The following is a 53,672-nucleotide window of genomic DNA, read 5'->3' on the forward strand; positions in this document are numbered from 1 at the left end:
TCGAGAGCGTCGAAGCCTTTCTCTACGCCGCTGCCACCGTCATCCTGCTGCGACGGCTGGCCCGTTGATCTATCGATTCGAAATGGCCTCTCAGCCGGGATACATCCGCACGCTGTCCGCCACGGCGTCGGCCACCGCCTCCTTGGTGATGACGCCGAGCACACGCAGCGGCGCCCCCGGCGCGGCTGGACCCACGACGATCGCGATATGCGCCCCCGTGCGCGCCAGTCTGCGGATGATGTCGAAGGCGACATCCGTCTCATGCGCGATGGTGAAGCCGGGCTGGGCCAGTTGCGCGAGCGGTAGGCTCGCCGTCGTCCCGGCCATCACCTGCCGCAGTTCCTCATCCACCGTGACGGTGCCAATGATCTCGCCGCCGCGGGTGACGACGGCATGCTGCAGCCCGCCCTGCGCCGCCGCCATTTGGCGAAAGCTCGCATAGGATGTGCTCTCGTCCAGCACCAGCACGTCCCGCGCCATCATCGCATCCGCCCGCCGCACCAGGAACATGTTGGCGTGCAGGGCTTTCGGAATGGGGTGGCCCCGGCGCACGAGTTTCAGGGTGTAGATGTTCTCGCGCGAGAGCAGGCGCCGCACGCCGAGTGCGGCCGCCACCGCCAGGATCATCGGCAGGACGATGTTATAGTCCCGCGTCATCTCGAAGATCATGGTGACGGCGGTCATCGCGGCCCCGGTGCCACCGCCCACCATCGCCCCCATCCCGACCATGGCAAAGGCCGGAAGACTGACGGGCGCGTGGGGAAGAACGAGGGTGACGATGGAGGCAAATGCCGCCCCGAGCGTCGCCCCCATGAAGAGCGAGGGCGAGAAGACGCCGCCCGATGAGCCGGAGCCTAGGCTGATCGAGGTCGCGAGCAGTTTCGCGACGAAGAGCAGCAGCAGGAAGCCCGCAGCCATGATCTGGCCGTAGAGCGTCGCCTGGATGGTGGAGTAGCCGACACCCTCGATGAAGTAATGGCCGGCGCCTCGGTAGAAGAGATACATCATGACGCCGACGATCAGCATGCCGATGACATGGCGCGTATAGCGGCCGGGAATGCGGTCGAATCCGTCTTCGATCCAGTGCAGCCCGCGCACGAAGAGGGCAGCGGCGATGCCGACGACGCCACCGAGCAGCGCGTAAAGCAGCAGGGTCAGCGCGCTGCTCGGGCTATTCGGCAGGGCGGCGAGGTTCAGAGGCACGCTGAAGGCGGGCTGTGAGCCGAAGAAGAGCCGGCCGATGAAGGTGGCGGTGCCGGTCGCGACGGCGACGGGCAGGAAGGTGTTGACGCTGATCTCGGGCAGCATGAGTTCGGTCGCGAACAGCACGCCGCCGATCGGCGTGTTGAAGGTCGCCGCGATCCCCGCCCCGGCGCCCGCCGCGACCAGGGTGATGCGCTGGCCCGCCTGCATGCGGATGATCTGGCCGAGACTCGACCCCAGGGCGGAGCCGATCTGGATGATCGGCCCTTCCCGACCGACGGCCGCACCGCTGCCGATGGCGAGCGCGGAGGCGATGGATTTGACGAGCGCCACCACCGGGCGGATGCGCCCGGCATTGTAGTAGATGGCATCCATCACCTCGGGCACGCCATGGCCTTTTGCCTCCGGCGCGAAGTTGGAGACGATCCAGGTGACACCGAGGCCGCCGATGACGGGGACGAGGATGACGAAGATCCCCCACGGGCTCTCGGGCGTGAACAGACTGGCGTTATAGGCGAAGGAGAATTGGCCGAGGAAAAGCACGTTGTGGACGAGGCCGATGAGGCCACGAAACACGACGGCGCCGAAGCCGGTGATGACCCCGACGACCAGAGCCAGCGCCGCGAGCGGCAGAAGGCTCATCCGCGGCACCTCTTCCTCGGGCGGTGCCGGCGGCGCCTTGGGCGGCACGGTCGAGGTCTGGACGGAGGGATGCGGGTCGTGGATGGGGCCGTCTTCGAGCGGTTGGTCGATCATCCAGACGGATCTCCTTCTTGGGCTGGAGGCACCGCGTGTCGAACTGCCGCACCTAATCCATCGCCGGGCGTTTCCTGGGGCACGCGGCGTCGCGCATGCCCGGGGCAGGCTGGCCTGTTTGCCGCGTGAAAACAACCTGCCCTCTGCCGGCTGGCTTCCCTCGAGGCGGACTGATACCAAGGCTGACCAGCGATCGGGGGGAACCGCCATGAGCGACCGCATTCTCGTCTTCTACGGCTCCTATCGGCGGGACCGCATGGGCATCCGGCTCGCGGATTATCTCACGCGGGAACTCGCGGCCCTCGGCCAGGACGTCGAGCTGATCGACGCGAAGGCGGTGGACCTGCCGATGCTCGACCGGATGTACAAGGAATATCCGAAGGGCGAGGCGCCGCCCGCGCTGGAAGCCCTGGCGCAGAAGATCATCGCGGCGGATGCCTTCCTCTTCGTCACCGGCGAATACAATTGGGGCCTGCAGCCCGGCCTCAAGAACCTGATGGATCATTTTCTCGAGGAATGGTTCTGGCGCCCGGCCGCGATCGCGAGCTATTCCGCCGGCCGCTTCTCGGGCGCGCGGGCCAATTTCCTGCTCCACGGCACCCTCTCGGAGATGGGCATGGTGGTGATCTCCTCGACCATCGCGGTCGGCCCCATCGCCGCGACACTGGATGCCGAAGGCAGGCCCACGGGCTCGGCGGGGGACTCCCTCGCCCGTGCCTTTCCCCGCTTCGCCGAAGACCTCGCCTGGTGGACCGAAGCGGCGCGCGCCCAGCGCGCCCGCCGCGCCCCGCCCTATTGAGGCGCGGCGGCTGCCGCCAGACCAGCGCCGGCCGTCAGCGCCCTGAACCCGACCCATCCCCAATAGACCCGGTGATGGGTGATCCGTCCTTCCGCGATGTCCATCACCTCGACCAGATCGAGTTGGTCGCCCTGCGGCGTGGCGCGCGGATATTCCCAGATGAGCTGGCGGCCGTTGGAGAAGAAGGTCCCGCTGCGATGCCAGCGGGCGAGATCGCTCTGCAGCGTGCGAAAGCCGGCCTCGAAAAAGGCGCGGATGGCGGGCTTACCGTGCAGGATGCCCTCCGCCTTGTCCGGCAGCGTCACCAAGATCAAGGGCGTTTCCAGAACCGCCTCCTCGGCATAAAGCGCCATCAAACCTGGCAGATCGCGAGCGCGGACCGTGTCGTGCCAGCGATCATAGACATGGCGGATGGCGGCGTCGGTCAGGTCGGTCATCATCGGTGTCTCCTCATCGGCGTGTGGCAGGGAGCTTAGGCGGCGCGGGCCGCCCGATGCTTCGACCCGGGTCGAAACATCGGGACGACGGCAGTGCTAGGGTGGCACCTCTTGACCGGAGACCCCGATGGACCCGCAGCCCACTCTCGCCACCGCTGCCTTCCTGATCGCCGATCCCGCGCGCGCCGCCATGCTCACCCGCCTGCTGGACGGACGGGCGCAGCCGGCCGGTGAACTGGCTCATGCCGCGGGCATCACGGCGCAAACGGCAAGCTCCCATCTCGGCAAGCTGCTGGCCGGGGGCGTGCTGACCGTGGAGAGCGAGGGCCGGCATCGCTACTACCGGCTGGCGGGGCCGCACGTCGCCCTGGCCTTGGAGACTCTGGCCGCCATCGGGCCGGCCGGGACGGTGCGGCGCCGGGCACCGAGCCCGGAGGCGCAGCGGCTACACTTCGCCCGCTGCTGCTATGATCATCTGGCCGGACGATTGGGCGTCGCCCTCACCCAGGCCCTGGAGGCGCGCGGCCTCCTCGCGGCGCTACCCGAGAAACGCTATGCGGTCACGGCCGAGGGCGCCGCCTGGTTCGCGCGCCTTGGCCTCGATGTCGGCCAGATCAAACCGAGCCGCCGCGGCCTCGCCAGGCAATGCCTCGATTGGACGGAGCGCGAGCACCACCTCGCCGGCCCCTTGGGCACGCAGTTTATGTCCCTGCTGTGCGCGCAAGGGTGGCTGCGGCGCACGGCCGCCTCCCGCGCGGTTGAGGTCACGCCGAAGGGACGGATCGCGCTGAAGGAGCAGTTAGGCGTGGATGCCGGATCTCTCCACGGGTTGGTGACAGATCTCCGGCCGATCAGAAGGCGCTCTTGACCACGCCGCCATCCACACGCAGGGCGGCGCCATTGGTTGCGGCGGTAAGTGGGCTCGCCACATAGGCAACCAGCGACCCGACCTCTTCCGGTGTCGCGAAGCGCTTGATCAGCGAGGTCGGCCGGACGTGCTCGAAGAACTCGGTCTCGATCTGATCGGCGGTCTTGCCGTCCGACTGCGCCAAGGTATCGATGAAGTCGACGACCCCGCGGGATTTCGTCGGCCCTGGCAGCACGCTGTTAACGGTGATGGCGGTGCCGGCGACGGATTCGGCGATACCGCGCGCGGCCGCGATTTGTGCTGCCTTGGTTACCCCGTAATGCACCATCTCGGCCGGGATCTGCACGCCGCTTTCACTGGAAATGAAGATGATCCGGCCCCAGTTCCGTGCGCGCATCGCAGGAAGGTAGAGGCGGGCGAGCCGCGTGCCCGAAATCACGTTCACCTCGAAGAAGCGCCGCCAGTCGGCATCCGGTATCTCTTCGAAGGGCTTCGGCTCGAAGATGCCGAGATTGTTGACCAGAATCTCGATCTCGGGAAACCGGTCGATCAATGCGAGGGCCGCGTCCTCGGTCCCGAGATCACCGGCGAATCCGTCGACGCGGCCCTCGCCGGCCTGGGCGAGTTCGGAGACTGCACGGTCCACCGCCTCCTGGCTGCGGCCATTGACGATGACATGGGCACCCTCCGCGACGAGCGCGCGGGCGATGGCATGGCCGATGCCCGCCGTACTGCCGGTGACGAGCGCGCGCTTGCTCTGAAGTTGAAGATCCATCGACGCTGTTCCTTCTGTCTACGGCTAGCCGCTCAAGTACGCGTAATCGAAATCCCGCCGTCAACCAAGGAGGCGGTACCGGTGACGAAGCTGGCCTCGTCCGACGCGAGATAGAGAACCGCGCGGGCGATTTCATCCGGCTGCGCCACCCGCTTCAGGGCATGCAGGCCGGTGATAAAGGCCTGCTTCTCGGCGGTGCCGTTCATGTCACGATACATGTCGGTATCCACCGCGCCTGGTAGGACCGCATTGACGCGCACCTGCTGCGGCCCGAATTCCGCGGCCAGGGCCTGCGTCAGGCCGATGAGGCCGGATTTGCTCGCGGCATAGGCTGCCACGCCCGGAAAGGAGAAGGTGTGGCCCACGAAGGTCGAGGTGAAGATGACGGACCCACCGCCATGCTTGACCATCTCGGCGATCTGATGCTTGGCGGCGAGGAAAGAGGCGGTGAGGTTGACCGCGACCGTATCGGCAAAGCCCTGAGCCGACACCGCGGTGCTGGGCCCCGCCTCTCCGATCACGCCCGCATTGTTGAAGGCGATGTCGAGCCTGCCGAAGGTCTCGACCGCGGCACGCACCAGCGCTTCGTGGAACGCCTCGTCCCGCACGTCCCCGGCCAGTGCCCGGGCGAGACCACCGGCCGCCGTGATCTCGCCGACGAGACTGTCGAGTTCGGGCTGCCGGCGGGCACCGACGATGACCCGCGCGCCTTCCTGAGCGAAGAGACGGGCAGTGGCATGACCGATTCCGGCGCTGGCCCCGGTCACGATCGCGACCTTGTCGCGTAGACGGCTCATGATGCATCTCCCTGTTCTGACGATGGAACGTGATGTCATGAGGGAAGATGCTCTTGCGCGATCCTTACGATTAGTGACCAGAATACGTTTTTATAATTCGGGATTGCCGAAAGATGATCCGGATCGAGGGCATCGAAGCGTTCATTGCGACCGTCGAACATGGATCGCTGAGTGCGGCGGCGCGCCATCTCCGCCTTTCCACCTCCGTGGTGAGTGAAAGGCTGTCGGAACTCGAACGTTCGCTCGGCGCGCGGCTCCTCCATCGCAGCACGCGCAGGCTGGCACTCACCGAAGATGGCAACGCCTTTTTTCCGCGCGCGACCCGTGTCATGCGTGATCTGGCCGAGGCCACAGCCGATATTGCCGAGCGCCGGGGCACGTTGAGTGGCCCCTTGCGCATCGCGGCACCGGTAACCTTCGGCCGCTTGCACCTCGGACCTGCGCTCTATCCGTTCCTCAAAGCCCATCCCGACGTGCAGTTGACGCTCGATCTCGATGATCGGCAGATCGACATTGCCTCCAGCGGCCATGACGCGATCATCCGGCATGGTCCGATCGACGATAGCCGGCTGATCGTCTGGACGCTGGCGGAGAGCCGCCGCATGCTCACCGCCTCGGCGGATTATCTGGCGGCCAATGGCACACCGCGGACGCTCGACGATCTCTCAAGGCACCGCGGAATCTACTACACCAATCGCGGGGCGGGTGACTGGCGCTTTCACACGCCCGAAGGACCGGTCTCGATCCGCGCGCGGCTGTCCCTCGCGGTCAACAATGGAGACATGATGCGGGATGCGGCGATCGCGGGCCTCGGCCTCGCCATGCTGCCCGCCTTCATCGCGGGCCCGGCGGTCAAGGCCGGCGATCTGGTGGCCGTGCCGCTCGAAGCAGCCCCAGCACCCGATTTTCTCTTCATCGGCCATGCCCAGGGGCGAGAGCCATCGACGAAACTGCGCCGCCTGGTCGCGCATCTGCGCGAATGCTTCGGCGACCCGCCCTATTGGGAGGACGACACAAGTTGCGTCTCGAAGAAAGCACTCGAATAGGGATCGTTATCTCTTCGTCATCACCGGGCAGGGCCGCCCGGCAATGACGCGCTCTAGGGGGTTCCGGCCGGTCTCAGTATTGGACCTTGTCTGTCTTCTTTTGATACTCCTTCCAGACCTCGACAGCCTCGGCGCGCATGATCTGCTTGATGGGAATTTCGCGCTGATCGACCGGCTTGCGAAGTTCGGAGTAGATCTTGCTGTCGTCGAAATTGCCGTATTCGAACGCGTCCTCGATCTGTGCCGCATAGAAGACTTTGCTGATCCCGGCCCAGTAGGTCGCCGCCATGCACATGGGGCAAGGTTCGGCGCTGGTATAAAGGGTGGCGCCTTCGAGCTTGAAGCTGGCTTCCGCCTTGCAGGCATTGCGGATCGCTTCCATCTCGCCGTGCCAGGTGGGGTCCATCTCCGCGACAACGCGATTGGCCCCTTCGCCGATGATCCTTCCATCCTTCACGATTACGCAACCGAAAACGCCGCCCGCGCTCTCGACCAAGGAGGTGATCCGGGAAAGCTCTATCGCGCGAGCCATGAACTTGATGTCGTCATCATCAGACATATTGTTATCTTTCTGGTACCGGTTCGAAGACATCAGGCACAAGCGCGCGCCAGAGCGATCTGACGGCGTGATCTTATTATAGAGCCCAAAAAAACATTATTTCAAAAACATAAAGTAATACAATTGTCCCGATGCCCAGCACTTCCATCCGCAGGCGCTGCTGTGGATTGGGATTGAGCCACCAGCCGAGCGAGGCGATCGCAAGCTTCATCAGCGGCCAGGATACCAGGGAGACGCTGATGGCATTGCCGATGAAGGTCGAGATCGCCAGAGGCGCATGGGCCAGACGTGGCATCAAAAACCGGATTTCCAGCATCACCACCGGGAACAGCACCAGCAGCACGAGGCAGGTCTGCTTCCAGGCGGCGGGCGGGGGTGCGTTCGGCTCGGCGGGAAACCAACCTCCGAACGGATTGTTGAGCCGCCTGCTCTTCCATCGCTGTACGCGGGGATCGGCCGCTTGCAGGAGGGACGCCCGCTCCTCAGAGGCAAGCCACGCTTCCAGCTGTGCGGGCGTAGAAAAACGAACCAGCGTGGTCCAATAGGGCATCGCGGGCATGATCGGTGCCTGAATGAGCGTGCCCATATAGCCCGGAAAGGTCGATTGGTGGGCTTGCATCCGTTCCGCCCAGCTTTGAAAGGCCACCTCCTGCCCAGGCTCGACGTCGGTCGTGATCACTTCCGTAACGCTATTCAGAGAGTGGAAATCCGGCGCCACTTCGTCCCAAAAACCGGCGTCCCGGTCGGCCGACATCGCACGCACGGCCCCCAACAAGTCTGCGCGGGCCGCGGAACTCTGCCAATGCGCGAGGGCGCTCTCCGATTCAAACCGCTGGATCACGCGCCAGTCGGGGGCGCCCGGAAAAGCCGGGATGATTTCAAGACTGACAAACCCCGGGCAATCCGCCGCCGCCCTGGTAAAGTGCGACTGCCATTGGGCGAAATCCTGATCATTGCCTTCGCAGAGCATGATCCTCGTCATAATCGCAGTCGCGAGGGCCGGACGTTCCGCCGAGACCGTTGCAATATCAGTGACCACGCTTGGCTGCTCATACCCAGGGGATGACGATACCAGCCTTGTGCCGTAGCGCAGGTGCGCTTGTCACTTGTTTTAGTTTCGCATTGTGCCGCGCTGGGGCGTCCTTTCCTGGCGGCGATGATGGCTTGCGCAGCCTGGCGACGCCGCCACAGAGCCTTTGCCTTCAGGCCCTCTCTCCATCCCCGGCGTCCAACCGTTTCTCGAAGAAGAAGTCGGGATAGGGATCGTCATTGAAGCGGGGGATCTCGGTCCAGCCGGTATTGCGATACAGGGCCACCGCCTCCGGCAAGGCGCTGTTGGTGTCGAGCCGCAGCGTGGTGATGCCGCGGCTGCGCGCCGCCTCTTCCGCCGCCGCCATCAGCCGGTGCGCGAGGCCCAAGCCGCGGGCCGCGGGCGCCACCCACAGCCGCTTGATCTCGGCATAGTCCGGTCCGGTGCCCTTGAGGCCGACACAGCCGAGGGGCATGCCGTCCGCCATCGCGAGCAGGAAGGCACCGCGCGGCCGCATCATCGCGGCGGCCTCGGGGTCGCGCGACAGCGAGACGTCGAAGCCGCGTTCGAAGCGCTGCGCGAGTTCGGCGTAATAGGCCTCCAGACATTCCCGCGCCTCCGGACGGCGCGGGTCCACCTCCTGCATCTCGATGCGGTCCTGCAACAGCGTGGCGGCCACGAGGTCCATCGCCGCCAGCAGCCTTTCCGGCCGGCCGTGGCGGCCGAGGATCGCCTTGGCCTGACGGTTCGAAAGCCGCTCGTAGGCGGCGAATTCGGCCTGGCCCGCAGGGGTCAGCCGCGCCTGGCGGCGCCGTGCATCCTCCGGCGCGGCTTGCACCGTCACGAGCTTCTCCTGCTCCAGCGAGCGCAGCAGCCGGCTCATCAGACCGGAATCGAGGCCGAGATAGTCGCGGATCGCGGCCACTTCCTGCCGGCCATGGCCGATGGCGTTGAGGACACGGGCGACGCCGAGCGGCCGGCCGCGGCGGAGGAAGGAGGAATCGAGCGCGCCCACGGCGGAGGTGACGGCACGGTTGAAGCGGCGGACGCGGGTGATCGGATCGAGCGGCATTTATCTGACTTAGGTCAGAGAAATGCCAGCGTCAACCGAAGGTGCGGATCAGCGGCCGAAACGGCGGTCGCGCTGCTGGAAGGCGCGAACGGCGCGCAGGAAATCCACCCGGCGGAAGGCCGGCCACAGCACGTCCGAGAAATAGAACTCGCTGCGCGCGCTGTGCCACAGGAGGAAGCCGGACAACCGCACCTCGCCGCTGGTGCGGATGATGAGGTCGGGCTCCGGCGCATCGGCGAGGTAAAGGTAGCGGGCAATGCGCTCCGGCGTCACCGCGGCCGCGGCTTGTGCGAGAGACTGCCCCTCCGCCGCCGCCGCCGTCAGCATGCCGCGCACCGCGTCCGCGATCTCCTCGCGCCCCCCGTAGGCGATGGCGATGTGCAACGCCATGCCGTCGTAGCCGGCCGTCGCCTCCTCCGCCTCGCGGATGACGGCGCGGGTACGCGCCGGCAGCTGGTCCAGCCGGCCAATGGCGCGCACGCGCACGCGCTGGGCATGCAGTTCCGGGTCCTCGGCCAGGCTGCGCAGCTTGTCCTCGATCGCGGCCATGATCCCGTCCACCTCGTCCGAGGGGCGGGCCAGATTGTCGGTGGAGAAGACCCAGAGGGTGACGGCGGGAATGCCGAGACCGCGGCACCAGGCGATCACCTCGTCCAGCTTCTGGGCTCCAAGGCGGTAGGCTTCTTGCGCCTGCGCCCATCCCGCCCGAGCGGCATAACGACGATTGCCATCCAGCACGATGCCGATGTGCCGTGGCACGGCCGTACCGGCGATTTCACGTTCGAGCCGCGCTTCGTAGAGCCGGTAAAGCGGGTTGAGGAGCCAGGCGATGCCCGCCGCTGCGCCATGGCGGGTGGGTGCCTTCACACGGGCTAAGGCAGCAGGCTGGGCGACGTCTCCGGACAAGGGCCTTCCCTTCGCGTCAAAGGTCACACAGGACATGCGGTTGCGCACGCGGCGCTATATGGGCGCGCGGGCCAATTCACCAATTGCAGGCGCGGTGTCTTATGACCTGCATGGGGGCGCATCGCACGCCCCATTTGACGCTCTTCGGCGTTGCATCGCATTGATACGCCCTGCCATTGTTCCGCCTCACAGCACTTTTAGAACCGTTTTTATGCTCGCCTTTGCTCGATCTTTCCCGTCATCCGCCCCGATGGTCCGCCCATGAACGACGCGCACGCCCCCCGGCCGAAGCCGCGCGTCTTCGCGCTCGAACGCGAGACGACGCCGATGCGCGTTGCCGCGGCACTGCGGGCCGAGATCGCCAGCGGGGCGCTCGCGCCTGGCACCCATATTCCTGAGCTGGATTTCACCGCGGCCTTCGGTGTCTCCCGCCACACCTTGCGCGAAGCGATCAGCCTTCTGGTCGCCGAGGGGCTGCTGACGCGCACCTCCTTCAAGGGGGTGCAGGTCACCAAGCTGTCCTCGACCGAGGTGCGAGACATTTTCGCCGCGCGGCGCGTCATCGAACTTGCGGCGGTCGATGCGGTGCCCAGCGCGCCTGCCCACCTGCGGGAGGCGCTGATGACGACGATCACCGATCTGGTGGCCCTGCCCCCGACCGTCACGGGGCCGGAGATGAGCGACGCAGATGTCGCGGTTCACCGCGCGATCGTCGCGATCCACGGCTCAGACCGGCTCTGCGCCATCCATCGAGCACTCATGGCGGAAATCCGTCTCTTGCTGGTGCGCGTTTATGTGCCGGAAGACGTCGCCGATACGCGAACGACCCACGCGATCTTCGCGCGCCACCTGCAAATGGGGGACATTGCCGGTGCACGCGCCGAACTCGACCGGCATCTGCGCCGGTCGGAGGACGTGGTGGTGAGAGGCGCCCAGCGGCAGGAAGCCGGGGGCTGACGCCGCCGTCGCCGCCGCGGCGCCCCGGCTTTCCGTCTCACCGTTCGGCCAGACGCTCCACGGCCGAACCCGCGGGTTCCACCTGATCGTCCAACGGGCGGATCACCGGATGGCCCATGGTCTTCCACACCACGTCGTTCACCGCGGCTGGTTCCCGCACCACCTGGGTTTCCGACGGGATGAGCTTACCCTGGGCATCGAAGCGCAGCGCCACCACCCAGTCGAAGACGTCATCCGGCCAGCGGCCATTGGGCAGGATCGCCGTGGGATCGGCGCCGAGGGCGGCCAGCAGCTTGGCCATCTTCGTGTGATGCCAGGAAATCAGCGTCGTCTCATTGGCCGGCTGCGCCTTCAGCCAAGCGACGAGCTGGCCCACGGCATGATCCGCGCAGGGCTGGGCGATCTCCATCCCGGTCTCGAGGCTCAGCGGCTCCAGCGTCAGGCGCGGGCGGGCGCTGTTCTCGGTATCCTTGGCCGCAACCAGCGAATCGATCTGAAGGCGGTCACCGTCCAGCGTGAAATGGCGGAAGTAGCGCGCATAGACCTGGGCGCGCATGTCGCCCGCCGGGGACAGGCCGGTACCGAAGCCGGTCTTCTCGGCATGGCGCACGATCAGCAGCGTGGCATTGCTCAGGCCGTTGACCGCAGACACATGCTCCGCGAAAGCACCGCTGGTGGGGCTATCGAGAGTCAGAGCCGCCGCGGGCGAGACCATCGCCGCCAGAGCCAATCCGCAAGCCGTCAGAGCCATCCGCATCGGTCGTCTCCATCAGAAGCGACGTCATTTTACTGTAACTTGGTTAGAACACTCATTGATTTAAAGCAAGGAATGCCCCCGTTTCCTGCAGGGATCACCCGCGCCTGAGGAACGGCGGCGCAGCGGTCTCACAAGCGATATCTCCGAACCTTTCCAGCCTCTTGCACCCATCGGCTGCGACGGATACTGAGGGCGTGGCGCAGCCGGGTCGCTGTCCGCTGCGTCCCTTTGGCTTTCCCTTCACGCCCGCCCCCCGGAGCATCCGCGCCATGCGCCTTGCACTGATCCTGCTGCCCGCACTCGGCCTGGCGCTCGCCGGCTGCAGCTCCTCCCTCGGCGGCGGCAGCACCGCGCCGAGCAAGACCTACATCATCATGCCGAATGGCCAGCAGACGCAGTGCGGCCCGGGCACCGGCACCAGCTGCCCCTGAGGCTGCAACGCCGCTGCGGGGCAGCGCGCCCCGGCGGTTTCTCGCTCCCTCTCTTGGCCGCGGCCCTGGCGCTTTCCGCTTGCGCCGGGCCGCCGCCGGCGACCATCGCCCTTGCCAGCGAAGGCGACGGCCAGGTCGCCCTCGTCACCCATGGCTGGCACACGGATATCGCCCTGCCGGCAGACGAAGCGACGGGGCCGCTCTCGCGCTTCCGCAGCCTCTTCCCCGGGGCGCGCACCCTCGTCTTCGGCTATGGCAAGCGCACCTTCATCATCGCACCCGCCCATACGCTGGGCGAATGGATCATCGGCCCCTTCCCCGGCCCGGCGGCGATCGAGGTCAGCGCCGTCGGCACCGATGCCGCCACCGCCTATGGCGCCGCGCATGTCACCACCCTCGCGCTACCGCCGGGCGGCGCAGCCGGCCTCTCCGCCTTCCTCTGGCGGTCTTTCGCGACGACGCCGCAGGGCGCGCCCCGCTACATCGGCGAAGGGAACTGGTCCGGCAGCCTGTTCTATGAGGCGCGCCAGCGCTACGGCCTGCTCCACACCTGCAACACCTGGAGCGCAGAGGCGCTGGCCGCGGGCGGGCTGCCCATCCATCCGGCCGGCGTCGTCTTCTCCGGCCCGCTCCACGAACGGGTTCGGAAATTGTCTCGGCAATCATCAGAGCAATGACTGGACGAAGCCCCCTGTGCCGTCGTTAGCTTGCGGTGTCCAATGCCAAGGATGATGCCTTTGCCCACCGCACCGTTTCATCTCGCCTGGTTCCTGGAAGGATCGAGCGTGCATGGCTGGGGCCATCCCTGGTCCGGTGCCATCGGCCGCGACTGGCAGAAGCCCGATCTCTTCATCGACCTTGCCCGCAGCCTCGAACGCGCCTGCTTCGATTACGTGCTGATCGAAGACTCCTCCTATGTCGGCGAAAGTTTCGAAGGCAAACGAGACATCTATCTCGAACGCGGCATCTCCGTTCCCCGGCAAGACCCCTCGGTGGTCGCGACCCTGCTGACCCAGGCCACCCGCCATATCGGCATCGTCCCGACCTTCGGCACCTTCGCCTATCCGCCGTATCTTCTCGCCCGCCTGATGACGACGCTGGACCAGGTGTCGGACGGCCGCATCGGCTGGAACATGGTGACCGGCAGTTCCGATTTCGCGGCGCGCAACTTCGGCCTGCCGGCCATGCCCGAGCACGACCTCCGCTACGAGATGGCCGAGGAATACATGGCCGTCGTTAACGGGCTGTGGGCGGGCTGGGCACCGGACGCGGTGATCGCCGACCCTGCCACCGGCCGGCTGGTGGACCCGGCCCGCGTCCGCAGTCTCGATTTCGAAGGCCGCTGGTTCAAGAGCCGCGGGCCGCTGAATGCCGGGCCTGCACCGCAGGGCCGGCCGGTCATCGCCCAGGCCGGCGGCTCGGACCGGGGGCGGCAATTCGCCGCGCGGCATGCCGATACCATCGTCGCCTCGGCGAACGGTGTCGATGCCATGCGCAGCTACCGCGCGGACGTCCGCGCCCGCATGCATGCGCTGGGCCGCAATCCGGACGACTGCAAGGTGCTGTTCCTCGTCTCTCCCATCCTCGGCGCCTCGGACGCCGAAGCCGAGGCCGAAGCGCGGCGCCGGGCGGAGCAGGCGGCCGGGGATCTCTCCCGCGCCCTCGCCTTCTTCGGCAAGATCACCAACATCGATTTCGGGGCCTTCGATCTCGACACACCGGTAAGCCAGCTCGACCTGCGGACCAATGGTCATCAGCAGTCGCTCGACGAATTCCGCCGCTTCGCGGGCGACCGCAGCCTGCGCGAGGCCATGGCCGCCTTCGGCGCGAGTGGAAAATCCCTGCGCTTGGTGGGCAGCCCGGAGCGGGTCGCCGATAGCATGGCAGCTGCCATGGAAGCCGTGGGCGGCGATGGCTTCCTGATCTCGCTGCCCGCCATCACCCGCCGCGCGGTTGCGGAAATCGCGGACGGGCTGGTGCCTGCGCTGCAAGCGCGCGGCCTCGTCCGTACCGAATACCGCCACGCTCAACTACGCGACAATCTGCGTGACTTCTGAGACAAGGCGAGAACACAACCAAAGTGGCGAGACGGCCGGACGGTGACGAGATGACGATTCCAACACCCCGCCCGGTCACCGTCTTCGGCAATGCCCTGACCGCCGCACTCTGGGTTTCGGTCTGCGCCATGACGCCGGAATTCATCTGGCGCGGCGCCCGCGTCGTCGCCCATCACTTCAGCTGGGGTGATGCCGCCTCGGCCCTCCTGATCGGCCTCATCCTCACCTTCTGCATCGAACCCGCGATGGAGCGCGCGCGCCATGCGCTCTTCGGCCACAAGCATGGTGGCCCGGAGGCCTATAGCCCGCTCTTCGCCGCGGCCGCCGGCGTCGCCTTCGCCCTCGCCTCGGTCTGTCTGCATGATGCGATGACGGCCTTTCTCGCGACTCATGCCGAGCAGCACGACCTGCGCAAGGCAGGGCTCGCCCTCGGGCTGCAGATCGCACTGTCCTGGGCGATCGTGCCCTTCTGCACCACCCTGGCCTGGCTCGCCGCGGCCAAGGACCGCGCGGCCTGGCCTGCCGGAGTCGTGGCGCTCCTCATGCCCTTCGGCGCCGCCTGGATCTTCAGCTGGTCGCTCGCCGATACCATGACCACGGCGCTGCCGTGCACGGCCTTCCTCCTGCTCGGCTACCGACAGCTGCGACGCAGCCCCTCCGAACGGTTCTTTCCCCGCGTCGCCCGCGACATCTTGGTCGCGGGCGCGATCTGGCTGCTGCTCGCCCACGCGGTCGATCTGCTGCTGGCGGCAAGCCGCCTCACCGCGTTCCGCCTCTATACCTGGCAGGAACTGTGGATCGACCTGCGCTTCTACCTCGGCTGGTGCATGGGCCTGCTACTGGCGCCCTTTCCCTTCCACCTGGGTCGGCGCCACGCCGCTCAGACGGCTGGGTGACGGGTCAAACGCGCACGCGCCCGGTGCTCCGCGCGCCATGCGCCGTGCCGGCGCGCGGCAATCATACCGGGATTGGCCAGCCCTCTGATAAGTCACGCCAAATTTCATTATTGTAGCAAAATGCGCGCAGTTTGACTGCAAGACCCGCGTTGACAGGAGGAAAACTTCCCAATTAATAAGATTTTTGCGTCGGCCGCCGGAGTGCAGAACGGAGACGCGGACGCAAAAGTCGCGCAAGTAAACAAAAATGTCGCCTCAAAGAGGCGGCGGGGGAGAGCACAGAATGACGTCCTCGATGAAACTCGCGGTCGCCCTTGCGGGTGGCCTGCTGCTCGGAAGTTCCGCCCTCGTCTCCGCGGAAGCGGAGTCCAAGCCCACCATGGTCTTCGTCACCAACGGCGCTTCCGACTTCTGGAAGGCTGCGGCGGCTGGCGTGAAGAAGGCCCAGGCCGAACTGCCGGATTACAAGCTCGAACTGCAATATCCCGATCAGGCAACCGTCGCCTCGCAGAACCAGCTGATGGACAACCTGGCCGCCGCCGGCGTGAAGGCCATCATCGTCTCCGCCGTCGATCCGAAGAACTCTACGGGCGAATTCGACAAGCTCGCGGGCCAGCTCGCCCTCTTCACGACGGACAGCGACGCGCCGCAGACCAAGCGCATCGCCTATGTCGGCTCCTCCAACGTGCTCGCCGGCGAGCAGGCTGCCGAGATCGCGAAGAAGGCCATGCCGAACGGCGGCAAGTGCATGGGCTTCGTCGGTCTCCTCGGCGCGGACAATGCGCGTGAGCGTATCCAGGGCTTCAAGGAAGGCCTCAAGGGCACCGGCATCACCCTGGTCGACGTGCGCGGCGACGACATGGACATGACGCGCGCCAAGTCCAACGTTTCGGACACGCTGGTCGCCAATCCCTCCATCACCTGTCTCGTCGGCTTCTATTCCTACAACACGCCGCAGATCTACGCGGCGCTGAAGGAATCGGGCCAGCTCGGCAAGGTGACCGTCGTCGGTTTCGATGGTGATCCGGTCACCCTCGGCGGCGTCAAGGAAGGCACCATCGCGGGCACCGTGGTGCAGCAGCCCTTCGTCTGGGCCTATCAAGGCATGAAGATGATGGCCGCCTACCTGAAGGGTGACAAGTCCGCCATCCCGGCGAACGGTCTCGACATCATCCCGACCAAGATCGTCAGCAAGGACACGGTCGACGCCTATGCGGCGGAGCAGAAGGCCATGAGCGGCCAGTGATGCCTGGGGCCGCGTCGTCCCCGGCGCGGCCCGTCTCTCTCTTCCGGGCAGGAACGGATCATGAATGACACGATTGCCCCTGCGCCCGCAGAGGCCGCGGCGCCCTGGCTCGTCCTCGAACACGTCAGCAAATCCTATGGCGCCGTCCATGCGCTGATCGATTTTTCGCTCGAAGTCCGGCCAGGTGAAGTCATCGGCATCATCGGCGAGAACGGCGCCGGCAAGTCCACGCTGATGAAGATCCTGGGCGGCGTCATCGCCGCCGACAGCGGCAGCATCACCATCGACGGCACACCGCAAGCGAGCTTCGGCGTGGCCGAAAGCATGGGCGCGGGCATCGCCTTCGTCCACCAGGAACTCAATCTTTTCGACAATCTCGACGTTGCCGCGAACGTGCTGATCGGGCGCGAGAAGCATCGCGGCGGCCCGCTGCCGCTGGTCGACACCCGCGCCCAGCGCGCCGCCGTCGCGCCCCTCCTCGCCCGCGTCGGCGCCAATTTCGGGCCAGCGACGCCCGTTTCCTCCCTCTCCATCGCGCAATGCCAGATGGTGGAGATCGCCAAGGCGCTGTCGATGGATGCACGTCTCGTCATCCTTGATGAGCCAACGTCCAGCCTGCCGCTCGCCGAGACAGAAAAGCTGCTCTCCGTCATCGCCGATTTGAAGGCGCATGGCATCGCGGTCATCTTCATCACGCACAGGTTGCACGAGATCGAACGCGCCGCCGATCGCGTGGTGGGCCTGCGCGACGGCAGGCTTGCCGGCACCCTCGCCCGCGCGGAAATCACCCACGACCGGATGGTCAAGCTCATGATTGGGCGGGACCTGAAACGAAATCCCGGCGCCGAAGGCCATACACCCGGGCCGGTCGTGCTCTCGGCACGCAGCATCCGCACGCCGACCTATCCGGGCCAGGCTGTCGATCTCGACCTGCATGGCGGCGAAATCCTCGGCCTTGCCGGTCTCGTCGGCGCAGGGCGCACTGAACTCGCCCGCGTGCTCTTCGGCATCGATCATGCGAAGGGCGGCAGCATTACCCTGGATGGCGAGACGCTGCGCCTGCGGGACACGGCGGATGCGGTAAAGCGGGGCATCTTCCTCGTGCCCGAAGATCGCAAGCTCTGCGGCGTGCTGCTCGATCTGCCGATCGCGGAGAACATCTCTCTGCCCAATCTGCGGGCACATGCGAAGCGCTGGATGGTCTCTCGCCGAATGGAGGCGGAGACGGCGGAGGCGCAGCGGCGCCACCTCGCGATCAAGGCGGACAAGATCTCGACCCCGGCGCGCGCCCTCTCCGGCGGCAATCAGCAGAAGGTCGTGCTCGCCAAGTGGCTCGCCATGAAGCCGCGCGTCATGATCTTCGACGAGCCAACACGCGGAATCGACATCGGGGCGAAGGCGGAGATCTACCGTCTGATGCGCGGCCTCGCCGATGCCGGCGTCGCCATCCTGATGATCTCGAGCGACATGGAGGAGGTGATCGGCGCCTCCGACCGGATCGCCGTCATGCATGAAGGCCGTATCTCCGGCTTCCTCGAACGCGCCGATTTCAGCGAGGAGAACGTCCTGCTTCTCGCGGTCGGCAAACCTCTCCACGGAAAAGACGCGGCATGAACAAGAAAGATCTCGGCCTTCTCACGCTCATCATCGTGGTCGGCATCATCGTCGCGATCCTCAACCCGCGCTTCCTGCTGCCGATCAACATCTCCAACACCGCGAATCTGGTGGGCCTCTTCGGCATCTCGGCAATCGGCCAGGCCTTCGTCATCATCACCGGCGGCATCGAACTCTCCGTCGGCTCCGTCATCGCGCTGATCGGCGTGCTCTTCGTCGACTTCATCGCGGTGGAGGGCGTGCCCTGGCCGCTAGCCGTGGTGCTGATGCTGGCGCTCGGCGTGCTGTTGGGCCTCGCGCATGGCCTGCTCATCACCAAGCTACGGCTCCAGCCCTTCATCGTGACCCTCTGCGGCCTGCTCATCTATCGCGGCATCGCGCGCTTCTATACCAAGGACGCGACGGCGGGCTTCGGCTTCGGGCAGGATTTCCCCGCGCTCGACTGGCTGACGACGGGGCGGACCGCAGGCGTGCCGCATTCCTTCATCGCCATGCTCATCATCGGCGCCGTGATGTGGGTGGTGCTGCACCGTTCGGTCTTCGGGCGGCATCTCTTCGCCGTCGGCAAGAACGAGGAGGCTGCCCGCTATTCGGGCATCCGCACCACGCGCGTGATCATCTGGGCCTATGTCATCTGCCAGATTCTGACGGCGATCGCCGCCATGTATTTCGCGATGTACACCAGCTCCATCACGCCGGCGAGCCAGGGCAATTTCTACGAGCTCTACGCCATCGCGGCGGCGGTACTGGGCGGCTTCTCCCTGCGTGGCGGCGAAGGCTCGCTGGTCGGCGTCATCCTCGGCGTCGTGCTGCTGCAGGAGCTGCAGAACCTCGTCAACCTGCTCGGCATCCCGTCCTCGCTCAACTTCGCGGTGATGGGCGCGGTCATCCTCATCGGCGTCACCGCCGACCAGCAATGGGGTAATCTGCGCGGCCGGTTCCGCTTCGGCCGCGCGGGGTAATCCTGCAAACGGCGCGTCATCCCGGCCTTGAGCCGGGATCTACCCGGTTGGGGCGCCCCGACAAGTGGATGCCCGGCTCGGGGCCGGGCGTGACGGCGTGGGCGGCAGATCCTGACGATCAGCCGCCCGCTCTCCTCAATCCCCGCAGCCGCAGCCCTTTGCCTCGGCAGGCGCGGCGCTGCCGCAGCAGGCGCGATTGTCGACGCTCTGATGATTCGGTGCCGGCGGCAGGTTCATCGCGATGTTGGTGTCGAAGAAGCCATTCGGCTTGAGCGTGAAACCAGCATATTCCACCGGCATGATGGGGAAGTCCTCCGGCTTGCAGACATGGGTGTGGCCGAAGGAATGCCACAGCACGATGTCCGCATTTTCGATCGGCCGGTCCTGCGCCACGTATTTGGGCAGGCCTTCCCCACCGGCGCTGTTGTTCGGATAGTCGCCGCTGCCGTATTTCTCCGCCGGGTCGAAGGCCGTGACCCAGACGTGCTTGGTGGCGAAGCCGCCGCGCGCACGCACGTAGGAGCCCTCCTGCGCCAGCATCACCGGCGTTGGGGTCGCAACCAGCTTGTAGCCGGTCGGCCGCCCGACGGCGTTCCGGGCATTCGGGTTGATCACCTTCCAGTAGCGCCCGGTCACGCCATCGGCGATGTCGGGTGACTCCATTTCCGTCTTCAACGTGCGCACGCGTACGTCGAAGGCGTTGCCATGGGGGTTGGTCTCGCCGAAGGGGCGCGGATGGAATTCGTGCACCGTCACGCTGTTCGGCCCGCCGTCGACATCCATGTGCAGCCGCGCGCTGAAGAAATGCTGGTGCGAAGGCCCACCGAGATTTTCGGAGACGAGCGCACCTTCCGGGTAGCTGTCGCCGTCTTCCAGCGCCGTCGTCTGGATGATGCCCGTGAGCTTTGCTTCCAGCTGGATGGTGCCGTCCTGGTAGAGATACCAGAAGAAACCGTAGTCGTAATTGCCGACGGTTGCGAAGAAGCTGATGACGAGGCGGCGCGAGCGCCGTACCTCGAAGATGTTGTTGCGGAACTCGTAGTGTTTCCAGAGGATGCCGTAATCCTCCTCATGCATGCAGACGGCGTTCTTCATGACGAAGGGCTGGCCCAGATCGTCCGCCGCCGGCACGTCGAAATAATGAATGAGGCCGAGGCAGTCGCAGCCGAGTTCGAGCTTGTTGGCAAGCCGGCCCAGCCCGTATTCGCCGCCGTCGAAAGCGCTCTTCCAGTAATGGTTCTGTGAGGGGTCGGAATAGGGCACCACCATTTCCGTCACGGAGCCGCGGAACATCACCGGGCGCAAACGCTCCCCGTCCTGAATCGCCAGTTCGTGCAGCACCAGCCCTTCGCGCGGCGTGAAGCCGACGCGGAAGCTCCAGCCCTGCCAGCGCACCTGATAGCCCTCCACCGTGAAGCTCGGCCCCTCCGGCTGCACGATGTTCAACGGCTTCACGTCTGTCCGCGTCTCGGGATAGGCCTCGCGCCCATAGTTGTGCGGCTTGCGCGGCACCGGCACGGCCTTTTCCTCGTCCACGAGATCGACCACGCGCCCGGCCGTGAGATCGACGACCGCGACGACGCCATCGATCGGATGCGCATAGCCATTGTCGCGGATGTCGCTGCGCCAGAAGGCGATGGCGCGCACGATACGGCGGCCCTTCTCGAAATCCCGTCCGAAATAGCCCGAGGAGAAGGGATCGACCTGCACGAGGTCGATATCGGCGTCGGTCAGGCCCCGGCGCTTCACCGCCGCCCGCCAGCCGGCATCCGCCTTCACCAGCCGCTCGCACAGCTCGAATTCCTCGATCATGATCGGCGGCTGGCCGTAGGGCGCCTCGCCCGTCGGTATGATCTTGTGTTCGGCGACCGTGCCGGCGGTGAGATCGACGATCGCTTCCGACACTTCGGCGCTATCCATCTCGATCACGTTGAGGAAGGCGCGGCGGGGCAAGGGCTGGCCCGCCCGCCAGGCGGAGAGTTCGGTCTTGCTCGGCTCCTCCAGCCGCACGATCGGAAAGCGATGCCGCGGCCCCAGAGACCGGGCCTCTTTCAGAATGGCGACGGCGGCGCTGATCTCCTCGAGGCTGAGCAGATCGAGCGGATGGGAGGCCGAAATCGAGACCGAGACGTCCATGGGGCGATCCTTCACTGGGGCAGCCCAGGCTAGAGAGCGCGCGTGACGCCGCGAATGACAAAACGCGCCCGGTGATCGATAATTCGCGCCAGTCGGGCCGCTCGTCGTCGCTTCCAATCGGCACGGCTCTTGCTTTGCCATAGGCCTGTCCCTCCGTCGCTCGAGGTATCGCCATGCCGCCGCGCCCGACCCCGCCTGCCCGCTTCGCGACCATCCGTGCCTCGGTCCCCGCCATGCTGCTGCGGGTTCTGCCGGAGGAGGATGCCCGGCTCGACCGTCTGCTGCATGGCCGCGGCCTGTCCCGCGCGCAGTTGCAGGACCCGTACGAATGCGTGCCCATCGCGCGCTATATCGGCCTGCTCGAAGACGCTGCCGAAGCGCTCGGCCGGCCGCTGCTTGGCTGCGAGATCGGCCTTGCCATGAAGCCGAACGACATCGGCGCGCTCGGCATCCTTTTCACCACCTCGGGCAGCATCGCCGCCGCCTTCCGCCGCATGGCGGCCTTCCTCGTCTCCCTGCAAGGCAGCACCATTTCGGGCCTCGTCGAGGAGGAGGATACGGTCTCCTGGGTCTATCAGCTCTCCGATGCACGGCTTTGGCCGCGGCGCCAGGATACGGAGCTGACCTTCGCCGCCAGCTGCCAGCTGGTGCGCCTCGGCTTCCGCCCGCGCTGGGCGCCGCGCGCGGTTCATTTCGAACATGCCGATGCCGGCCAGGGCGCCGCACTCGAGAAGATCTTCCGCGCCCCCATCTTCTTCGGCCAGCCGAGCAACCGCCTGGTGATGGACCGGACGGAGGCGGAGCATCTGCATCGCCACGAGGATGCCGGGCTGATCGCCGTGCTGGAGCGGCATCTGCAGGATCTGATGCCCGAGCGCGAAACGCCGGAGGAGACGCTGCGCGAACAGGTGCGCTCGGCCGTCGCCATCCTGCTCGGCCACCAGCCGGTGACGCTGCCGCGCATTGCGGCGGAACTCGGCCTGTCGCCGCGCACGCTGCAGCGACGGCTCGCGGCCGGTGGCACCTCGCTGCAAGCGCTCGTGCGCGAACAGCGGCAGCGGATCGCCCTACATCACCTGGAAAGCGGCCGTCTGCCCTGCGCGCAGATCGCCGAGGCGCTGGGCTATGCCGACAGCACGGTCTTCTGGCGCGCCATGAAGGGCTGGACCGGCCAAGCGCCCACGGCGCTCGCCCGCGGCGGAGCCGTGCCATGACGGCGGCCTGGGTCTCCGGCTTGCGCTGGCCCGTGCTCGCCGCCGCCGCTGCCAGCCTGCTCGGTCTCGCACTGCATCCGATGGGGGTCTTCGACATGCCGATGGCGCCCGCTGGTGCCTCCGGGCTCGCCCTCGCCGCCGCCGATTTCGCGCCCGTTGGGCGGATGGCGGCGCTGATGACGCTGCTCGGCGTGCTGCTGCCCTGCCCCGCTTTGCTGCGGTCGCCACAGGGGCTGCTGCGGCTCGCGGCCTGGCTGCTCGGGCTGACGCTCTTCGGCCTGCTCGACATGCAGGCCGGCATGGCGGCGATGATGACGAGCGACACCACGCTGCAGACGGTGCTGACCTACGGGCCGCTCTTCGCCGGTCTCGCCTTCGCCTGCTTCCTGCCGGGCAGCCACGGTCTCTGCGTCGCCGCGATGCTGGCGATGACCCATTTCGGCCTCATGGCCTGGCCCTGGCTCGGGCTGTGCGCCCTGCTCGCCGCCTTTAGCCTGGGCCAGGCGCCAAGCCGGGCTGCGGCGCCATGACGCCGGACCGCTTCAACCGCTTCTGCGCCACGCTGCCGGGCGCGCAACACCTCGTGCAATGGGGCGGATCCGACGTCTGGAAGGTCGGCCCCAAGGTCTTCGCCATCGGCGTGCGGCAGCAACGGCGGATGCTGGTCACCTTCAAAGTGAGCCCCATGGCCTACGACCTGCTGCGCGAGCAGCCGGGGCTGCGGCCGGCGCCCTATCTCGCCTCGCGCGGGCTCTCCTGGATTCAAGAATACGAGACGCCGGGCCTGCCGGAGGCCGACCTCCGCGCCTATCTCACTGAATCGCACCGGCTGGTCGCGGCGGGGCTGAGCCGCCGCCAGCGCCGCCTGCTCGGCCTCGCCGAGGGCTGACGGCAGGCGGCCGATCCGCTAGCCTCGCCCGATGAAAAAGATCGGTTTCCTATCCTTCGGCCACTGGACCCCCTCGCCGCAATCCGGCACGCGCTCGGCCGCCGACGTGCTCTTGCAGTCGATCGACCTCGCGGTCGCCGCCGAGGCGCTCGGCGCCGATGGCGCCTATTTCCGCGTGCACCATTTCGCGCGCCAGCTCTCGGCACCCTTCCCGCTGCTCGCCGCCGTCGCCGCCCGCACCAAGACGATCGAGATCGGCACCGGCGTCATCGACATGCGCTACGAGAACCCGCTCTACATGGCGGAGGAAGCGAGTGCCGCGGATTTCATCTCCGGCGGCCGCCTTCAGCTCGGCATCAGCCGCGGCTCGCCCGAACAGGTGATCGATGGCTGGCGCTATTTCGGCTACGCGCCGGCCGAGGGCGAGACGGATGCCGACATGGGTCGCCGCCATACGGAAGTGCTGCTCGACGTGCTGCGCGGCAAAGGCTTCGCGCAGCCCAATCCGCGGCCGATGTTCCCGAACCCGCCGGGCCTGCTGCGGCCTGAGCCGATTTCGGAAGGTCTACGCGACCGGCTATGGTGGGGCGCAGGCTCCAACGCCACCGCCGTCTGGGCAGCGCAGCTCGGCCTCAACCTGCAAAGCTCGACGCTCAAGGACGATGAAACCGGCGAGCCCTTCCACATTCAGCAGGCGGCGCAGATCCGGGCCTTCCGGGAGGCCTGGACGGCGGCGGGACATACCCGCACCCCGCGCGTCTCCGTCAGCCGCAGCATCTTCGCACTGGTGAACGACATGGACCGCGCCTATTTCGGCCGCGGCGGTAAGGAGGAGGACCAGATCGGCTTCATCGACGACAAGACCCGCGCGATCTTCGGCCGCAGCTACGCCGCCGAACCCGATCAGTTGATCGAGCAATTGCGCACGGACGAAGCCATCGCCGAGGCCGACACGCTGCTGCTCACCGTGCCGAACCAGCTCGGCGTGGAGTACAACGCCCATGTCATCGAGGCGATTCTCACCTACGTCGCGCCGGCTCTCGGCTGGCGATAAAACACGTCATCCGCGCCGCGCCTTCACCGTCACCCCGCTCCTCCTTCGCCGTCATCCCCGGCCCCGAGCCGGGGATCTACCCATCGCGGCGCCCCGACGGGTCGATGCCCGGCATAAAGCCGGGCATGACGACCTGATGGACGGATCGGGTTTTGACCGCGCATTCCACGCATCGTCATCCCCGTGCTTGTCACGGGGCTCTACCCGTCGCGGCACCCCCGACGGGTGGGTGCCATCACGCGATCGTATAGCCGCCGTCGACCACGAGGTTTTCGCCGTTGATGAGGCCGGCAGCGCCGCTCGCGAGATAGAGCACGGCATGGGCGATTTCCTCGACCTCGCCGAAGCGGCCCACCGGGATCTTCGCGCGGAAGGCAGTGCCCTTCTCGCCCGCCCAAACCTCGCGCCCCATGGCCGTGTTCACCACCGTCGGCGAGATGGTGTTGGAGGTGATGCCATGCGGCCCCCATTCGAGCGCCAGCACCTTGCTCATGCCGATGATGCCGGCCTTGCTCGCCGTGTAGGCGATATGACCGTCGAGCGCGACCAGCGCCGCCTGGGAGGCCATGCTGATGATGCGGCCATAGTTCCGCGCGATCATGTGGCGACCCGCGGCCTGCGAGAAGAGGAAGGCGGCGCGCAGGTTGATGGCGAAGGTCGCATCCCACCGGGCGATGGTGAAATCCGTCGCCGGGGCGATGGGCGCGATGCCGACGTTGTTGACCAGAATGTCGATGCGGCCATTTTCGCCGGCAATTTCGTCCACCGCCGCATGCACGGCGGCGTCGTCCCGCACGTCGACAGCCAGGCCGTAGCTCTCATTGCCCAGCGCCTCGGCAATCTCCGAGACCTGCGGGTTCTGGTCGACGATGACGACGCGCGCGCCCTGCTCCGCGAGCAACGTGGAGATGGCAAGGCCGATGCCCTGGGCGCCGCCGGTGACGATGGCGACCTGGCCGGTCAGATCATAGAATTTGGTGAGACTGCTCGACATGCTTGTTCCCTTGGGATCGGACAGGATCGCGGTCTATGGCTGCACGTCGGCGACGATGACCGCGCGCCGCGTCTCATGCAGCTTGCTCAGGTCCTGCGGTGAAATACCGGAATCGGTGATGACGACGTCGAACTCCGCCACCGCATCGACGCGGTGCAGGGCGGTCGCGCCGAACTTCTGGCTGTTGACGAGAAGCACCCGCTGGTCGGCGATGGCGAGCATCGCCTGTTTGCTCTTCGCCACCTCCTCCTCCGGATGGTAGACGGTATTCTCCCAGACGCTCTGTGCCGAGATGAACACGGTGTTGGCGCGCAAATTCTGCGTCGCCTGTTCGCAGACCAGGCCGAAGAAGCCGTGGTAATGCTGCTTGTAGGTGCCGCCGAGGCAGATCACCGTCTTGCCCTGGCCGCTGCGCAGGCGTTCGAGCGGACCGAGCCCGTTGGTGATGACGGTGAGCGGCTCGAGCGCCGCCAACTCCTCGGCCAGGAAGGTGCAGGTGCTGGAATCGTCGATCACGACGATCTGGCCCGGCTGCACCAGCCCCGCCGCGGCCCGCGCGATGGCGCGCTTCTCCGGCACCGCCATGGTGCCGCGCTGGACGAATTCCGTCTCGACCAGATGGAGCGAGCTGACGCGCGCCCCGCCATGCACCTTGCGAACGAAGCCCTGTTCGGCAAGGGCATCGAGATCGCGATGCACGGTCATGCGGCTGACGCCGAAGCGCTCGGCCAGTTCGTCGACCTGCGCGGAGGTCTCCCGCAGCAGCAGTTGCAGGATGCGATGGCGCCGATCGTCGACGCCCCGGCCCCGCTGACTGTCCTCACCCATGGCAGACCCCGCTTCGTCGACAGAGACCGCGGCCCTCACAGGCGAGGGCCGCGATCTTAGTCTGCCTTACTGGTGGCCGTAATCGCCAGAGGCGAGGTTCTGGTTGATCAGCTCGGGCAGGGTCTTCAGGAAGGCGTCGAAATTGCCGTACATCTGCGAATAGTAGTGCTCGATGTTGGCCTTGGTCAGTTCCGGCATGATGAACATGGCGTTCGCCGGGATCGGCTTGCCCTGGATCTTGTTCACCGCCACCTGCACGGCCATGCCGAGTTCCAGCGGGCCATCCTGCAGGTTGCTTTCGAGCTCGGTGCCATCGCGCACGGCGCGCATGCCGTCCTTGATGCCGTCCGTGCCGGTGACCGGGATCTTGCCGGCCAGACCTTTTTCCTTCAGCGCCTGGATGGCGCCGATCGCCATGTCGTCATTCTCGGCGATGACGCCGTTGATCTGGTTGCCGTAGCGGGACAGCCAGTCCTGCATGATGCTGTAGGCCTTGTTGCGCGCCCAGTTGCCGGGCTGGATCGCCAGCACCTTTACGTCCGGGTTCTGCGCCAGCACGTCCTTGATGCCCTTGGTGCGGTCGATTTCGCCGGACTGGCCGAGCGGCCCCTGCAGGATCACGACATTGCCCTTGCCGCCGAGCGCCGCGACCATGTGCTTCGCCTCGTTGGCGCCGGCCTTCACGTCATCCGGGCCGACATAGGAGGCGATGTAGGGGGTCGCATCCGGGCTCGCCGTCAGGTTGGTCACGATCACCGGGATGCCAGCTTCCTTCGCGGCCTTGATCTGCGGCGTCAGCGTCGCAGAGTTCACCGGCGCCACGATGATGGCGTCCACCTTGCGGTTGATGAACTGCTGGAACTGCGAGATCTGGGCATTCACATCCATGCCGGCGCTGTTCCACAGCAGCTTCGCGTGGTTGGCGTCCGCCACCTTCTCCGCCCCGCGCTTACCGAGCGAGATAAAGGAGGACATGTCATAGACCGTGAAGCCGATGACGGGGTTCTTCGCATCGGCGAAAGCCGGTGCGCTGGCGGCGACGCCGAAAGAGATCGCGGCGCCCGCGAGCAGGGTTTTGACGAACTTGGACGGCATGGGTTTCCTCCGTTATTGCCGTGGTGGCGGCCGGCATCCGCAGCCCCTCCCGGGCCGCGGATGCGGATGGGTCGGGTGCGGCGGGGTCAGTCGTCCCCGCGGTTGACGAGGCTGTCGATGAAGACCGCACCGATGATGATCAGGCCCTTCACGATGAGCTGGTAGAAGGGCGAGACGTTGATGATGTTCAGGCCGTTGTCGAGCACACCGATGATCAGAAAGCCGAAGACGGTGCCGATGATCGAGCCGCGGCCGCCGGCAAGGCTGATACCGCCGATGACCGCCGCGGCGATCGCATTCAGCTCGTAGCCCGTGCCGTTGGTGGCGATGCCGGCGGTGGCGCGGGCGGCCAGGATGACGCCGGCGACACCCGCGAGCAGGCCTGAGATGGTGTAGACCGCGAAGCGGTTGGCGCGCAGATTGACGCCCGCGACGCGTGCCGCATGCGGATTGCCGCCGACCGCGTAGATATGCATGCCGAACTTGGTGCGGGCCAGGATGACCCAGGCAATCAGCACCACCACCACCATGACGGCGACGGGGATCGAAATGCCATAGATCGTGCCGCTCAGCGCCAGGAACTGATCCGACAGGCCCGAGATCGGCTGGCCGTCGCTCGCGACGAAGGCAAGGCCGGAGGCGACCGTCATGTTGCCCAGCGTCGCAACGAAGGGCGGCACCCGGGCGAAGGCCACCAGCAGACCGTTGAAGGCGCCGATGGCGGCGCCCGCCAGCACGCCGAGGCCAATCGCCTCGGCGCAGGTCAGCGCACCGTCATTCTGCGCGAAGAGCGCGGCCACCACGCCGGCGAGGCCGACGATCGAGCCCACGGAGAGGTCGATACCGCCAGTCAGGATCACGAAGGTCGCCCCCGTCGCCAGCAGCGCATTGCCCGCCACCTGGATGAGGATGACGTTCATGTTGGAGAGCGTCAGGAAGGACTCGTTGGAGATCGCGAGCGTCACCAGGAAGACGGCCAGGATGATGACGAGCGCATAGCGCAGCGCGAAGCGTCCGATCTGCGGCGCGGAGAAGCCGCGGCCGCCGCTGGCGGAAACGGCCTCGGGCGAGACACTATTGGATTGCATTGGTCGACTTTCCCATCGCCAGCCGCAGGATCGCTTCCTGCTCCAGCTCGTTCTTCTTCAATTCCCCCATGATGCCGCCTTCCCGGATGACGAGAACGCGGTGGCTGAGGTTGATCAGTTCCGGCATGTCGGAGGAGGCGAGCAGAACCGCCACCCCCTGCGCCGCGAGATCGTTGATCAGACGATAGAGTTCGCTGCGCGCGCCGACGTCGATGCCGCGCGTCGGCTCATCGAGGATGAGGAGCCGCGGCGTGCCGGTGACGAGCCATCGGGCCAGCGCCACCTTCTGCTGGTTGCCGCCCGAGAGATGGCCCACCTTCTGGTTCAGCGAGGCATAGGCGACCCGCGTGCGCTTCAGCACATCGAGCGAGAGCGTCCGGCGCTTGCCGTTTTCCAGCACGCCGCCCGCGCTCGTGAAGGAATCGAGATGCGGCAGGGTGACGTTGTCGAGAATGGAGAGCGAGGTCAGGATGCCGGACAGCTTGCGGTCTTCCGGCACCATGGCGACGCCCCGGCGGATCGACTCCTGCATATGGCCGAGGCGGAGCGGCTTGCCGTCCAGCAACACCTGGCCGGTGGCGCGGCGCATGCCGTAGATCGCTTCCAGCATCTCGCTGCGCCCGGCGCCAACGAGGCCGCCAAGGCCGAGAATCTCGCCCTCCTTCACGGTGAAGGAGACCGATGACTTATAGCCATGCACCTGCAGATCGCGCACCTCGAGCACGGGCTTGGTGCTTTCGGTGACGGTGCGATCGGGGAAGAGTTCGGTGATTTCCCGCCCCACCATGTCGGCGATGATCTGCTTTTCGGTGAGCGACTTAGTGGGCGCGTGGCGGATGATGGCACCGTCGCGCATGATGGCGACGGTGTCCGAAATTTCCTCGATCTCTTCCATCCGGTGGCTGGTGTAGAGGATGCAGGCGCCATCCGCGCGCAGCCGGCGGATGACGCGGAAGAGCTGCTCCACTTCCCGCCCACTGAGGGAGGAGGTCGGCTCGTCCATCAGGATGATCCGCGCCTGGCGCGACGTCGCCTTGAGGATCTCGATCATCTGCGTCGTCGCGACGTTGAGACGTTTCATGGGCAGCGTGGGATCGACCGAAAGGCCCACGCCCTCCATCATCGCCGCGGCTTCCTCCACCATCTGGCGGCGGCGCAGCAGGCCGAAGCCACTGCTCTTCTCGCGCCCGATCATCAGATTCTGCCAGACCTTCATGTCGGGGATCGGCGCAAGCTCCTGCGGGATGATCGAAACACCGAGCGCCTGGGCGTGGCGCGCATCGAAACGGCGGATCGGCTCACCAAAGAGCGCAAGCTGCCCGGAATCGGGATGCACTTGGCCGGAGATGATCTTGAAGAGGGTCGATTTGCCGGCACCGTTCTCACCCGCCAGGACATTCACCGTGCCGCGCGCGAAACGCACGGAGATGTCGCGCAGAACCGGCACGCCTTCGTAGGATTTGGTCAGACGGCTGCAATCGACCACGATGTCCGCGGCGTCGCTGCTCGCCTGTGATGACAGAGCCGCGCTCACGCCCGGCGCTTTCGCGGCTGCGCATGACCGTTCTTGACCGGCTGCATTCCCGTTCCTCCACTCCATCGGCGCGCAAGCGCGCCTCGGGATTCGACCCCTTCGTTGAGATCAAATTATCACATGCCCGGCGGTCCGCAATCGGGAAAACGGCGTATTTGAGATATTCGTCACATAACGCGCGACGCCATCACACGCGGCGCCGGCGCCCGAGAAAGTCGAGGATCGCCTGCGCCCCTCGCTCCCCCGCCGGCGTCCCGGTCACGGAAAAGGTTTCACCGAAGGCCGCGGCCTGGGCTCCCGCGCAAGCGTCGGGCTCCGCCAAGCCCCGTGCCAAAGCGGCGGGCAGCGCCGCCATCCCGTCGATCACCTGGCCCAGTGCCCAGTGGCGGAAATCCGGGCTCGCTGCCCGCTCCGGCCCGTCCGTGTTGAAGAAGACCGCCGGCCGCGGGCGGGAGATCCATTCATAGATCTGGCTCGAGGCGTCCCCCAGATAGAGATCGGCCGCGTGCACGTAGCTCATGTCGATCGAACGACGGCTGCCGGTATCGATGCGAATGCGTGGATGATTGCGCAAGCGTCGTGGCAGGCCACCCCGCCAGCCCATCCGCCGATGAATCAGCGAGGTGTGCAACAGCCGCTGGAACAGCATCACGTGCGGCGCGAAGATCAGGTTGTAACGCGGGTCCCGCGCAAACCACTCCAGCACCGCTCGGCCAAAGGGATACCAGGAGGAGATGTGCGGGTTGAAATGCGGGTTGTAGAGGACGGTCGGCAGATCGTTGTCGAAGAACCGCTCAGCGGTCCGGCCCAGCGTCAGGTCGAATTTCGGATAGCCGATGACGGCATACCCCCCTTCCCGCACCAGGCCTGCGTTCAGCATGCGGTCCCTCACCTTCTCGCCCGAGAGCAGGACGAGGTCGAATTGACGGGTCACCGCTTGAAAGCCGGCCGCGCCATCTCCGGCGCCATGCGGAATGTAGATGAGCGGCAGGTCGGTCACGCCGAAGCGCGTGCGCAGAAGGGTCGTCGTCGTCTCCGGCACCACCAGCGCGTCATACGCGCGGAAGCTCGCAGCATGTGAGCGCAGGATGGCGATGCGCTTGAAGGGCGCCACGTGCCGCAGCGCCTGGTCGGCGATGCGGCTGCCGAACGGCAAAGCGAGGTCGCGAAAGAGCACCGGCACGCCCGCAGGCCACAAGGCCGCCACGGTCTCGCGCTGCGCCGCACTCGATGTCAGCACATGCACCGCAACCCCACGCCGCGCGAGGCTCGCCGCCACCGGCACCGTATGCGGGATCTGGTGAATGCTGTCGTGGTTGTAGAGGAAGCCGATCTTCATGCGGCGCGCCGCCCGGCCTTCTGTTTGGCAATGCCCCAGAGCCGCGCGAGTTTGGCCGTCATCGAAGTATCCATCCATTTCGCATCGACAAGCGTCACGGGGCCGGCAGCGGACAGCGTGTGCATGCCGTCGCGATAGGGCGCCATCCAGGGCACCGGCCGCAGCCCGTCTTGCGCGGTCGCCGCGAAACCGGTCTCATCCAGCCGCGTGATATCGAGGAAGCGGAGCGCGGCGCCATAGGTACCCCGGCAATCCTGCACGGGCAGCAGCAGGCGGCCGTCACTCATGAAGGGCGTCCCCCCCGGCCGCGCACTGCTCCGGTCGACATGCACGGGATTGCCGGGATGCACCGTCCAGGGTCCGGTCAGCCGCTCCGCCCAGGCGAGGTGCAGATGGCTCTGCTTTGCAACCTTGCCGTGCGACGGCGCATAGAAAAGCCACCACCGCCCGTTGTGATGGAAGGGCGTCGCGTCGATCGCCGGGCCATCCAACGGCAGCGTGCAGGCAGCCTCCCACCGGTCGGGAAAGTGCCGCGCCCGGTACAGGGTGAGCGTGCCGGACTGAAAGGCCTCGGGCAGCATCCAGGTCTCGCCCTCGGCTTCGAAGACCACGGGATAGGAAAGATGCCAGGGCGCGCGCAGCGCCGGCCGCGCCTCCCGCAGATGCAGGTCCGCATCGTAGATCAGCACTTCGATCCACCCGCCGCGCCGCTGATAGTCGAAGCGTTCGACGAAAAGATGAAGCAGGCCCCCGCGCCACAGGCCGAAGGGGTCGGCCCGGAAGCGGCCGGCAGGCAGCGCGGGCAGCCATTGCAGGGACGCCTCGTCAATCCCATCTCGCCAGACCCTGTCGATGGGCTTGCGGATGATTGCGGGGCGCCAGATATCCATCGGCCGCAGCATGTCGTCATTCTCCTTGCGGGCCGATCTCACCACACAGCGGCGAGAGCCTGAGCCATGCGCCCATGATGCTGTTGATCACGCGCATGCGTGGTAGAAGGCTTCTGTGATAGAGTGTCATGCTGTCTGCGCCGTGCAAATCGTGCAGAGCCCATTACGACGGAGAGTGAGAGAGTGGCCAGCGAAGCAGAGGTGATCCAGCAGATCGTGGGGATCGCCCGAAACCTCGAAGGGGTGACGCCCGAAATGGCCGCCGCCATCACGCCGGAAACCCATATCATGCGTGATCTCAGCCTCGATTCCATCGCCGTGATGGATTTCATCATGGAGCTGGAAACCGCCTTCGACACGGTCATTCCACTCGAAAAAGTCGCCGAAATCACGACCGTCGCGGATCTCGCCCGCGCTCTCGGTGCGGAACCGGCCGTGGTCGCGCCCTGATGCTCGGAAAATACGCGGCGCTCGCGAGCGCACTCGGCGGCCTGCGCACCACCGGCGCCGATCCCTTCAACGTCGCCTTCGATCGCGTGCTGTCGCCAACACGGGCCGAGCTTGCCGGCAAGCCCGTGCTCCTGCTTGGCACCAATAACTATCTTGGGCTCACCTTCGAGGAGAGCTGTGTCGCGGAAGCGACGGCCGCGCTGCAGGCGGAAGGCACCGGCACCACCGGCTCGCGCATCGCCAATGGCACCTATGGCGTGCATGGCGCCTTGGAGCGGCGGATCGCCCGCTTCCTGGGGCGCCGCGATGCAATGGTCTTCACCACCGGATACCAGGCCAATCTCGGCGCGCTCGCGGCGCTGGCCGGGCGGGACGACCAACTGCTGCTCGATGCCGACAGCCATGCCAGCATCTATGACGGCTCGCGGCTGAGTGATGCGACCGTCACCCGTTTTCGCCACAACGACCCGGATGATCTGTATCGCCGGCTCCGGCATCTGGCCGACCGGCCGGGTGAGAAGCTCATCGTCGTCGAAGGCATCTATTCCATGCTGGGCGACGTCGCACCGCTCGCTGAATTCGCCGCCGTCAAGCGCGAGACCGGCGCCTATCTGCTGGTGGACGAAGCCCATTCCCTCGGCGTGCTCGGCGATCATGGGCGCGGTCTCGCGGAGCAGGTGGGCGTCGAAGCGGATGTCGATTTCGTCGTCGGCACCTTCAGCAAAAGCCTCGGCAGCATCGGCGGTTTCCTCGCCTCCAGCCTGGACGGGTTCGAGGCGCTGCGACTGACGGCGCGCAGCTACATGTTCACGGCCTCGCTGCCGCCCAGCGTCGCGGCCGGCGTCACCCAGGCGCTGGAGGTTCTGGAGGCACGGCCCGACCTCCGCGCCCATCTCAATCGCAATGCCGCCCGGCTCTATGCCGGCCTGCAAGCGGCGGGCTTCCGTCTGGGCCCGACGGTCAGCCCCATCGTGGGCGTTCGCCTCGGTTCGACGGAACTCGCCATCGCCTTCTGGAACCAGGTTCTGGCACGTGGGCTTTACGTCAATCTCGCGCTGCCACCGGCGACGCCCGAGCGCCAGGCGCTGCTGCGCACCAGCGTCAGCGCGGCCCATAGCGATGCGGATATCGATTTTGCGATCGAGACGATCGTGTCCGTCGGTCGGGACTTAGGGGTGCTGACGCCGTCCCTCGTCGGCGCCGAGGGCTGAGTCTACGCGGCGCGCTCACCGCAGCGCGCCGGCCCGCCTGAGCCGCCACAGCACGCCGGGCGCTGCGAGCAGCGGGTGGCGCCGCTGCCAGTCGCTCAGCGACAGCCGGATGCCGGCGTGGCGCTGCACCTTCCACAGGATGTAGTCGGCACCGCCGGTGAAGGTGAAGGCTGCCTTGGCGAGCCGTGCGAGATTGAGCGGCCGCCCGCAGATGCGGCGTAGCGCCCAGCCGCCACGCGGCAGGGTCGCGGCCTCGGCCGGTGATGCCGCCGCCAGAGCATCGAACCAGGCGGCGTTGGTCTCGTAGAGATGGGCGGGCTGGCGGCTGCTTTCCGGCCGCAATTCGGTCCGATAGGTCTGCGCGAACAGCCCCTGCCACAGCGCCGCGGGCGTCGTGGCGTCGGGGGTGAAATGCCGCGCCCAGAAGAGCGCGGTGCGGGCCGCTTCCGCCGCCAGCGTCGTCACCGCGCGGCGCGCCGTCTCATCGCGGACATAGATCAGCGAACAGGGTTGGGCGAAACGGGTCCAGATCGTGGTGTCGATCGCGTCGCGCCGCACCCGGCGCTGGAACTGCCGCAGCGACAGGGTGGCGACCTTCGCGCGCAGCCCATCCGCACGCAGCAGCGAGACGTTGGGCGGCAGCAACCGGTTGGCAAGCGCTGCGATCGCGCCGCCATGGAAATCCCGCGCAGTGTCATACAGGACGTAGAGGTCGACGAGGCCGGAGAGATCGCCCGTGCGACGGCAAGAGCCGTAGAAGAGCACCGCGCGCACGGCCGCGCCATGCGCCGCGAGCACCTCGTCCACCAGCCGCTCGAGCCCTGCGGGCGCGGGCCGCGCCAATTCGGCAGCGACCAGATCGCGCAACGCCTCGCTCGCAGCCTCGCTCATGGCGCCACCACCGTCACGCGCCCGGCGATGGACAGCAGCACGCCGGCACGCGCATCGAAGGCCTCGCCGTCCAGGATGAAGGGCTGGTCGAGCGTCAGCCGAATGGCATCCCCCCGGCCGGACCGGTAGCCGCCCCGCACCATCCAGGGGCGCGGGCGGCGCAGCGCCATGGCGAGCAGGCCACGCACCAGCCGCCGCGGCGGCGCCGCGATGTCGAGCCAGCGGATGCCGCCCGACCCCCTGCCCCAGAAGGGCCAGAGGCCGAAGATCAGACGGTCGAGCGTCGTCGCCATCACGAGCAGGCGGCGCCCGGCAACCGCAGGCCGCCCCTCGACGGAGAGCGACATTGCCCAGCCCTGGCGCAAGGGCGATTGGCGCCCGAAGAGCATGCGCAGCAGCGTCAAGGCCAGGGTCGCCACCACTTCCAGCCCGTGGCTGAGCCCGCCGCGACGCACGGCTTGGTTGGCCACGGCCTTGGCCTCCGTGAAGCCGCCGGCACCGAAGAGGAAGCCCATCAGCGGCGGGCGCTCCGGCTCGTCCGGCCAGGAGACTTCCAGGACGGGGCAGCTCTTGCGATGCAGCCGACCCGCCTGCGCCGCGGCGATCAGCCGGTCGAGTGCCGCCGCGCCGCTGCCGGCACTGCCCAGAACCCGCGCCGCCAGGTTGGTATTGCCGGCAGAGAGGATCGCGATTTCAGGCGGCGTCTCGGCATAGGCCCGTGGGAAGGCGCTCAGCACGTCACGCAGCGTTCCGTCGCCGCCCGAGATGACGAGCAGGTCGACGCCGTTGTCGGCAAAGGTCTCCAGAGCCTGGCCCAGCGCCTCGAGATCGGGAGGCGCCGCACACAGCAGCCCAGGGTGGCGGGCCGCGATGGCCGCGAGATCCACGGGGTGGGACTTGTTGGCATGGCTTCGGGGGTTGATGATGAAGCCAATCCTCCGGCGGTCCGGGGGAGCGGAAGTTAGCTTACCCAATGACGTTCAGCCTCGCCCATCTCTCCGATCTCCACCTGCCGCCACCCGCGGAAGCCCTGACGTTTCGGCAACGGCACATCAAGCAGACGCTCGCCGTGCTCTCCTGGCGGAGAAAGCGACACCGCATCCATGGCTGGCAGCCGGAGGCGGCGCTGCGCGCGGACATCGCGCACCATGCGCCCGACCATCTGGCTGTCACCGGTGATCTCACCAACTTCGCCCATCCAGCGGAATTCGTGGCCGCCCAGCGCTATCTGAAGAGTTTCGGCGATCCGACCAAGATTTCGGTCGTGCCCGGTAATCATGACATGACAACGACCCTGCCCTGGCAGATGAGTCTATGTCAATGGCAGCCTTGGTTCGCCGATCAGGAAGAAACGAATCTGGAGCGTACTGCCGCGTTTCCTTTCGTCAAAAGGCGAGGCCCCGTGGCGCTCGTCGGCCTCTCCTCCGCAATCCAGACGCGCGTCTTCTCCGCCGCCGGCGCGCTCGGCGCTGCGCAGCTCGAGCGTCTCGCCACGCTGCTCGACCAGCTTGCCGCGGAACGGCTGTTCCGCATCGTCCTCATCCATCACCCGCCGGTGATGGGCCCGGGCGGCCAGCGCAAGGGCTTGCGCGACCGCGCCGCGCTCTGCGCGGTTCTCGCACGGCATGGCGCCGAGCTGCTGCTCGCCGGTCATCATCACCAGAGCCGGCTGCTGCCACTGGTCGGCCCGCACGGCCCGATCGCCCATTTCAGCGCGCCGGCCGCTCTCGCGCAGCGTCCGCACCCGGAATATGCCGGCTGGCACCTGCACCGCGTGACTGCCGTGGCCGGCGGCTGGCGGCTCGACAGCCTGCTCCGCCGCTATGACCCCGAGAGCGGCGCCTTCCGCACGATCGGCGACTGGCAGATGGCGATCCCCGCTCAATAGTGCAGCCGGATCGCGATGCGGTTGACCCCCGGCGCCACGGTGAAGGCCACCTGGCGGAAGCCGGGCAGCGCCAACAGTAGACTTGGATTGTTGGAGAAACCCCACGCCTCGGCCGGCAGCCCGACCAGCGTCAGGTCGAAGCGGTGGTTGCCATTGGCGTCGTCATAGACCGCGACCGCGTAGGTGCCTGGCGCGGAGACCGCGAAGCAGCCGGTGGCACTCGGCCCGGTCACCGGGACGCGGATCAGGCCGATCTTGCCGTGATGGGCCAGAAAACGTTTAGGATCATCACCATAGAGTGTGAAGGTGATGTCCCCTGTGAGCTTGTGGATCGGGGAGACGACCATCTCCAGCCGCGGCATGGCAGAGGTGACGCCGGGAGCGTCGCAAGCGAGGCTCGTCTGTTCGGCCCGCGCGGCTCTGCCGCCGAGCAAGAGCGCGGGCAGAAGGGCCAGGACGGGCAACCAGCGGGGAAAGCACCACCGCCGCAGAGACTTGGCGGGTCGCGGGAGCGGACGAAACATGATGCGCAGTTCTCGACATCGTGATAATGCGACGCAATAGCGCACCCGGACATAACTGTCAGCCGCGGCGCGCATATGCGTCCGCCCTCGCCGCCCGGCACATTGTCTGCGACAAGACATCCGATCAAGACGCCCGATGATGAGGCATCCGACCATCCTCGACCGAGATCCCGCCGCGTCCGGCCAAGTCCGGCTTGGCCTGTAGACGGAACGATAGGCTGTTGCACTTTCTTCCCGAATTTCGCCGGCAGCGCGCGGCGGCGACGCTGGAATACTACCTGCTCGGCCTCTCCGCCCGGCCCTTCGTCGCGACCCTCGCGGTCGTCCTCCCCGCCCTGCTGCTGGAGCGGCTGTTGCGCCTTTTCGACCTGCTCGCGGACAGCGGGGTGCCCACCAGCTCCGTCGGGCACATGCTGCTCGATCTCGTGCCCCAATATCTCGGCCTTGCCTTGCCGGCCGCGCTCTTCATCGGCGTCTATGCGGTGGTTGCGCGCCTCAGCGCCGGCAACGAGCTGGAGGCGATGCAGAGCGCGGGCCTGTCCATGGCCTGGATCAGCCGGCCCTTCCTGCTGCTCGGCCTCGGCCTCGTCATCGTCGCCTATGCCCTCTACGGCTATGCCCAGCCCTATGCCCGCTACGCCTATCGCGACGCGCTGTGGGCCGCGACGGAACGCGGCTGGGATGCCGTGATCCCGCCCGGCCAGATCATCCATGTCGGGCGGGACCTGGTGGTGACGGCGGACGATGCGACGCCCGGCGGCGATCTGCGCCATGTCCTGGTCCGCCAGCAGCTGCCGGACGGGCGGGAGCAGATCACCAGCGGCGAGACCGGGACGCTCGCGCTCACGGAGGGCGGCGGCCAGCTGACGCTGACGCTCAACGAGGGCCATCGCCTCGTCATCCGCCCCGACGGGCGGGTCGAGACCATCACCGCCGACAGCACCACGCTGTCCCGCCCCTTCGTCCTGCATCTGCGGGCCTTCCGCAGCCGCGGCAGCGACGAGCGGGAGATGACCACCGACGAGCTATGGCGCGCCCACCTGCAGCCCAATCCGCCCTTACCCCTGCGCCGGCTGGATGGGGAGCTCTACAGCCGCATCCTGCGCTCGCTCTCCATGGCCGTGCTGCCCCTGCTCGCGGTCTCCATCGGCCTCTCGGCCAAGCGCTCGCGCCGGCAATACGGCATCCTGGTCGGCGTGCTCATCCTCGTCCTCTACGACCACGCGATCCAGCTCACCGCCGCCCTCGGCACAGCCGGGCTGATCGATCCGCGCCTGCCGCTCTGGGGCATCTTCCTGGCCTTCACCGCCTTCTGCCTCTGGATGTTCCACCGCGCCGGGCGCTCCACCAGCGAAGGGCCGCTGGACCCGCTCTTTCTCCGCCTGGAAGAGGCGACGGATCGCCTCGTGGGCCTCTTTACGCGCCGTAGCGCACGCTTCGGGTCTCGCGCCGGATGATCCTGCGCCGCTACCTCACCCGGCTGGTTCTCGGCCGCACCCTCGGCGCGCTCGCCGGGCTGGCCGCCATGCTGCAACTGCTCGAACTCTTCGAGAAGGCGGGCACCATCTTCGCCCATGGCGGCGTGCTGGACATCCTTCATTTCATCGCGCTGCGGCTGCCCGCCATCGTCGCAGAGCTGCTGCCCCTCGCCGTGCTCATCGGCTCTCTGCTCGCTTTCCGGGCGCTTGCGGCGGGGCTGGAGGTGACGACCTTGCGCGCCGCGGGCCTCAGCCTCGGCGACATGGTGGGGGCGCTGCTGCCCGCCTGCCTGCTGCTCGCCCTGGTCCAGTTCGGCCTGCAGAACGAGCTCGCGCCGCGCGCCGACCGCGCCTTCGCCGATTGGTGGGCGCGGCTGGTTCCCGCGGGCGCCGATGCGCCCGCCCCGGCCCAGCTCTGGCTCCGCGCCGGGCCGGACGTCGCGGCGGTGGGCGCGGTCTCCCCCGATGGGCGCAGCCTGGACGGGGTTGAGATCATCACCCGGTCTCCGACGGGTGACGTCACCGCCCGCATCACCGCGCCCCACGCGACGGCGGAGACGGACGGATGGCATCTGACGGAGGCCGAGATCGCGACCGCGGGTGCCCCGCGCAGCCATCGGGTGCCGGGCTATCTTTGGGCGGCAGGCCCCTCGGCCGCCAATATGGATGCCCTGGCGCGGCCCGCGGACAGCCTCTCCTTCGAACGGATGATCCAGATCCTGCAGGGCCGCTGGGTGGGCAGCGAGGGCCGCGCCTCGGACTGGACCTCGCTCTACGGTGCGCTCGCAGTGCTCTTCGCCCCATTCATCATGCTGTGCCTGGCGGCGCCGGTCCTCGTGGCGCCGCCGCGGTCGGAAGGGAACGGCCGCGCGACAGCGATGAGCCTGGCGCTCGGCCTGGGCTACCTGGTCTGCGCCGGTCTCCTGGCGGCCTTCGGCCAGTCCGGCACGGTGCCGCCCTGGCTCGCGGGATGGCTGGCGCCCGTCACCTTCCTCGCCTACGCCATCCTGCGGCTGATGCAGGCGGACGAGGCATGAGCATGACATTTATACGGTCAGGAGCCTTATCTTTTCTTGACAGTTCCGGCCTATGCGCCCCATCCGAGATGGTAAGGAGATTGTAATGTACAGCCGTTGGCGGAAAGAGGGACGCAGTTTCGACCTCGGGCGCATGGCGCTCGCCGATTTGATCCGCGCCTATTCCAGCCATCCTGCGGTGCATCTCTACCTGCTGCTGGCCGTCGTCGCCGGCGTCTATGCGGTCTCCCATGCAACCGCGCCCCTAAGGCAGGGGGCTGCCATTCTCGCGACCGTGCTCGCCTATCCGCTCGCCTGGTACCTCATCCACCGCTTCATCCTGCACGGCCGCTGGCTCTACCGCTCACGCTTCACCGCGGCGCTCTGGAAGCGCATTCATTTCGATCACCACCAGGACCCGCACCGGATGGACGTGCTGTTCGGTTCGCCGCTCAACACGGTGCCGACCATCCTCCTCATCCTCGTGCCGCTCGGCTGGGCCATCGGCGGCACGGCGGCAGGCGCGGCCGCCGCGGTTGCCGCCGGTTTCCTCATCACCTGCCTCTACGAGTTCTGCCACTGCGTGCAGCATCTGAACATCAAGCCGCGCAACCGTCTGCTGCGGCGGATGAAAGAGCTGCACCTCGCCCATCATTTCCATGACGAAACCGGTAATTTCGGTATCACCTCGTTCGGGGTCGACCGTGCCTTCGGCACCTATTACGCGAAGGCGAGCCTGCGGCCACGCTCTCCCTCCGCCTTCAATCTCGGCTATGACGAGAGGGAAGCCGCGCGTTTCCCCTGGGTCGCCCGGCTCTCCGGCCGCCTGCCCCGTGCCCGGCCGCCGCGCTTCGGGGAGGCCGATTGACCATGACACCCAGATCCTCCGCCGGCGGCATCGAAATCCAGCTCGTCACCGGGCGCGCGAAGCTCATGCGCTTCATCCGGCTGGCCGAGCGGCTGATGGCCTCCGACCCGCAGTACATTCCGCCGCTCCGCTCGGAACGCGTCGCCGCCCTCACCCCCAAGGGCAACCCCTTCTTCGGCCATGCCGAGGTCGCCTTCTGGCTCGCCGTCCGGGACGGCAGGGACGTCGGTCGGATCTCGGCGCAGATCGACCGGCTGGCGCCCTCCGATCCGGCCGCCCCCATCGGCAATTTCGGCATGCTCGCGGCCGTGGATGACGAGGCGGTCTTCGCCGCCCTCCTCGCCACCGCCGAAAGCTGGCTCGCGGCGCGCGGCATCCGCCGGGTGCAGGGCCCGTTCAATCTCTCGATCAACGAGGAATCGGGTCTGCTGGTCGAGGGCTTCGACACGCCGCCGATGCTGATGATGCCGCATGATCCGCCCTATGCGGGGGCGCGCCTGGCCGCCCTCGGCTACAGCAAGATCCGCGATCTCTATGCCTATCTGGTCGATGCCAAGGCAGCCCTGCCGCGCGGTGCGGCGGCCATGGTGGCGCGCGGCCTGCCGCCCAACGTCACCCTGCGGCCCATGCGCATGTCGCACCTCAAGGAAGACATCGCCTCCCTCGTCAGCATCTACAACGATGCCTGGTCCACCCATTGGGGCTTCGTGCCGATCACCGAAGCCGAGGTGGACCATATGGCGAAGGCCATGAAGCCGCTGCTGCACGAGCGGCTGATCTGGTTCGCCGACGTGGATGGCGCGCCGGCCGCCTTCGGCCTCTGCCTGCCCGATCTCAATGCCGCCATCCGCGATCTCGGCGGCAAGCTGCTGCCACTCGGCTGGGCCAAGCTGCTCTGGCGTCTCAAGGTCTCGGGCGTGCGCACCGGGCGGGTGCCGCTGATGGGCGTGCGCAAGCAGCACGGCGAAGGCTTGCTCGGCCGACTACTCGCGCTGCACGTCGTGGAAGCGCTGCGGCGGGAAGCGGTGGCCCGCGGCATCACCCATGTCGAGATGTCCTGGATTCTCGAGGACAACCCGCCCATGCGCCATCTGGCGGAAGCCATCGGCGGGCGGCAGTACAAAACCTACCGCGTCTACGAGAAGATGCTGGCCGCATGAGCGCAGCCGGGTTTCTCACCGTCCTGGTCCTGGCCGGCAGCCGGCAGGGCGCGGCCGATCCCATGGCGATCGCGGCCCAGGTCTCGCACAAGGCCCTGCTGCCGATCGCCGGCACGCCCATGCTGCTGCGCGTGATCCGCGCCCTGCGCGCGACGCCCGCCGTCGGCCGCATCATCCTCTCCTGCGAGAGGACGGATCTGCTCGACGGCCGCACGGAGGCCGCGGACGTCATCACGATCCGCGCCGAAGCCTCGCCGGCCGCGAGCGTGGCCGCAGCACTCCGCGACTACGGCACCCCGCTTCTGGTGACGACGGCGGATCACGCCCTGTTGTCTCCCGCCATCCTTGCTGATTTCCTGGCGCAGGCGCCGCAAAGCGCCGATGCCATCGCGGCCGTTGCTCGGGCCGAGGTCGTGCGTGCCGGCTTCCCGGAGACGCGCCGCACCTGGATTCGGCTGCGCGACGGGGATTTCAGTGGCTGCAACCTCTTTCTGCTCCGCCACCCCCGTGCCGCCAGCGCCGTCGCCTTCTGGCGGCGGCTGGAGCATGAGCGCAAGCGGCCGCTGGCCATGGCGCGCCTCATCGGCCCCCGGGCGCTGCTCGCCTATCTGCTCCGGCTCTTGACACTGGACGGGGCCGCCCGGCTTCTAAGCCGACGGGTGGGCGCCACGCTGGCTGCCATCCCCCTCTCCCACGCGGATGCGGCCATCGACGTCGACAAGCCCGCGGATCTCGATCTCGTCGAGAAAACCCTGGCCGCGCGCGCCGCAGCCTGAACCCACGCACCTTGCCCGTAGCATAGTTGGATCGCCCTTTTGGATCTGCACCTCACCTCCGGACCGACCCCCTCGCTCAGCGGCCTGCCCCTTCGCCCAGGTGACTTCGCCACCCTGCCGGACGCGCTCGACTATGCCGCCGAAGGGCTCACCGGCCTCAATTTCTACTCGGGGCGCGGAGAGCTGGCGGCGACGCTCAGCTACCGCAACCTCCGGGCCGATGCGCTGGATCTCGCGCGCCGCCTGCTCGGCCTGGGCTTTGCCCGCGGCGACAGCATCGCGGTCATCGCCGAGACCAGCCCGGATTTCGTCCGCGTCTTCTTCGCCTGCCAATATGCCGGCTTGGTGCCCGTGCCGATGCCCCTGCCCTTCGCCTTCGGCGGGCGGGAGACCTACGTCTCCCACGTCGCGCGGCTGGTGGAAGAATCCCGCGCGGCCGCCCTCTTCGCACCGGAAAGCCTGGTGCCCTGGTTCTCGGCGATGGCGGAAGCGGCGGGCCTGCGTCTTTGCGGCACCGTCGCCGACCTCGCCCGCCTGGCACCGTGGGAGGGCCGCCTGCCCGCGATCGGCCCCGAGGATACGGCCTATCTGCAATTCTCCTCAGGCAGCACGCGCTTTCCGAAGGGCGTCATCATCCGGCAGGCCGCGCTGATGGCCAATGCCGTCGGCATCCTCAACCAGGGCATGGAAATCCAGCTCCATGACCGGGCCGTCTCCTGGCTGCCGCTCTATCACGACATGGGTCTGGTCGGCTTCCTGCTGAGCCCGCTCGCCGGGCAGGTCTCGGTCGATTTCCTGGCGACGCAGGATTTCGCCCGCCGGCCCCGCCTGTGGCTTGCCCTCATCAGCCAGAACCGCGGTACCGTCTCCTATAGCCCGAGCTTCGGCTTCGATCTCTGCACGCGGCGCGAACGCTCGATCGAGAAGGACGGGCTCGACCTCTCCTGCTGGCGCATCGCGGGGATCGGCGGAGACATGATCCGCCCGGGCGCGCTCGCCAAATTCGCCGAGAGCTTCGCCGTCTGCGGCTTCGATGCGCGCGCGTTTCTGCCAAGCTATGGCATGGCGGAAGCGACGCTCGCCATCGCCTTCGCGCCCACGCGCCGCGGCTTCGAGACGGAAACGCTCGACCTCGATCTGTTGGAGAGTGCGGGCCTCGCCCGCCCGGCCCATGGGGAGACGGCTCGCCGCCGCCGCTTCGTGCTCTGCGGCGAGCCGCTCGCCGGCCACGAGATCCAGGTGCGCGGCCCAGACGACACGCCGCTTGGGGATCGTGCGGTGGGCCGCATCCTGGTGCGCGGCCCCAGCATCATGGCGGGCTACATGAACCGGCCAGAGGAAACGCGGGAAAGCCTCTCCCACGACAGCTGGCTGGAGACCGGAGACCTCGGCTACCGCATCGGGCGGACGCTGGTGGTCACCGGTCGCGCCAAGGATCTCATCATCATCAACGGCCGCAACATCTGGCCGCAGGATCTGGAATGGACGGTGGAGCGCACGGTGCCGCAGATCCGCACCGGAGACGTCGCTGCCTTCTCGATCGAGGAGGATGGGCAGGAGGTGCTGGTCATCGCCGTCGAGGCCCGCGGCGTCTCGGATGCGGCCTCGGGTGAAGCGCTCGCCGCCGAGATCGCCGGTGCGCTGCGCAGCCACCACGGCGCGGATGCGCGGGTGGTGCTGCTGCCGCCGGGCAGCCTGCCCTATACCTCCTCGGGCAAGCTGAGCCGCGCCCGCGCGCGGCAGAACTACCTCGCCTCCCTCGCGCCGTCGGCAGGCGCCATCGCGGCGTGACGCCGGTCGCGGCGCTGACGGGCGGCACCGGCTTCCTCGGCCGCGCCATCGCCGTGGCGCTCACCGAGGCGGGCTGGCAGGTGCGCCTGCTGGTGCGGGCGGCGCCCCTCCATCCGCAACTCGAAGGCCTGCCGCTGCAGCTCGTGCTCGGCGGCCTCGCCGATCAGGAGGCGCTGGCGCGCCTGGTCTCCGGCGCGCGCCTCGTCGTCCATGCCGCCGGTTTGGTGAAGGCGCGCCACGCTGCCGCTTTCCACGCCATCAATGCCGAGGGCACACGCCACCTTGCGGAGGCAGTAGCGGCCGAACCTGCGGCGCCGCCCCTGCTCCTCATCTCCTCGCTCGCCGCCCGCAGCCCCGAACTTTCCGCCTATGCGGCCAGCAAGCGCGCCGGCGAAGAGGCCGTGGCGGCCATTCTCGGCACGGGTCACCCCTGGGCGGTACTACGCCCCTCCGCCATCTACGGCCCCTGGGACCGCGAGGGGCTGGCGATGCTGAAGCTCGCTGCCGGCCGCCTGGCGCCCGCCATCCGCGCGCCCGAGCCGCGCATCGCCATGATCCACGTGCGCGATGCGGCGGCCGCCGTCCGCGCTCTGGCGATGAGCGACCTCCGCCAGCAGACCTACGAACTGGGCGATGCCCGGACCGATGGCTACGGCTGGCGGGAGTTGCTGTCGCGCATCGGTGCGGCCCTCGGCACGGCGCCGCGTCCGGTACCGGTGCCGGACGCGGCCCTCCTCGCCGCCGGTTATCTCAGCGACCGTCTCGCCGAACTGCGCGGCCATGCGGCGATCTTCGGCCTCGGCAAGGCGCGGGAAATCCTGCATCGCGATTGGCGCATCGACCCGGAGACGCAAATTCCAGCGGCGATCTGGCGCCCGACGATCGACCTCGACACTGGCATGGCCGAGACCGTCGCCTGGTGGAACGGCGTCAACCGCCGTGCCGCATGAAGGCGAGGATCGCGGCGGCCGCGCGTCCGGAGGCTCCCTCCACCGGCCCCAGGGAGGCCCGCGCCATCTCCTCCTGCTTCGCACGATAGAGATGATGGCGCGCCGGCGCCGCGCGGATCGCCGCCATCAGATCCCGCGGGTCCTCCACCACGTCGCCCAGCTGCCAATGCGCGAAATTAGGGTCGCCCTGCCAAGCGAGGCGATGGGCGTTGAGGAAGACGCAGGGCCGCGGCCGTACGAGGAATTCATAGACCTGGCTGCTGACGTCCCCCACGAAGATGTCGGCGGCTTCCGTATAGGTCATGTCCAGCAGCCGGTCGGAGCTTGTGTCGATCAGGATCTGCGGCGTGCTGCGCGCCTCCCAGGCGGCACGCAGCGTCGCCTCACGCCTGCGAAACATCTTCACATGCGGCGCGACGATCAGGTTGAACTCCTTCTGTGCCGCGAAATCCGCCAGCATCGGCGCGATGAAGCGCGGCCAGGAGGTGAGCTTCGGCGCCTTGTGTGCAGCGTAGAGGACGATCGGCCGAGGCTCGGCGAACAACGGCGCCGCCTGTCTCTGCAGGAGCGCGCAGGTTTCGAGCTTGACCGCACCGACCGCGACACAGCGATCGGGCTGCGCGAAGCCGCCCTCGATCATGCGGCGCGCACTTTTCGGCCCCGAGACGAGAATGAGATCGAAGGGCTTGGCCTGATGCGAAAAGCTCCGCGCCCGGTCGCCCGCGCCGTGCGGATAGAGGATGAGTTTCGGATGCCGGATGCCGAGGCGGCGTGCGAGCGATACCGTATCCTCCACTGCGACGATCGCGTCATACCCGTCAAGCAGGCGGCGGTTGTCGAGCATCACCAGCGTCTTGAACATCCCAAAGCGGCGCAGGGCGCTTTGCAGCAAGCGGGTCAGCGCCGAGCGGTGCAGGCGGCGACTGGTCATCGCCGGTGGCCCGAGGCTGTCGCCGATGCGCGCCAGCGGCCGCGCCGCCTCCGGATCGTTGATAAAGCTGTCGACCGTCACCCCCGGATGCCGCGCCAGCGCATGGGCGATCGCGGCGCCGTGGTAGCATTGATAGGCTTCCGCGATGTAGAGGAAGGCGATGTTCATCCTGCCCCGTCTCTACCGATGCGCAGCGCCGCTTGGCAATCGGCGCTGAGAGCGGGTCGAGGATGACGCGAAGCGGCGGCGGCTCTCTCGGCCGTATCTTCCAAAATCTGGGCTGGCTGCTGGCGGGCAAGGGTGTCGGCGCCGTGCTCAGCCTGGTCTATCTGGCGCTCGCGGCCCGTCTGCTGGGCCCGCGCGGCTTCGGCGAGTTCACCCTCGTGACCGGCGGCGCGCAGGCGGTGGCCGCCTTCGTTACCTTCCAGACCTGGCAGATCGTGGTCCGCTATGGCCTGCCGCATCTGCAGGCGGGAGACCGCGCCGCCGCCGCGCGGCTCGGCGCCTTCTGCCTCACGATCGACCTCGGCGCGGCCTTGGTGGGCTGCGTCGTCGCGAGCCTCGCGGTCGGGCTGCTGGGCCCCCGGCTCGGCTGGCCGCCGGGCCTCGCCCTCAGCGGCCTCGGCTTCTCCTTCGTCATCCTGCTCACCACCCGCTCCACCGCCGTCGGCATCCTGCGCCTGCATGACCGCTTCGGCACGGGGGCGGCCGCCGACGCGGTGACGCCGATCACGCGCTTCCTCGGCGCGCTTGCCGCGGTGGCGGCCGGCGCCACCGTCGGCCGCTTCCTGCTTGCCTGGACGGCCGCCGAACTCCTCACCGCCGCCGCCTATTGGATGGCGGTCGCGCGCAGCGTACCCGGCGCCCTCGCCTGGCCCTCTCCCCGTACGCTTGCACATGCCGTGCGGGAGAATGCCGGCATCTGGCACTTCACCTGGATGACCAATCTGAACACCACGCTGGACCAGGGGGCGAAACAGGCGGTCGTGCTGCTGGTGGGCCTCTTCGCGGGTGCCGCCGGGGCCGGGCAATATCGCCTGGCGTCACAGCTCACCCAGGCGCTGGCGCGCATTTCGGACATGGCCTCCCGCGCCATGTTCTCGGAACTCGCGCGCGCCCATGGCAGCGGCGCGGCGGGGGATTTCCGCCGCCTCATCCTGCGCGCCGCCGCCCTCGCCACCGGGGCAGGCGCCGTCATCACCCTGCTGCTGATCTGTCTCGGCCGGCCGCTGCTGCACCTCGTCGGCGGGCGCGCCTATCTCGACGTCTATCCCCTGCTCGTCCTGCTCGGCCTCGCCGCCGCGCTCGACCTCGCAAGCGTGGTCTTCGAGCCGGCCTTGGTCGCCATGGGCCGGGCCGGCCGCGCGCTCGGGGTACGCATCCTGGCGACCCTCGGCCTGCTCGGGCTGCTCGCCATCTGCCTGCCGCTCGACGGGATCGAGGGCGCGGCGATCGCGGTTCTCGCCGCCTCGGCGCTTGCGCTGCTGATGTTCGCGCTCGCCGCCGCCCGCGCGGTCAGTCCCGTTCGGCGCTGACCTGGCGGGTGCATTGCGTGTCAGCCGCATCCCCGGAATAGAAGCCACGCAGCTTCTTAGGACTGACCATCACCGTCTCGGTCCCCTGCAGCTGGTTGCCCTGGATGCTCGCGGTCAGCGTCGCCCGGCCGCTTCCATCCGCGAGCGACAGGTGGCCGGCCGAATCGACCGAGCCCGTCAGCTTGTGGTGATGCGTCCAGGCCGTGCCGCCCGCGATCTCGATGGTGATGGATTGGGTCGCGTCACCGCAGCCACGGCCGGCCCATTGCGGCGTCGTGGTGCCGCGATAGGTGCCGTCGAAGGGCGAGGCCGCCTGTGCCTGCGAAGCGGTCAGGCAGGCGGCAGCCATCACGGCGGCGGCGGACAGGCGGCGCATCGGCAACTCCTTCACGAAGAGCCTCGACATAGCCCCCGCCTCCGCCTCACGCCAGACCACGCGGAGCCTGCCTTGCCATCGGGCGCGGAGCGGGTCTCTATCGCCGCCACGGGCCAAGAGCCGCCGAGGCGGCGGCAGCAGCGGAGCGCATGATGAAGACACTCTCCTGGACGGATGCGGCCATTCGCCATGAACTGGCCCGGCTGAAGGCGGCGAAACCCTTCTGCTATGGCCTTACCAACTACGTCACCGCCGGGCTCACGGCCAATGTCCTGCTCGCCATGGGCGCCGGCCCCGCCATCGGCACGGCGATGGACTGGCCGACGGTCTTCGGCCGCCATGCCCATGCGGTCTGGATCAACACGGCCTGCCTGATGAGCTGCGGCCCCGAGGACATCCGCGCCGCCGCGCGTGCCGCGCATGAGGGGAACGTGCCCTGGGTGCTCGATCCCGTGGCGGTCGGCGCCGGCGCGCCGGAATACGATGCCGTCGTCCGCAGCCTGCTCGACTTCAAGCCGACGGCGATTCGCGGCAATGCCTCCGAACTCATCGCCCTTGCCGGGGGCGATGGCGGCGGCCAGGGCGTGGAGACCACCACCACCTCGGACAAGGCCCTGCCCTATCTCGAGCGCGTGGCGGCCGAACGCGGCACCATCGCCGCCGTCAGCGGCCCGACCGACTACGTGACCGATGGCCGCACGACGATCGCGATCACCGGCGGCGATGCGCGGCTGACCCAGGTGACCGGCGCGGGCTGCTCGCTCGGCGCCCTCGTCGCCGGCCTGCTCGCGAAGGCCGAGGACCGGCTGACGGCCGTCGCCGCCGCCCATGCGATCTTCGCCGTCGCCTCGGAGCGCGCCGCGGCGGCCCGCGGCCTCGGCAGCTTCGCGACCCAGTTCCTCGACGAACTCTCCCTGCTCGATCCCGCGGAAGAGACGGTTTAGGCCGCCCTGACGCGAACGGAGCCATCCTGAAAATCGTCATGCCCGGCCTTGAGCCGGGCATCTACCCGCCCAGGCGCCCTGACGGCGTTTGGGCGCCGCAACGGGTAGGCCCGCGGCATAAAGCCGCGGGTGACGATGAACGGAGCGCGATCATGTCGTGCCGGTGGTCTCCGGCACCCAGTAGAGGATGCGCTTCAACAACCGGTCGACGAGCACCCAGAGCAGGATCGCCATCACCGAGAGGATGGTGAGCGCCGAGAACATCACATCCGTCTGGATGCGGGCATTGGCGTTTATCATCACATAGCCGAGTCCGGCGGAGGAGCCGACCCATTCGCCGATGATGGCGCCGATCGGCGCGATCGCCGCGGCGACGCGCAGGCCCGAGCCGAAGGCCGGGAGAGCGGCGTAGAGACGCACGTGGCGCAGCATCGCCCAAGGGCTCGCATCCATCGTCCGCGCCAGATCGAGCCAGCCACGATCCACCCGCCGCAGCCCATCGAAGAAAGAGGCGGTGACCGGGAAGAAGATGACGAGCACGGCCATCACCACTTTCGAGGCCATGCCGAAGCCGAACCACAGCACCAGAAGCGGCGCCAGGGCGAAAACCGGGATCGCCTGGCTCAGCAGCAGCAGCGGCAATAGCCAGCGCTGCAACAGGGGCGAGAAGACCATGCCGAGGGCGAGAGCGGCGCCGAGCACGGTCCCGCAGAGGAGGCCGAGGAGGATTTCCGCGAAGGTGGTGGCGGCGGCGCCCAGCAGGGTCTCGCGCTGCGCGACCAAAGCCTGCGCTACGGCCACCGGGCTCGGCAGCATATAGGGCGGCACGGGCGTAAAGGCGGTGACCGCCCACCAGGCGAGGATGAGCCCTGCGAGGGTGATGAGCGGGCGGAGGACATGGCGGATCACGCGGCCGCACCCTCCGCCAGTTGACGCAGGAGATGCCCCTGTGTCGCGAGCAGCTGCGGATCGTCCGGCATCCGCGGCGGATGGCCCGGCACCTGGATCGGAGCCCCGAGCGTCGCGGGCGTGCCGGACAGCACCACCAGATGATGGCCGAGGCGGCAGGCCTCGAAGGGATCATGGGTGATGAGCAGCACCGTACGGCCCGCGAGCAGCTCGGCCGCCAGTTCCTGCACGCGGGCGCGCGTCACGGTGTCGAGCGCGGAGAAGGGCTCGTCCATCAGCACGATGGGGCGGTCCTCATACAACGTGCGGGCGATCGCCGCGCGCTGACGCATGCCGCCCGAAAGCGCGCCGGGCAATGCCCCCGCCCGATCGCCGAGGCCGACGCGCTCCAGCAGATGAAGCGCCCGCGCGGTATCGGGCTTCTCGCCCCGCAGGCGGCTGCCGAGCATGACGTTCTGCTGCGCCGTCAGCCAGGGATAGAGCAGATCGGTCTGGCCCATATAGGCGACCCGGCCGGCGAGCGGCCGCCCATCCGTCGCCCGCACCTCGCCGGCGCTCGGCACCGCGAGGCCCGCCAGGATCTTGAGCAGGCTGGTCTTGCCGACGCCGCTGGTGCCGAGGAGGGCGACGAAGGTGCCGCCTTCGATGGTGAGATGCAGGTTTTCGAAGATCGTCCGGGCGCCGAAGCGCAGCGTCAGCCCGTCGATGACGAGGCCCGGGCAGCCGCTCGGCGTCATTCCACCGCCCCACCCGGCCAGCCGATGTCCCAGAACTGGGCTTCGAGCAGGCTTGCGGTGCGAAAGGTCTCGAGCAGGGTGGGATAGCGCGCTTCCGCGCCTCGGCGCTGGCCATAGGCGTCGAGGTCAAGGATCGCCTGGGCCACCGTCGCGCGATACTCGGCGCCGGCATAGCTGCGAATCCAGGGCGCGTACGGGTTGCCCTCCAGCACCGTCGCGGGATCGGCCAGCAGGCGTTCGGCGATCTCGGCATAGCCCACGAGGCAGGGGGCCAGCGCGACCTCGAGGTCCAGCCGGTCGCCGGCAGCGCCGCGTTCGAGAAAGAAGGTCGCATAGGCCGTCATGCGCAGATCGGGCGGGGCGGCTTCCATCTCGGCCTCGCTGATCCCCCACTCGCGACAATAGGCCACGTGCAGCGGCATCTCGACCTCGAGCAGCGCCGTCATCGTCCGCTGGGCGGCGAGGATCTCCGCCAGCGTCTCGCTCTTGAAGCCGGCCAGCGCATAAGCGCGCGTGTAGTGGATGAGATAGAGATAGTCCTGGATGAGAAAGGCCTGGAAGCCTGCCTGCGGCAGCGTGCCGCGGCCGAGCGCGCGGACGAAGGGGTGATCGAGATAGGCGCCCCAGGCCGCGGCCGCATCGCGCCGCAGCCGGCCGAAGAGGCCGTAGTCGTAATCCGGCGCCACGGCCTGGGCGTTCTCGTCCACCGTCATCTTCGCCTCGTCCTGCCGCGCATCTCAGGGGGATTGCAGCTCGATCGCATAAGCGCCGAGCGGCGGCTTCGTCTTGATCAGCTTGCGCTCCACCATGAACTGCTCGTAGGCGAGGTAGCGCGCCCGGTCGAGCGTGAAGGGATTCGTCGCGAAGTAATCCAGCGTCTGGAACCAGGCCGTCTTGTTCAGCGTGGTGTTCAGGTCGGGATGCTGCTTGATGAAATCCGCCCACATCTCCTGCGGATGCGCGCGCAGATAGGCCGTTCCCTCCTGCAGCGCCTTCAGGAACTTGGCGATCTTCGGATCATGCGCCTCCCGCTTATTGGCGATCAGCACCAACTCGTCATCCGGCGGCACGCCGTAATCCTCGGGCGAGAAGGTGATCGGGTCCTTGCCCATCTCCTTCAGCTCGTTGACCTCGATATTGCGATAGGCGCCGATCACGCCATCCACCTGATGCGAGGTCAGCGCGGTGACGAGCGCGAAGTTGACGTTGACGAGCGTCACGTCCCGCGGCGAGAGGCCGGCATGGCTCAGCATCGTGTCGATGATGGAATCGTCGAGGCCCGCGACCGAATAGCCGATCTTCTTGCCCTTGAAGTCCGCCACGCTGCGAATGCCGCTGCTTTTGAGCGCGACGAGCACGTTCAGCGGCTTGTCGATCAGCGTGCCGACGCGCACCACCGGCAGGCCTTGCTCGGCCATGAAATAGAGCTGCGGCTGATAGGTCAGCGCGAGATCGCCCTGGCCGGCCGCGATCTGGCGCGGCGGCAGACTGGGATCGGCGGGCGCGATGATTTTCACGTCCAGCCCTTCGCGCGCGAAGGCGCCGGAATACTCGGCGGCGAGGATCGTCGCATGGTCCGGATTGACGAACCAATCCAGGAGCAGCGTGATCTTGTCATTGGCATGGGCGGCCGGAATGGCGAGCAGCAGGGCCGCGAGACTGAGCAGGAAACGACGCAAGAGAAGAGCCTCCTCACCGCCGCGCGCTCTCGGGCCCGATGCCCAAGCCGCGCGGAGTCGGCACCCATCCGGGCGCCTTCCGCTTACGCGGGACGCGGAGGGATGAAAAGGGACATGGCGGCGCGCATCCTTCAATCGCCGCGGACGCGCGCCAGCCTCCCGGTCAGCCTTTCTGTCGGCCTCCCGCTCACCCCTCCGACAGGTCGAGTTCCGCGAGATCGGCGAGCAGGCCCCGTCCCTGCGGCGTCCAGCCGAGGTCTGCCTGCGTGCGGGCGCTGGAGGCCGGCATGTCATGCTGAGCGAAGCGGCTCATCCAGCCGAAATAGGCTGACGCCTCCTCGGGCGTCAGCGCCTTCACCGGCAGGCCGAGGCGCGCGCTCAGCGTCTCGGCGATGGCGCGGATCGAGACACCCTCTTCGCCCACCGCATTGTAGACGGCACGCGGGGCGGCGCGTTCGATCGCCAGCCGGTAGAGCGGGGCCACGTCCGAAACATGGGCGGCCGCCCATCGCGTGGTGCCCTCGCCGACATAGGAGAGATACCCTTTCTCCCGCGCGATCCCGATATAGGGGGTGATGAGGCCCTGGCGCCGCCTGTCATGCACCTGAGGCAGGCGCATGGCGATGGCTTTGACACCGCGCGCGGCCGCCGCCCACAGTGCCTGTTCGGAGGCGGCGCGGGGGATGACCTCGGCGTCCTGAGTGGGCGCCTCCTCGGTCAGAATCGCGCCCGGGGCGGCGCGGCCGATGGCGACGCCGGAGGTCACGACCAGCGGCTTGCCGGTGCCGGCGAGGCCATCGGCGAGCGCGGTGACGACCTCTGCGTCATCCGCGCAATTGGCGGCGAAGGTCGAGAAATCATGATTGAAGGCGAGATGGATGACGCCGTCGCTGCCGGCGGCGGCCGAGCGCATCAAGGCATGATCCGTCATCGAGCCTTGCAGCACCTCGGCGCCCTGGGCCGCGAGGGCCGCCGCCTTTTCGGGCGCCCGGCACAGGCCGAGAACCTGATGGCCGGCCTGGATGAGGTTGGGGACGAGAGCGGAACCGATGAATCCGGTGGCGCCGGTCACAAAGATACGCATGGGGAACTCTCCGCTTGCTTGAGGGCGGAGAGATGCGGGCAGAGGGCAAAGGGGTAAAGCCGAAAGCTTATCCTGGTATAAGTTCTTCCCCCTTTGCACGAGACATAAGAAAAGCCCGAGGCCTGGACGGCCATCGGGCTTTCTGACGGAGATTTGGTTGCGGGGACAGGATTTGAACCTGTGACCTTCAGGTTATGAGCCTGACGAGCTACCGGGCTGCTCCACCCCGCGGGGGTGATGGTGTG

The 53,672-nt window shown here is 67.6% G+C and carries 54 protein-coding genes and 1 tRNA gene; 27 read left to right on the forward strand and 28 right to left on the reverse strand.

Annotated elements, in window-relative coordinates; all coding sequences use genetic code 11:
* Nucleotides 1–90 precede the first annotated feature (90 nt).
* On the reverse strand, nt 91–1,959 hold the full coding sequence (locus ACYQ6W_RS20355) for a chloride channel protein (protein ID WP_459677887.1): 1,869 nt from the start codon (nt 1,957–1,959) through the stop codon (nt 91–93).
* Between the two features lie 208 nt (nt 1,960–2,167).
* On the opposite strand from ACYQ6W_RS20355, the gene ACYQ6W_RS20360 reads away from it, so the two are divergent.
* A complete protein-coding gene (locus tag ACYQ6W_RS20360; protein ID WP_459677889.1) occupies nt 2,168–2,758 on the forward strand; it encodes an NADPH-dependent FMN reductase in 591 nt (196 codons plus the stop codon).
* Here ACYQ6W_RS20360 and ACYQ6W_RS20365 read toward each other — a convergent pair.
* Complete coding sequence (locus ACYQ6W_RS20365) at nt 2,752–3,198, reverse strand: nuclear transport factor 2 family protein (protein WP_459677891.1); 447 nt, start codon at nt 3,196–3,198, stop codon at nt 2,752–2,754. The two genes, ACYQ6W_RS20360 and ACYQ6W_RS20365, sit on opposite strands and share 7 nt — an antisense overlap.
* A 124-nt stretch (nt 3,199–3,322) precedes the next feature.
* On the opposite strand from ACYQ6W_RS20365, the gene ACYQ6W_RS20370 reads away from it, so the two are divergent.
* On the forward strand, nt 3,323–4,063 hold the full coding sequence (locus tag ACYQ6W_RS20370; RefSeq protein WP_459677893.1) for an ArsR/SmtB family transcription factor: 741 nt from the start codon (nt 3,323–3,325) through the stop codon (nt 4,061–4,063).
* Here ACYQ6W_RS20370 and ACYQ6W_RS20375 read toward each other — a convergent pair.
* On the reverse strand, nt 4,047–4,838 hold the full coding sequence (locus ACYQ6W_RS20375; RefSeq protein ID WP_459677894.1) for an SDR family NAD(P)-dependent oxidoreductase: 792 nt from the start codon (nt 4,836–4,838) through the stop codon (nt 4,047–4,049). The genes ACYQ6W_RS20370 and ACYQ6W_RS20375 overlap by 17 nt on opposite strands.
* A gap of 32 nt (nt 4,839–4,870) precedes the next feature.
* A complete protein-coding gene (locus ACYQ6W_RS20380; protein ID WP_459677895.1) occupies nt 4,871–5,635 on the reverse strand; it encodes an SDR family oxidoreductase in 765 nt (254 codons plus the stop codon).
* Nucleotides 5,636–5,748: 113 nt separating this feature from the next.
* Here ACYQ6W_RS20380 and ACYQ6W_RS20385 point away from each other — a divergent pair, with 113 nt between their 5' ends.
* Entirely contained in the window at nt 5,749–6,681 is a 933-nt protein-coding gene (locus tag ACYQ6W_RS20385; RefSeq protein WP_459677897.1) for a LysR substrate-binding domain-containing protein, read from the forward strand.
* Between the two features lie 73 nt (nt 6,682–6,754).
* On the opposite strand, the gene ACYQ6W_RS20390 is transcribed toward ACYQ6W_RS20385, so the two are convergent.
* From ACYQ6W_RS20390 to uppS, 4 genes are all read right to left on the reverse strand, one after another.
* Nucleotides 6,755–7,240 carry a nucleoside deaminase gene (locus ACYQ6W_RS20390; RefSeq protein WP_459677898.1) on the reverse strand — a complete coding sequence of 162 codons (486 nt, stop codon included), beginning with the start codon at nt 7,238–7,240 and terminating at the stop codon, nt 6,755–6,757.
* A 76-nt stretch (nt 7,241–7,316) separates the two neighbouring features.
* On the reverse strand, nt 7,317–8,279 hold the full coding sequence (locus ACYQ6W_RS20395) for a hypothetical protein (protein WP_459677899.1): 963 nt from the start codon (nt 8,277–8,279) through the stop codon (nt 7,317–7,319).
* Between the two features lie 163 nt (nt 8,280–8,442).
* The gene (locus ACYQ6W_RS20400; RefSeq protein WP_459677900.1) at nt 8,443–9,342 is read right to left on the reverse strand and encodes a bifunctional helix-turn-helix transcriptional regulator/GNAT family N-acetyltransferase; all 900 of its coding nucleotides are present in this window, start codon (nt 9,340–9,342) and stop codon (nt 8,443–8,445) included.
* 48 nt (nt 9,343–9,390) lie between these two features.
* Entirely contained in the window at nt 9,391–10,248 is an 858-nt protein-coding gene (uppS, locus tag ACYQ6W_RS20405) for a polyprenyl diphosphate synthase (RefSeq protein WP_459677901.1), read from the reverse strand.
* 261 nt (nt 10,249–10,509) lie between these two features.
* Here uppS and ACYQ6W_RS20410 point away from each other — a divergent pair, with 261 nt between their 5' ends.
* Nucleotides 10,510–11,205, forward strand: a complete 696-nt coding sequence (locus ACYQ6W_RS20410) for a GntR family transcriptional regulator (RefSeq protein WP_459677902.1) — start codon at nt 10,510–10,512, stop codon at nt 11,203–11,205.
* A 37-nt stretch (nt 11,206–11,242) separates the two neighbouring features.
* Here ACYQ6W_RS20410 and ACYQ6W_RS20415 read toward each other — a convergent pair whose 3' ends face one another.
* Nucleotides 11,243–11,962 (reverse strand): hypothetical protein, encoded by a 720-nt coding sequence (locus tag ACYQ6W_RS20415; protein WP_459677903.1) that lies wholly within the window; start codon nt 11,960–11,962, stop codon nt 11,243–11,245.
* A 269-nt stretch (nt 11,963–12,231) separates the two neighbouring features.
* Here ACYQ6W_RS20415 and ACYQ6W_RS20420 point away from each other — a divergent pair, with 269 nt between their 5' ends.
* The 7 genes from ACYQ6W_RS20420 to ACYQ6W_RS20450 all read left to right on the forward strand — a co-directional run bounded on the left by ACYQ6W_RS20420 (nt 12,232) and on the right by ACYQ6W_RS20450 (nt 19,168).
* Nucleotides 12,232–12,393, forward strand: coding sequence for a hypothetical protein (locus ACYQ6W_RS20420; RefSeq protein WP_459677904.1), 162 nt, complete (start codon nt 12,232–12,234; stop codon nt 12,391–12,393).
* 53 nt (nt 12,394–12,446) lie between these two features.
* Entirely contained in the window at nt 12,447–13,070 is a 624-nt protein-coding gene (locus ACYQ6W_RS20425) for a DUF2459 domain-containing protein (RefSeq protein WP_459677905.1), read from the forward strand.
* 54 nt (nt 13,071–13,124) lie between these two features.
* Nucleotides 13,125–14,450, forward strand: coding sequence for an NtaA/DmoA family FMN-dependent monooxygenase (locus tag ACYQ6W_RS20430; protein WP_459677906.1), 1,326 nt, complete (start codon nt 13,125–13,127; stop codon nt 14,448–14,450).
* Nucleotides 14,451–14,500: 50 nt separating this feature from the next.
* On the forward strand, nt 14,501–15,346 hold the full coding sequence (locus tag ACYQ6W_RS20435; RefSeq protein ID WP_459677907.1) for a hypothetical protein: 846 nt from the start codon (nt 14,501–14,503) through the stop codon (nt 15,344–15,346).
* 283 nt (nt 15,347–15,629) lie between these two features.
* Nucleotides 15,630–16,592, forward strand: coding sequence for a sugar-binding protein (locus ACYQ6W_RS20440; protein WP_459677908.1), 963 nt, complete (start codon nt 15,630–15,632; stop codon nt 16,590–16,592).
* A 60-nt stretch (nt 16,593–16,652) separates the two neighbouring features.
* Nucleotides 16,653–18,206 (forward strand): sugar ABC transporter ATP-binding protein, encoded by a 1,554-nt coding sequence (locus ACYQ6W_RS20445; RefSeq protein ID WP_459677909.1) that lies wholly within the window; start codon nt 16,653–16,655, stop codon nt 18,204–18,206.
* Nucleotides 18,203–19,168 (forward strand): ABC transporter permease, encoded by a 966-nt coding sequence (locus ACYQ6W_RS20450; protein ID WP_459677910.1) that lies wholly within the window; start codon nt 18,203–18,205, stop codon nt 19,166–19,168. The genes ACYQ6W_RS20445 and ACYQ6W_RS20450 overlap by 4 nt, the downstream gene beginning before the upstream one ends.
* A gap of 135 nt (nt 19,169–19,303) precedes the next feature.
* Here ACYQ6W_RS20450 and ACYQ6W_RS20455 read toward each other — a convergent pair whose 3' ends face one another.
* Nucleotides 19,304–21,304: a primary-amine oxidase gene (locus tag ACYQ6W_RS20455; protein ID WP_459677911.1), complete on the reverse strand. Its 2,001-nt coding sequence runs from the start codon at nt 21,302–21,304 to the stop codon at nt 19,304–19,306.
* A gap of 173 nt (nt 21,305–21,477) precedes the next feature.
* Between ACYQ6W_RS20455 and ACYQ6W_RS20460 the strand changes: the two genes are divergently transcribed.
* Genes ACYQ6W_RS20460 through ACYQ6W_RS20475 form a run of 4 tightly spaced genes read left to right on the forward strand, consistent with a single transcriptional unit; the run spans nt 21,478 to nt 24,461 of the window.
* Nucleotides 21,478–22,518: an AraC family transcriptional regulator gene (locus tag ACYQ6W_RS20460; RefSeq protein WP_459677912.1), complete on the forward strand. Its 1,041-nt coding sequence runs from the start codon at nt 21,478–21,480 to the stop codon at nt 22,516–22,518.
* A complete protein-coding gene (locus tag ACYQ6W_RS20465; protein ID WP_459677913.1) occupies nt 22,515–23,048 on the forward strand; it encodes a hypothetical protein in 534 nt (177 codons plus the stop codon). Before ACYQ6W_RS20460 ends, ACYQ6W_RS20465 begins: the two co-directional genes overlap by 4 nt.
* Nucleotides 23,045–23,407, forward strand: a complete 363-nt coding sequence (locus ACYQ6W_RS20470; RefSeq protein WP_459677914.1) for an MmcQ/YjbR family DNA-binding protein — start codon at nt 23,045–23,047, stop codon at nt 23,405–23,407. The genes ACYQ6W_RS20465 and ACYQ6W_RS20470 overlap by 4 nt, the downstream gene beginning before the upstream one ends.
* 31 nt (nt 23,408–23,438) lie before the next feature.
* Nucleotides 23,439–24,461, forward strand: a complete 1,023-nt coding sequence (locus ACYQ6W_RS20475; protein ID WP_459677915.1) for an LLM class flavin-dependent oxidoreductase — start codon at nt 23,439–23,441, stop codon at nt 24,459–24,461.
* A gap of 235 nt (nt 24,462–24,696) precedes the next feature.
* Here the strand turns inward: ACYQ6W_RS20475 and ACYQ6W_RS20480 are convergent, their stop codons facing one another.
* The 7 genes from ACYQ6W_RS20480 to ACYQ6W_RS20510 all read right to left on the reverse strand — a co-directional run bounded on the left by ACYQ6W_RS20480 (nt 24,697) and on the right by ACYQ6W_RS20510 (nt 32,241).
* Nucleotides 24,697–25,455, reverse strand: coding sequence for a GolD/DthD family dehydrogenase (locus ACYQ6W_RS20480; RefSeq protein WP_459677916.1), 759 nt, complete (start codon nt 25,453–25,455; stop codon nt 24,697–24,699).
* A 33-nt stretch (nt 25,456–25,488) separates the two neighbouring features.
* Complete coding sequence (locus tag ACYQ6W_RS20485) at nt 25,489–26,283, reverse strand: DeoR/GlpR family DNA-binding transcription regulator (protein WP_459677917.1); 795 nt, start codon at nt 26,281–26,283, stop codon at nt 25,489–25,491.
* Between the two features lie 66 nt (nt 26,284–26,349).
* Nucleotides 26,350–27,378: a substrate-binding domain-containing protein gene (locus tag ACYQ6W_RS20490; RefSeq protein ID WP_459677918.1), complete on the reverse strand. Its 1,029-nt coding sequence runs from the start codon at nt 27,376–27,378 to the stop codon at nt 26,350–26,352.
* 86 nt (nt 27,379–27,464) lie between these two features.
* The gene (locus ACYQ6W_RS20495) at nt 27,465–28,466 is read right to left on the reverse strand and encodes an ABC transporter permease (protein WP_459677919.1); all 1,002 of its coding nucleotides are present in this window, start codon (nt 28,464–28,466) and stop codon (nt 27,465–27,467) included.
* Nucleotides 28,453–30,000 (reverse strand): sugar ABC transporter ATP-binding protein, encoded by a 1,548-nt coding sequence (locus ACYQ6W_RS20500; RefSeq protein ID WP_459677921.1) that lies wholly within the window; start codon nt 29,998–30,000, stop codon nt 28,453–28,455. Before ACYQ6W_RS20500 ends, ACYQ6W_RS20495 begins: the two co-directional genes overlap by 14 nt.
* A 187-nt stretch (nt 30,001–30,187) precedes the next feature.
* The gene (locus tag ACYQ6W_RS20505) at nt 30,188–31,339 is read right to left on the reverse strand and encodes a hypothetical protein (protein WP_459677922.1); all 1,152 of its coding nucleotides are present in this window, start codon (nt 31,337–31,339) and stop codon (nt 30,188–30,190) included.
* Nucleotides 31,336–32,241, reverse strand: a complete 906-nt coding sequence (locus ACYQ6W_RS20510; protein WP_459677923.1) for a glucosamine inositolphosphorylceramide transferase family protein — start codon at nt 32,239–32,241, stop codon at nt 31,336–31,338. The genes ACYQ6W_RS20505 and ACYQ6W_RS20510 overlap by 4 nt, the downstream gene beginning before the upstream one ends.
* Before the next feature lie 171 nt (nt 32,242–32,412).
* Between ACYQ6W_RS20510 and ACYQ6W_RS20515 the strand changes: the two genes are divergently transcribed.
* Nucleotides 32,413–32,679, forward strand: a complete 267-nt coding sequence (locus ACYQ6W_RS20515; RefSeq protein WP_459677924.1) for an acyl carrier protein — start codon at nt 32,413–32,415, stop codon at nt 32,677–32,679.
* Entirely contained in the window at nt 32,679–33,890 is a 1,212-nt protein-coding gene (gene spt / locus ACYQ6W_RS20520) for a serine palmitoyltransferase (RefSeq protein ID WP_459677925.1), read from the forward strand. The genes ACYQ6W_RS20515 and spt overlap by 1 nt, the downstream gene beginning before the upstream one ends.
* 15 nt (nt 33,891–33,905) lie before the next feature.
* On the opposite strand, the gene ACYQ6W_RS20525 is transcribed toward spt, so the two are convergent.
* Complete coding sequence (locus ACYQ6W_RS20525) at nt 33,906–34,781, reverse strand: hypothetical protein (RefSeq protein WP_459677926.1); 876 nt, start codon at nt 34,779–34,781, stop codon at nt 33,906–33,908.
* Nucleotides 34,778–35,668 carry a diacylglycerol/lipid kinase family protein gene (locus ACYQ6W_RS20530; protein WP_459677927.1) on the reverse strand — a complete coding sequence of 297 codons (891 nt, stop codon included), beginning with the start codon at nt 35,666–35,668 and terminating at the stop codon, nt 34,778–34,780. The genes ACYQ6W_RS20525 and ACYQ6W_RS20530 overlap by 4 nt, the downstream gene beginning before the upstream one ends.
* Before the next feature lie 86 nt (nt 35,669–35,754).
* Between ACYQ6W_RS20530 and ACYQ6W_RS20535 the strand changes: the two genes are divergently transcribed.
* Nucleotides 35,755–36,669: a metallophosphoesterase family protein gene (locus ACYQ6W_RS20535; RefSeq protein ID WP_459677928.1), complete on the forward strand. Its 915-nt coding sequence runs from the start codon at nt 35,755–35,757 to the stop codon at nt 36,667–36,669.
* On the opposite strand, the gene ACYQ6W_RS20540 is transcribed toward ACYQ6W_RS20535, so the two are convergent.
* On the reverse strand, nt 36,663–37,193 hold the full coding sequence (locus ACYQ6W_RS20540; RefSeq protein ID WP_459677929.1) for a DUF2141 domain-containing protein: 531 nt from the start codon (nt 37,191–37,193) through the stop codon (nt 36,663–36,665). The genes ACYQ6W_RS20535 and ACYQ6W_RS20540 overlap by 7 nt on opposite strands.
* Nucleotides 37,194–37,414: 221 nt before the next feature.
* Here ACYQ6W_RS20540 and ACYQ6W_RS20545 point away from each other — a divergent pair, with 221 nt between their 5' ends.
* The 7 genes from ACYQ6W_RS20545 to ACYQ6W_RS20575 all read left to right on the forward strand — a co-directional run bounded on the left by ACYQ6W_RS20545 (nt 37,415) and on the right by ACYQ6W_RS20575 (nt 45,232).
* Nucleotides 37,415–38,650 (forward strand): LptF/LptG family permease, encoded by a 1,236-nt coding sequence (locus ACYQ6W_RS20545; RefSeq protein ID WP_459677930.1) that lies wholly within the window; start codon nt 37,415–37,417, stop codon nt 38,648–38,650.
* Nucleotides 38,647–39,708 (forward strand): LptF/LptG family permease, encoded by a 1,062-nt coding sequence (locus ACYQ6W_RS20550; RefSeq protein ID WP_459677931.1) that lies wholly within the window; start codon nt 38,647–38,649, stop codon nt 39,706–39,708. Before ACYQ6W_RS20545 ends, ACYQ6W_RS20550 begins: the two co-directional genes overlap by 4 nt.
* An 85-nt stretch (nt 39,709–39,793) precedes the next feature.
* Nucleotides 39,794–40,555 (forward strand): sterol desaturase family protein, encoded by a 762-nt coding sequence (locus ACYQ6W_RS20555; protein WP_459677932.1) that lies wholly within the window; start codon nt 39,794–39,796, stop codon nt 40,553–40,555.
* A 2-nt stretch (nt 40,556–40,557) separates the two neighbouring features.
* Nucleotides 40,558–41,715: an N-acetyltransferase family protein gene (locus tag ACYQ6W_RS20560; protein ID WP_459677933.1), complete on the forward strand. Its 1,158-nt coding sequence runs from the start codon at nt 40,558–40,560 to the stop codon at nt 41,713–41,715.
* Nucleotides 41,712–42,491, forward strand: coding sequence for an NTP transferase domain-containing protein (locus ACYQ6W_RS20565; protein WP_459677934.1), 780 nt, complete (start codon nt 41,712–41,714; stop codon nt 42,489–42,491). The genes ACYQ6W_RS20560 and ACYQ6W_RS20565 overlap by 4 nt, the downstream gene beginning before the upstream one ends.
* Before the next feature lie 39 nt (nt 42,492–42,530).
* Nucleotides 42,531–44,282, forward strand: a complete 1,752-nt coding sequence (locus ACYQ6W_RS20570; protein WP_459677936.1) for a fatty acyl-AMP ligase — start codon at nt 42,531–42,533, stop codon at nt 44,280–44,282.
* The gene (locus tag ACYQ6W_RS20575) at nt 44,279–45,232 is read left to right on the forward strand and encodes an NAD-dependent epimerase/dehydratase family protein (RefSeq protein WP_459677937.1); all 954 of its coding nucleotides are present in this window, start codon (nt 44,279–44,281) and stop codon (nt 45,230–45,232) included. The genes ACYQ6W_RS20570 and ACYQ6W_RS20575 overlap by 4 nt, the downstream gene beginning before the upstream one ends.
* Here the strand turns inward: ACYQ6W_RS20575 and ACYQ6W_RS20580 are convergent.
* Entirely contained in the window at nt 45,213–46,331 is a 1,119-nt protein-coding gene (locus ACYQ6W_RS20580; RefSeq protein ID WP_459677938.1) for a hypothetical protein, read from the reverse strand. The genes ACYQ6W_RS20575 and ACYQ6W_RS20580 overlap by 20 nt on opposite strands.
* A gap of 62 nt (nt 46,332–46,393) precedes the next feature.
* Here ACYQ6W_RS20580 and ACYQ6W_RS20585 point away from each other — a divergent pair, with 62 nt between their 5' ends.
* Entirely contained in the window at nt 46,394–47,698 is a 1,305-nt protein-coding gene (locus ACYQ6W_RS20585) for a lipopolysaccharide biosynthesis protein (RefSeq protein ID WP_459677939.1), read from the forward strand.
* Here the strand turns inward: ACYQ6W_RS20585 and ACYQ6W_RS20590 are convergent.
* The gene (locus ACYQ6W_RS20590; RefSeq protein ID WP_459677940.1) at nt 47,679–48,104 is read right to left on the reverse strand and encodes a hypothetical protein; all 426 of its coding nucleotides are present in this window, start codon (nt 48,102–48,104) and stop codon (nt 47,679–47,681) included. The two genes, ACYQ6W_RS20585 and ACYQ6W_RS20590, sit on opposite strands and share 20 nt — an antisense overlap.
* A gap of 119 nt (nt 48,105–48,223) precedes the next feature.
* Between ACYQ6W_RS20590 and thiM the strand changes: the two genes are divergently transcribed.
* Nucleotides 48,224–49,018 (forward strand): hydroxyethylthiazole kinase, encoded by a 795-nt coding sequence (gene thiM / locus ACYQ6W_RS20595; RefSeq protein WP_459677941.1) that lies wholly within the window; start codon nt 48,224–48,226, stop codon nt 49,016–49,018.
* 150 nt (nt 49,019–49,168) lie between these two features.
* On the opposite strand, the gene ACYQ6W_RS20600 is transcribed toward thiM, so the two are convergent.
* From ACYQ6W_RS20600 to ACYQ6W_RS20625, 6 genes are all read right to left on the reverse strand, one after another.
* The gene (locus ACYQ6W_RS20600) at nt 49,169–49,927 is read right to left on the reverse strand and encodes an ABC transporter permease (RefSeq protein WP_459677942.1); all 759 of its coding nucleotides are present in this window, start codon (nt 49,925–49,927) and stop codon (nt 49,169–49,171) included.
* Nucleotides 49,924–50,664 (reverse strand): ABC transporter ATP-binding protein, encoded by a 741-nt coding sequence (locus ACYQ6W_RS20605; protein ID WP_459677943.1) that lies wholly within the window; start codon nt 50,662–50,664, stop codon nt 49,924–49,926. Before ACYQ6W_RS20605 ends, ACYQ6W_RS20600 begins: the two co-directional genes overlap by 4 nt.
* Nucleotides 50,661–51,377 (reverse strand): TenA family protein, encoded by a 717-nt coding sequence (locus tag ACYQ6W_RS20610; RefSeq protein ID WP_459677945.1) that lies wholly within the window; start codon nt 51,375–51,377, stop codon nt 50,661–50,663. The genes ACYQ6W_RS20605 and ACYQ6W_RS20610 overlap by 4 nt, the downstream gene beginning before the upstream one ends.
* A 24-nt stretch (nt 51,378–51,401) precedes the next feature.
* Complete coding sequence (locus ACYQ6W_RS20615) at nt 51,402–52,343, reverse strand: ABC transporter substrate-binding protein (RefSeq protein WP_459677946.1); 942 nt, start codon at nt 52,341–52,343, stop codon at nt 51,402–51,404.
* 187 nt (nt 52,344–52,530) lie between these two features.
* Entirely contained in the window at nt 52,531–53,427 is an 897-nt protein-coding gene (locus ACYQ6W_RS20620; protein WP_459677947.1) for an SDR family oxidoreductase, read from the reverse strand.
* A 154-nt stretch (nt 53,428–53,581) separates the two neighbouring features.
* Nucleotides 53,582–53,658, reverse strand: a tRNA-Met gene (locus ACYQ6W_RS20625).
* Nucleotides 53,659–53,672: the final 14 nt, after the last annotated feature.

It is taken from the genome of Acidisoma sp. 7E03, from assembly GCF_054665075.1.

What these genes read in the sequence shown, in the direction of transcription:
- ACYQ6W_RS20355 (WP_459677887.1), bottom strand. Translation starts at nt 1,959, where the DNA reads ATGATCGACCAACCGCTCGAAGACGGCCCCATCCACGACCCGCATCCC.
- ACYQ6W_RS20360 (WP_459677889.1), top strand. Translation starts at nt 2,168, where the DNA reads ATGAGCGACCGCATTCTCGTCTTCTACGGCTCCTATCGGCGGGACCGC.
- ACYQ6W_RS20365 (WP_459677891.1), bottom strand. Translation starts at nt 3,198, where the DNA reads ATGATGACCGACCTGACCGACGCCGCCATCCGCCATGTCTATGATCGC.
- ACYQ6W_RS20370 (WP_459677893.1), top strand. Translation starts at nt 3,323, where the DNA reads ATGGACCCGCAGCCCACTCTCGCCACCGCTGCCTTCCTGATCGCCGAT.
- ACYQ6W_RS20375 (WP_459677894.1), bottom strand. Translation starts at nt 4,838, where the DNA reads ATGGATCTTCAACTTCAGAGCAAGCGCGCGCTCGTCACCGGCAGTACG.
- ACYQ6W_RS20380 (WP_459677895.1), bottom strand. Translation starts at nt 5,635, where the DNA reads ATGAGCCGTCTACGCGACAAGGTCGCGATCGTGACCGGGGCCAGCGCC.
- ACYQ6W_RS20385 (WP_459677897.1), top strand. Translation starts at nt 5,749, where the DNA reads ATGATCCGGATCGAGGGCATCGAAGCGTTCATTGCGACCGTCGAACAT.
- ACYQ6W_RS20390 (WP_459677898.1), bottom strand. Translation starts at nt 7,240, where the DNA reads ATGTCTGATGATGACGACATCAAGTTCATGGCTCGCGCGATAGAGCTT.
- ACYQ6W_RS20400 (WP_459677900.1), bottom strand. Translation starts at nt 9,342, where the DNA reads ATGCCGCTCGATCCGATCACCCGCGTCCGCCGCTTCAACCGTGCCGTC.
- ACYQ6W_RS20410 (WP_459677902.1), top strand. Translation starts at nt 10,510, where the DNA reads ATGAACGACGCGCACGCCCCCCGGCCGAAGCCGCGCGTCTTCGCGCTC.
- ACYQ6W_RS20415 (WP_459677903.1), bottom strand. Translation starts at nt 11,962, where the DNA reads ATGCGGATGGCTCTGACGGCTTGCGGATTGGCTCTGGCGGCGATGGTC.
- ACYQ6W_RS20420 (WP_459677904.1), top strand. Translation starts at nt 12,232, where the DNA reads ATGCGCCTTGCACTGATCCTGCTGCCCGCACTCGGCCTGGCGCTCGCC.
- ACYQ6W_RS20430 (WP_459677906.1), top strand. Translation starts at nt 13,125, where the DNA reads ATGCCTTTGCCCACCGCACCGTTTCATCTCGCCTGGTTCCTGGAAGGA.
- ACYQ6W_RS20435 (WP_459677907.1), top strand. Translation starts at nt 14,501, where the DNA reads ATGACGATTCCAACACCCCGCCCGGTCACCGTCTTCGGCAATGCCCTG.
- ACYQ6W_RS20440 (WP_459677908.1), top strand. Translation starts at nt 15,630, where the DNA reads ATGACGTCCTCGATGAAACTCGCGGTCGCCCTTGCGGGTGGCCTGCTG.
- ACYQ6W_RS20445 (WP_459677909.1), top strand. Translation starts at nt 16,653, where the DNA reads ATGAATGACACGATTGCCCCTGCGCCCGCAGAGGCCGCGGCGCCCTGG.
- ACYQ6W_RS20450 (WP_459677910.1), top strand. Translation starts at nt 18,203, where the DNA reads ATGAACAAGAAAGATCTCGGCCTTCTCACGCTCATCATCGTGGTCGGC.
- ACYQ6W_RS20455 (WP_459677911.1), bottom strand. Translation starts at nt 21,304, where the DNA reads ATGGACGTCTCGGTCTCGATTTCGGCCTCCCATCCGCTCGATCTGCTC.
- ACYQ6W_RS20460 (WP_459677912.1), top strand. Translation starts at nt 21,478, where the DNA reads ATGCCGCCGCGCCCGACCCCGCCTGCCCGCTTCGCGACCATCCGTGCC.
- ACYQ6W_RS20465 (WP_459677913.1), top strand. Translation starts at nt 22,515, where the DNA reads ATGACGGCGGCCTGGGTCTCCGGCTTGCGCTGGCCCGTGCTCGCCGCC.
- ACYQ6W_RS20470 (WP_459677914.1), top strand. Translation starts at nt 23,045, where the DNA reads ATGACGCCGGACCGCTTCAACCGCTTCTGCGCCACGCTGCCGGGCGCG.
- ACYQ6W_RS20475 (WP_459677915.1), top strand. Translation starts at nt 23,439, where the DNA reads ATGAAAAAGATCGGTTTCCTATCCTTCGGCCACTGGACCCCCTCGCCG.
- ACYQ6W_RS20480 (WP_459677916.1), bottom strand. Translation starts at nt 25,455, where the DNA reads ATGTCGAGCAGTCTCACCAAATTCTATGATCTGACCGGCCAGGTCGCC.
- ACYQ6W_RS20485 (WP_459677917.1), bottom strand. Translation starts at nt 26,283, where the DNA reads ATGGGTGAGGACAGTCAGCGGGGCCGGGGCGTCGACGATCGGCGCCAT.
- ACYQ6W_RS20490 (WP_459677918.1), bottom strand. Translation starts at nt 27,378, where the DNA reads ATGCCGTCCAAGTTCGTCAAAACCCTGCTCGCGGGCGCCGCGATCTCT.
- ACYQ6W_RS20495 (WP_459677919.1), bottom strand. Translation starts at nt 28,466, where the DNA reads ATGCAATCCAATAGTGTCTCGCCCGAGGCCGTTTCCGCCAGCGGCGGC.
- ACYQ6W_RS20505 (WP_459677922.1), bottom strand. Translation starts at nt 31,339, where the DNA reads ATGAAGATCGGCTTCCTCTACAACCACGACAGCATTCACCAGATCCCG.
- ACYQ6W_RS20510 (WP_459677923.1), bottom strand. Translation starts at nt 32,241, where the DNA reads ATGCTGCGGCCGATGGATATCTGGCGCCCCGCAATCATCCGCAAGCCC.
- spt (WP_459677925.1), top strand. Translation starts at nt 32,679, where the DNA reads ATGCTCGGAAAATACGCGGCGCTCGCGAGCGCACTCGGCGGCCTGCGC.
- ACYQ6W_RS20525 (WP_459677926.1), bottom strand. Translation starts at nt 34,781, where the DNA reads ATGAGCGAGGCTGCGAGCGAGGCGTTGCGCGATCTGGTCGCTGCCGAA.
- ACYQ6W_RS20535 (WP_459677928.1), top strand. Translation starts at nt 35,755, where the DNA reads ATGACGTTCAGCCTCGCCCATCTCTCCGATCTCCACCTGCCGCCACCC.
- ACYQ6W_RS20540 (WP_459677929.1), bottom strand. Translation starts at nt 37,193, where the DNA reads ATGTTTCGTCCGCTCCCGCGACCCGCCAAGTCTCTGCGGCGGTGGTGC.
- ACYQ6W_RS20550 (WP_459677931.1), top strand. Translation starts at nt 38,647, where the DNA reads ATGATCCTGCGCCGCTACCTCACCCGGCTGGTTCTCGGCCGCACCCTC.
- ACYQ6W_RS20555 (WP_459677932.1), top strand. Translation starts at nt 39,794, where the DNA reads ATGTACAGCCGTTGGCGGAAAGAGGGACGCAGTTTCGACCTCGGGCGC.
- ACYQ6W_RS20560 (WP_459677933.1), top strand. Translation starts at nt 40,558, where the DNA reads ATGACACCCAGATCCTCCGCCGGCGGCATCGAAATCCAGCTCGTCACC.
- ACYQ6W_RS20565 (WP_459677934.1), top strand. Translation starts at nt 41,712, where the DNA reads ATGAGCGCAGCCGGGTTTCTCACCGTCCTGGTCCTGGCCGGCAGCCGG.
- ACYQ6W_RS20580 (WP_459677938.1), bottom strand. Translation starts at nt 46,331, where the DNA reads ATGAACATCGCCTTCCTCTACATCGCGGAAGCCTATCAATGCTACCAC.
- ACYQ6W_RS20585 (WP_459677939.1), top strand. Translation starts at nt 46,394, where the DNA reads ATGACGCGAAGCGGCGGCGGCTCTCTCGGCCGTATCTTCCAAAATCTG.
- ACYQ6W_RS20590 (WP_459677940.1), bottom strand. Translation starts at nt 48,104, where the DNA reads ATGTCGAGGCTCTTCGTGAAGGAGTTGCCGATGCGCCGCCTGTCCGCC.
- thiM (WP_459677941.1), top strand. Translation starts at nt 48,224, where the DNA reads ATGATGAAGACACTCTCCTGGACGGATGCGGCCATTCGCCATGAACTG.
- ACYQ6W_RS20605 (WP_459677943.1), bottom strand. Translation starts at nt 50,664, where the DNA reads ATGACGCCGAGCGGCTGCCCGGGCCTCGTCATCGACGGGCTGACGCTG.
- ACYQ6W_RS20610 (WP_459677945.1), bottom strand. Translation starts at nt 51,377, where the DNA reads ATGACGGTGGACGAGAACGCCCAGGCCGTGGCGCCGGATTACGACTAC.
- ACYQ6W_RS20620 (WP_459677947.1), bottom strand. Translation starts at nt 53,427, where the DNA reads ATGCGTATCTTTGTGACCGGCGCCACCGGATTCATCGGTTCCGCTCTC.